Consider the following 57,671-nt stretch of genomic DNA (forward strand, 5'->3'; position numbering starts at 1 on the left):
CGGAGCGCCAGCTTCGGTGGAGGCGTTGGTGGGATACTACCCTGGCTGTACTGAAATTCTAACCTCGAACCGTGATCCGGTTCAGGGACAGTGTCAGGTGGGCAGTTTGACTGGGGCGGTCGCCTCCTAAAAAGTAACGGAGGCGCCCAAAGGTTCCCTCAGAATGGTTGGAAATCATTCGCAGAGTGCAAAGGCATAAGGGAGCTTGACTGCGAGACATACAGGTCGAGCAGGGACGAAAGTCGGGCTTAGTGATCCGGCGGCACCGTATGGAAGGGCCGTCGCTCAACGGATAAAAGCTACCCTGGGGATAACAGGCTAATCTCCCCCAAGAGTCCACATCGACGGGGAGGTTTGGCACCTCGATGTCGGCTCGTCGCATCCTGGGGCTGAAGTAGGTCCCAAGGGTTGGGCTGTTCGCCCATTAAAGCGGCACGCGAGCTGGGTTCAGAACGTCGTGAGACAGTTCGGTCCCTATCCGTCGCAGGCGTAGGAAATTTGAGAGGAGCTGTCCTTAGTACGAGAGGACCGGGATGGACACACCGCTGGTGTACCAGTTGTTCCGCCAGGAGCATCGCTGGGTAGCTACGTGTGGAAGGGATAAGTGCTGAAAGCATCTAAGCATGAAGCCCCCCTCAAGATGAGATTTCCCATCACGTAAGTGAGTAAGATCCCTCAGAGATGATGAGGTTGATAGGTCTCGTGTGGAAGCATGGCGACATGTGTAGCTGAGAGATACTAATCGATCGAGGGCTTAACCAATTTTAAATCTTCTTTAAGTCTTATCAATCCAATATGTTATCTAGTTTTGAGAGGACAATTCATTTTGTTTTATCTCAATCAAGTCCAGTGACGATAGCGGAGAGGTCACACCCGTTCCCATGCCGAACACGGTAGTTAAGCTCTCCAGCGCCGATGATAGTTGGGGTTCACCCCTGTGAAAGTAGGACGTTGCTGGGCAGATAAAGACATTCTCAATAGAGGGTGTCTTTTTTGTGTTTTAAATGATGTGATGATTTTTTGTGTAAGGTACTCGCTTTCCGCGGGCGGCTGGTAAGCCTCCTCCAAATTTCGCCTAAGTACTTGCCCACGTCCTGTGGGCAACGGCGTAATGTCGGCGTCCTGCCTCCTGCATCTGCAGGGTCTTACCCCTGCCTTTGATCCCGCAGGAACGAGCATAAACATCACGAGTATGCTGCGAGTTGTCTCGACGGACACACTACGAAGCATTTGCTCGTAGAGGAAGAGACAGGTGTACCTTACACAAAAAATCAATGTTTATAATTAAATTAACTTACACCGAAAGGTGTATCTCGAAAATAAGTTAAATTTATTATACGAGGGAATTGAGGAGCAAGAAGGTCAAGGAAACAAGGGAGAGAGACTCGGAATGGGCTATGCCCATGAGAATCGAACGAGTGCAGTTGACGCAGAGATTCGTAGGTCATCGATTCCCGCAGTCCGAACACGGTAGATAAGCTCGAGCGCCGATGATAGTTGGGGTTTACCCCTGTGAAAGTAGGACGTTGCTGGGCAGATAAAGACATTCTCAATAGAGGGTGTCTTTTTTTGTGTTTTAAATGATGTGATGATTTTTTGTGTAAGGTACTCGCTTTCACTTAAGGTATTTGTGCGATATCTGCTCATTCTTTGCAGTGGGCAATGCTTCAGGTCTTAGGTTATTTCAGCGTTAATTCGTCGACTATGTGGCGAGTTGTCTCGACGGATAAGATTCTTAGCTTATACTCGTAGAGGAAGAGACAGGTTTACCTTACGCAAAAATTACTACTATAAGTAAAATGTGGACTGAAACCTATGATAAATCAAACTTGAGTCCTCATTTTCAAAGAATGAGGACTGAAACTCATGATAACTAATATTTGAGTCCTCATTTTCCAAGAATGTGGACTAAAACCTATGATAAATCAATCTTGAGTCCTCATTTTCCAAGAATGTGGACTGAAACTCATGATAAATCAAATTTGAGTCCTCATTTTCCAAGAATGTGGACTGAAACTCATTAGAAATCAAATTTGAGTCTTCATTTTCCCAGAATGAGGACTGAAACCATCGAGAACTCATATTTGAGTCTTCATTTTCCCATAATGAAGACTGAACTCCATGAGAAATCAGGTTTGAGTCTTCATTTTCCCAGAATGAAGACTGAAATCCATGAAAACACAGATTTGAGTCTTCATTTTCTCAGAATGGAGACTGAAACTCATGAGAAATCAGGTTTGAGTCCACATTTTCAAAGAATGTGGACTGAAACTCATGAGGAATCAAAATTGAGTCTTCATTTTCCAAGAATGAAGACTGAAACTCATGAGAACTCAAATTTGAGTCCACATTTTCCAAGAATGGAGACTGAACTGCACGAGAAATTAGATTTGAGTCTGCATTTCCACAATATCAAGATTCAAGTACTATAGGGGGAGATTTAAAGAAAGGCACCGAATCATTGAATATTCGTGCCTTTCTATTGCCCTCTAATATTTTTTTCCAAAAAAGCTAGCTAATTAAAATTGGCTCCTCGCTATTTTGTATGGAATACTAGATATTCTGATAGATTACAAGGTTATCATTTGTATCAGCTTAGCTAGTATTTCAAACCTGAAATTGCCAGTCAAGGAAAGCACTTGACAGCCAATTTCAGGTTTGAACATTAGTGGTTAGCTGACACAAGGACAAATATTAGCCATGAGGCTGAACCTCTAAGTCAAACTTATTTGCTGTCGCATAAATCATGGCGATAAAGTTTGATACAGATCTGTACCCTCTTGCTTTTCGTTTCGATGCTTGAACAAGACTATTGATACCTTCAAGTAGACCATTGGTTATCTTAGAAACAAAATAACGTAGGATGCCACCTTCATGTTTTTTAAGTGATTTAGCTAAATGAACCATCGGTTCCAAACGAGACCTTATTGCCCATTGGTACCATTCATCAAAATACCAACCCGCAAAAGCAGGGGAAGCAGTCCACATTATTTGTAGTGTTGTTTTTAGTCGATAAGCTTTAGCCGTTTTTAAATGGCCGTCCTTCAGTTTCAGTAGGTTATCTTTTTGCGTATCATTTAGATTCTTTTCGTTTTTCAGCCAAAGGTATCGTGTCTTTTTGAGGAGTGGTTCCTCACGCTGTTCTTGTCTGCGAACTTGATCCACGGCTTCATTAACCATCTTCATGACATGGAATTTATCAAAGGTAATTTCAGCATTTGGAAATGTCTCTTCAATGCCTTTAATAAAAGCTGGAGACATATCACAACAGCACTCTTTAATGGATTCTGCTTGTGCACCTTTGCTTTCTAGAAGTTCCTTGAATGTTTTTATTACTGAAGCATCCTTTCCTTCAGTGGCAAAGATAACACGTTTTGTATCGACATCCACAAATAGTGTCACGTAGTTGTGGCCTCGTTTACTAGAGGTTTCATCAATAGCAATTCGCTTAACGTTTGTAAGATCAATTTCATCCATATGTCTATCGACATAATAATGAAAGACACGCCAAAGTCGAGTGTCATGTTCTTTTACCTTACGAGAAACAGCAGCTACCGGCATTTCTTTCATGAGTTGCATGACTTCAGCTTCGAAGAACTATGTAAAGCTTGAACGAGGACGGGACCAATCAACCACAACGGTACGTATTTTACTGCATAGACTACACTTTACCCGTGGCATCTCTGCATGAAGATGAGTTTCATATTGCCAAAAGTTCATATGTCTCCAAGTTCTCTCTTCTGGTAATCGATCATAGATCGACGTATGAGAGGAACCACAATGGGGACAAATAAACTGAGCATTACGTTTATAATCTAGATAAATATGGAGCTTTTCTTCTTCTTGGTCCAGTTCATACCCTGTGACATACCATGGATCTTCAATTTTAAGAGCAGCTTGAAACACACTATATTCTTGTTCAAAACCTTTGTTCATTATTCATTCACCTCTGGTCATAGATTCATAGTCTTTATATCCAGTATGGTCAATGAATCTTAAATCTAGTCTTTCATTTCATATTAAATAGCGAGGAAGCTTAAAATTTCTATTGTGCTGTTTTTCTAGTTGTAGGGTAATCGTCAACTAAGCTTGAAAAAACATGATAAAGTCTATTCTTAATATCTCTCATTCTTAATAAATCAACTTCAGTAGGGTGGATAGAAGTAAGATTAGAAGCAGGTAAATACATTTTTCTATTAATCTCTATTTGGATCCATGGAATTCTTCCACGCGTACCATGAAACCTCGTAATATAGCCACCTTTAAATGGGTTATTAATCTCTACTAGAGGTAGACCATCTGTTGAAATATGGCTAAAAGTAGATTCTATTAATATCTTAAGTTTTTGGAGGAGCTCTGCTGGCGCAGTTACCTGAAGACCTCCAAGGAAATGACCTGTTCTCGAGCCCCCATTACTTATACAAAACATGGGCCGCTTCTCCCAATGGGCACTTTTTGTTGCAGGACCAACATCGAGCATAGTATGGCAATCAATCCCTAAAACAACTTTAGGATCAATGGCTGCTGCCCCTAACTTGTAATGGTATCTATCATAGTATTTTAAAAATAGTTGGTTTGTTTCTGATTGTGTGAGACGCCCATTTGTTGAATTCCATACTTGCTTCCCAGAGACAGTTAGCATTTTTACAACGCCATCTGGGTTACCCGGTGGAGTGTCTTGTTTGTCACGGTTCATATCAACGACGATTCTTGCGATATTTGTAAAAATATATTTTTCAACATCGTCTTTATAGTGATATAAGTGTTGTGACCAAGTATCGGAATCCATTAAGATATCATGATTCGTCACTAAACATTTTTTTCGTAATGGCTGTGGAACCATCAGTCCCCCGTGGGGGACTGATATAACAATGGGTAGTTTTCGCTCCACTATAATCATTACTCTTGGTCCATTAAATACAACGCTAGCAAGAGGGATCGTTCAATTAACTCCCTACGGTGGATTGCCTCGTTTGGCGTGTATAATCCTTTACTTGCTGGTGCAAAACCACAAATGACAGAGACTTCAGACGTAACTTCCCCAGCTGCAGTTGAAAGAAGACTTGATTCTGAGCCAAATGGAATATTCCAATCTTTGCTCAGTTGACGCAGTTTTTTCGTGATAGGATTATTCTTCTTTTTAAGCAGTGGAGGACGATCCTCTATTTTTTCGACATACGTAATCATACCTTCACTAGAATTGGTTTTAAAAGTATTGCGAATTTGGTCTTCCACATTGTCAGCAAGTGCTTCATCTATATAAGTGACAGTAATTGTTGCATTCACTCGGTGTGGAAGTAGGACACTGTGTCTTTCGGAATGGACGTCTTGCAATGCTACTGTAAGTTTTTTTGCATCACTACTAATTTCTTTAAGCTTCTCGGCTTTTTGAATAAAGTAGCTTAATACATCAAGCTGTTTATGTTTTCCAACTCGTTGTGGATCTCCTTCCACAATTACACTGAATTTCTTTGATCCTCGACGTTGCTCCGAAATTTTCCCATTCAAAAATCCAGGTTGAAGGACGATAACTTCTTTAGCAAGCCTTGAAGCCTTATATAGCATGTCACTACTGTAACGCATCCCACGACCTTCGTCTGAGTAGAAGAAAATACCCACCTTTTTTTTCTGAAGGAGTTTGTGATCTTTCAATGCACTTAAAGCGCTTAGTATAGTGACTAAGCCACCGCGGCTAGCTGCAACCCCTTCTCCAAAAATCCATTCTTGCTCTGTACGGAATGGGATTGGGAATCCAGATCTTTCACCTGGAACGTCGATTGGAACGACTAAGAGGGTACCGTCCTTAAAGCCTGCTTTTGTTTCCCAAGTCCAGGCTGATCTTCTGTTAGTAAAGTCCTCAGACCGTTTTAAGTTAAGCTTCTTCAAGCGGTCATCTAATTTTTTTCTCACGGCATTTAATCCTACTGGATCCTCTGTACGGCTTGATAAGTTAGTCCAGGCCTTTAAGTCACTCTCAATTTTGTCACGTTTGTTCGTAATGGAATTAAAGACTTCTTTATTTTTCTCACTACCGTCGCCACTATTATTATCTAGGAAGTATGGTCCAAAGTAACGCTCACATGTTATGTCGATAATGCGGTTCATTAAGTCAGCGTATGATAAGCCCATTTTTTCTGCAGCAAAAACGAAGGATCCATCTGCACCTAAGCTTGCCATAGAGTTTACCTCAAGGATATATGGGTTACCATCTTTATCTATGCGAAAATCTACTCGAGCACTGTCGTAGCAACCGAGTGCGTTAAATGTGTCTATTGCTAATTGCTGCACCCTTTGTGTCTGTTCTTCCGATAATGGGGCAGGGCAGACTTTTTCAACCGTACGACCACTCTTATTTTTCTTATCTTCGTAAGTAAAGATCTGTTCTCCTTCGCCGAAAACAAGCTCTACTGGAGGGAGTGCCTGCACTGGATTATTTCCTAATAATCCTACGTTCACTTCTCGGCCATCGATATATTCCTCCACGAGTGTTGGAGAATGAAAAGTTTCGTATATCGTTTGTACCCCTTCGCGAAGTTCAGCTTCATTATGAACGATTCTCAAACCAAACGAGACTGCTTCATCTTTCGGTTTCACAATTAATGGATATTGAAGAGACGGATCTGCTGGTGAGTCAGGATTGTCCATTACTGTGAATTTAGGTGTAGGAAGGCCTTTCTGGATCAAGATCATTTTTGTAACTACTTTATCTAAAGCTAACGCATGGGTTTCTGGTCCAGACCCTACGTAAGGGACGCCGATCATTTCCAATATACCTGGTACATGCATATAGCGTCCTTTCCCTTGAATACCGTAGCTCAAGTTAAACACAAGGCCAGGGCGTTCACCAGAGACGACCGATGGCATAAACTCTTCTAGCTTGGAAATGATATTTTTATCACCTTCGAATGTTTTCACTTGATGTCCGCCAGCAACGAGGCCATCTTTTATATTACGAATTGTCTCAAGACCATATTTTTCACGATTTAATGTTCCGAACAGGTTAATAACAGCTTTACTTTCACGATTATAAACAATAGCTATTTTCATTGTTTTTCACTTCCTCATTTATTTGATTGTGTTTCCCTAAAAATAGAATTGTTGATGAGACTTGCGCAAACTCGCTTTCCGTAGAGAAGCCGACAAGCTGCTTCGAGCTACGCTCTGCAGGGTCTTGCCCTGCCTTCCTTTTCCACAGGAGTCTCGTTTGCTCCAGTCTCATCAACTATCCATAAATAAGGAGTTTTGAATATTGGTGCACTAACAAATCAATATTGTTTCTTTTTCATTTGCCTCGGTCCTATAAAAACTATTCAAAAAACAATAATATCGTTTAAGGTAGTCTATCCATTAATAAAAGTAGGTCCTATAGCTGTGCCGTCTCTTCTTGGGTCAGCTACACCAAGAAAAGGTTCGTGGCTGTTCTGTGAGATTTGTATTCCTTGGACACAGCCGAGATAAAAACTGTATGGCCCTCGATTTTTTAACTGGAAGCCAGTGCGGTGAAGGGCATCTAATACATCAGAGTTGAACCTCTTTTTTTCTATTTGAAGGTGTCCTGTGTCAGAGGAGTGAAATCTAGGTGCCCCAATGGCTTTATCCAATGTTTCCCCTCGATCAACGACTCGTGTGATTACCTGTGCCAAAGTCGTTGATATACGGCTGCTCCCTGGACTCCCTAATAAAAACCGTGGCTGCCCGTTGTTAAATAATAAGACGGGTGCGACACTACTCCATGGTTTTGCCCCAGGTAACAGATAGTAAGGGTGCGTCATATTTTTATACTCAAAAGCACTCATATAATTGTTATAGAAGAAGCCTAAGCCATCAGCTACCGTTTTACTTCCAAAGACTAGCTCAATAGATTGTGTGATGCCAACACAGTTCCCTTCTTTATCAACCACAGATAAATGTGTTGTCTCCCCTGAATGTGGGGGAGGACTATATTTATCTTGCAAAGCGAATGTATATATTTCCTTTATTCTTTCAGATAGTTCTCGTCCGTACCCTTTATCGAGCATCATTTTATTAACTGTTTGTAAGTAGTAATCAGGGTGGATAGGAATCCGTTGTCTATTAATGAGAGCAAATCGGAATGCTAGGGCAAAAATTGATGCACCGATGGGATCTTCTGAGTTTAGTATTTCAGAAGGAAACCCTTCTAATGTATTTAATATTTGTACGAGAACTCTTCCTGCCCCAGGAGGAGGAAAAGTATAAATTTGATAATTTCGATACGTGCTTTCTAGTACTTCCCTTTCAATAGGCTGAGGAATTTGGCACAAGTCTGCCGCAGTAATTAATCCTCCCCTATTTTCCATATCTTTAATGATTTGTTGACCGAGTGTTCCTACATAAAAATCGTGCCAGCCAGCCTGCGCCATTGTTTTCAAACATTCAGCTAATTCAGGTTGGCGAATCACATGTCCAACTGGAGCTGGAACATTATCTATAAAATAATTTTTGAGAACAGTAGGGTCTTTTCGAAGCTGCTGTTCTTCTTTTTTTATTAGTTTGTGTATTAAAGGTGTAGTGACAAAACCATTTTCAGCCGCAATAATAGCCGGCTCTAATATTTCAGCCAGCGATAGTTTTCCGTATTTCTCCTGCATATACCCGATTGTTGCCGGAGTAGAGGGCACAGTTGATGATGTTATTCCTAATTTAATGGGCTTTTCAGGTGTTTTCGTAGGCTGTACTTGAAACGGCGCCCTTGATGAACCATCTAACGCAAAAACTCGATTCGTTTCTTTTTGATAAATGAGAGCCATAGACTGTCCGCCAAGTCCAGAAGCCTGTGGTTCAGTAACCCCTAAGCAAATAGCGGCTGCTGCAGCTGCATCAAAGGCATTTCCACCTTTTTCAAGCATTTTCACTCCAGCGTCAGTGGCATATTTTGAGGCTGTGGAAACCATTCCTAAGCTATTTGTTGAACTGTTTATCCTTCGTTCCATGTCCTATCCCCATTCATGGTTTCATAAAAAAGTGTATAATGTTTTCAATAGTTTATCACATGGGAACGAAGTAAAGTATGTTTTTTTTTCGTCAAATTGCAATTTATATTTTTTTTACATGGAAGGTGTTAAAATGACTGTATATCAAGAGTTAAGGGGCATGAGAAAGACTTTTTTTTTATTGAAAAGCTCTGTTAAAGGATAATGTTGATATTTAACACTTTTGATTTTTTGAGGAAGGTATGAGACTCCGGCGGGATTAAAGGCAGGGGTAAGACCCCGCAGATGCAAAGCATCGAGGAGGCTTACCAGCCGCCCGCGGAAAGCGAGTACCTGTAACAAAAAATCAATATCTAAGTTTAACAGAGCTTATCGAAAAATGATGATGAGGCAGGGGTGTTGTAAATGCGATTTCAAACAAAAAATGTTCACTTTCAAGAAAAGCTAGATACAAAGGAAATAAGTAAGTCTAAGCCTATCTATCAAACATCTGCATTTTCCTTTCATGACTTAGAGGATATGGAAGCTTTCTTTTCCGGAGAAAAATCTTATATGTACACTCGCATGGGGAATCCCAATACAGATGATCTCGGTAAAGGCGTTGCGGATTTAGAAGGCGCTGAAGCTGGGGCTGCTTCCTCTTCAGGTATATCAGCTATCTTGGCAGGAGTTCTTGCTGTGGCGAAAACTGGAGACCATATCATTGCGACGGAAGACCTTTATGGTGGTACATATCAACTGCTTGCTCGCGAAATCGGTAATTTTGGCATAGAAGTGAGCTTTGTGGACTTCTCTAATAGAGATGAAGTAGAAGCTAAAATCAAACATAATACCGTCCTTTTATACACAGAGTCTATCACAAACCCCCTATTGCGGGTGGAAGACTTAGAGGAGCTTGTTTCTATTGGGAAAAAACATGGTCTAAAAACGATGGTAGATAATACATTTGCTACACCATATTTGATTCGTCCACACGAGGTTGGGGTGGATTTAGTTGTTCACAGTGCGACGAAGTATATTGGTGGCCATAGTGATATATCTGCTGGAGTAATTACAGGAAATAAAGCATTGATGAAAAAAGTAAAAGGGAAGATTAGTAATTTAGGAAGCAATCTTGGACCATTTGATGGCTGGTTAGGATGTAGAGGTCTGAAAACGCTCAGTTTACGTATGGAAAAACAAAGTAGCAATGCAAAAGGCTTAGCTGAAGCTTTACGGAAACATGAGAAGATAAAGAAGGTCTATTATCCAGAAGGTGTTTCCTCTCGTGGAGACGGGGCGATAGTAACAATAGATCTAGGAGATGACGTGGACGTATACAAATTCTTCCGACAGTTATCTTGGGTGAAGGTAGTCCCAACTTTAGCTGGGGTAGAGACATCAGTGACTCACCCTGTGGGGACGTCCCATCGCCCTGTGCCAGTCGAATTGAGAGAAAAACTAGGTGTGACGCCATCACTAGTAAGGATTTCCGTTGGTATTGAAGATGTAGAAGATATTATAGAAGCATTTCAAAGCGCACTACAATAGTTTTGTGTTAGCCGCAAGAATATTGTTCAAATTGTATTACATGTTAGAAAACAAGGGAATTCTAAGTAAGTATAAACTGTAGTTAAGGTTGTTGAAACGATGAATAATGAAATGAATTGGATAAAAAGCATAACACCTGATACACAGCAACAGCCTTCCTTAAAAGTTGGCATTGGCGATGACGCTGCTATTTTTTCCACAGAGACTGATATGGAATCAGTAATAGCAGTAGATACGATGGTAGAAGGAGTGCACTTCACCAAAGAGACAATGACAATGAAGGCCTTGGGGCATAAAGCATTAGCAGTAAATGTTAGTGACTTAGCTGCAATGGGGGCTGTTCCCCTTTATTATCTCGTATCCATTGCCATTCCTAAAACAGGGTGGGACAAACAAGAATTAGATGACATTTATCAAGGAATGAGGCATTTAGGTAATCAATTTCAGATGGACTTGATCGGTGGAGATACAGTATCAACAAGTAAAGAGCTCGTGTTAACCGTTACTGTGGTAGGAAAGGTAGAGAAGGACCGCCATCTTCTCCGATCCCATGCAAAACCAGGTGATGTATTATTTGTAACAGGTCCTTTAGGTTTATCTGCGTACGGCTTGGAGAAATTATTGGCTCATGGAAGAAAAGCTGCTGATGAAGCTACGTTAGCCGAGTATTTGAAGGCACACCAGTATCCGCAACCTAGAGTTAAAGCAGGTCGAGTTTTAGCAGAGAGTGGCTTTAAGATTGCTTTAAATGACATTAGTGATGGAATTGCTAGTGAGGCCATGGAAATAGCACAAGCAAGTGGAGTTCGGGTGACCCTTCATTGGGAGGAGATTCCTACAGCGCCGTTGATTAAGGAAGGAACACAGGAACAACAGGAAAACTGGGTTTTGTATGGAGGCGAGGACTTTGAGCTAGTGGGAACTGTAAGTGAAGCAGATCTGCCATCATTGGAGAAGATGTTTACTGAACAGGGGTTGCCCTTTTTTCCCATTGGTCGCATTGAAGCCAGTGATCAACCACAAGTAGTGTTAGAGCGGAATAAGGGTGAAGTCATTCCTTTGACAAAAACAGGGTATGACCATTTGTAATTGGAGGAAGTTAAGATGAATGAAGGATTTGAATTTATCTCCCATGCCCTTGAAGAAACTCAGGGGCTTGCTGAACAGTTAGCAGAGCGGCTGCAACCTGGGGATGTCATTACCCTTGAGGGAGATTTAGGCGCAGGAAAGACAAGTTTTACAAAAGGTTTGGCGAAAGGGCTTGGAATAACTAGAAATGTAAATAGTCCGACCTTTACGATCATAAAGGAGTATAAAGGAAGGCTGCCTTTATATCATATGGATGCGTATCGGATAGAAGATGAATATGAAGATTTTGGTCTAGAAGAGTACTTTGAAGGAGAAGGGATTACCGTTGTGGAATGGCCATCGATGATTTCTGAACAGCTACCTTCTGAAAAACTAGCAATCACTATTGAACATTCAGGGGAAACGGAAAGAAAGCTACGTTTTCAACCGCAAGGAGAGCACTTTATTTCAATTTGTAAGGAGATTTTTAATCGATGAATGTATTAGCAATTGATACTTCAAGTTATGTGTTAGGTGTTGCTGTCATGAAGGATGGCTGGCTCGTCGGTGAATATATTACATATTTGAAGAAAAACCATTCCGTTCGTCTGATGCCAGCGATTCGTGCCTTAATGGAGGAGGTAGACCTAACTCCTAATCGACTGGATCGGATCGTCGTATCAGAAGGACCAGGGTCGTACACAGGGGTTAGAATTGGCGTGACTACGGCTAAAACTATGGCCTGGTCATTAAAGATTCCAGTGGTGGGTGTCTCAAGTCTTGAAGTTTTAGCTCAAAATGGACGTCATTTTAATGGCTACATCTCACCGTTTATTGATGCTCGGCGTGGGCAGGTGTACACAGGTCTTTATGAGAGCAAAAATGGAATCGTTCAGCAAGTGAAGGAAGATCAAATTATTATCCACCGAGAGTGGTTAAACCAATTAAAGGAAATGGACAAGCCTGTGTGCATGTTAAGCATTGATATGAACAAGCACAATGATGATATTCACGCTATTCTAGGTGAAAAGGGGATCATCGCTACTGTAACAGACTGTATGCCACGACCAGGAGAATTAGCTCGAGTAGGGATGGAAAAAAAGGTTGAGGGAGAAACACACGATTTTTCCCCAAATTATATTCGTTTAGCAGAAGCGGAAGCTAAATGGATGGAGAGTCAACAAACTAGCAAGTAATTTGTCATATAGGGGTATGCTTATGGGGGAAGAAGTTCGTATTAGATTAATGGAAATAGCTGATCTTAATCAGGTGATGGAAGTGGAGCATGCCTGCTTTCCAACACCTTGGAGCAAAGGTGCCTTCGTTAATGAATTAACGACGAATCAGTTTGCAAATTATTTAGTTGCTGAGATTGATGGACGTGTTATTGGCTACTGTGGTGTTTGGATCATCATTGATGAGGCACATATTACGAATATTGCCGTTTCACCTGAGTATCGAAGACTTGGCATTGGTGAACGCCTTCTTCAAGGGGTTATTGAAATGGCAAAGACCTTCAGGGCGAAAAAGATTACCCTAGAGGTTCGTCTATCCAATGAAACAGCAATTAGAATGTATCGGAAAAATGGTTTTCAAAATGGCGGCATCCGAAAAAATTACTATACAGATAATCAAGAGGATGCACAAATTATGTGGGTGATGTTAGAGTGACGAATAATGGAAAGAATACGCAAGATACGATCATACTAGGAGTTGAGACGAGTTGTGATGAGACTGCAGTTGCAGTGGTAAAAAACGGCCGTGATATTTTAAGCAATACGGTTTCGTCTCAAATTGAAAGTCATAAACGATTTGGTGGCGTAGTACCTGAAATTGCTTCTCGCCATCATGTGGAACAGATTACATATATCTTGGAAGAAGCTATGGCGGAAGCAGAAGTGTCCTTCGATGATATCGATGCTATTGCAGTAACAGAAGGTCCAGGCCTTGTTGGTGCCCTCCTCATTGGTGTTAATGCAGCGAAAGCCATTGCGTTCAGTCAAAATAAACCACTAATCGGGGTACACCACATTGCAGGTCACATTTATGCAAATCATATTGTGGAAGAACTGACCTTTCCTTTGTTGACCCTCGTCGTGTCTGGGGGCCATACGGAGCTAGTTTATATGAAAGAGCACGGCAGCTTTGAAGTCATTGGTGAAACAAGGGATGACGCCGTCGGGGAGGCATATGATAAGGTTGCTCGTACGTTAGGCTTACCATATCCAGGAGGCCCTCATATTGACCGCCTTGCCCATGAAGGAGAAGCTAGCATTACATTACCTAGGGCATGGTTAGAGCCTGATTCCTTTGATTTTAGCTTCAGTGGTTTGAAATCTGCAGTGATCAACACCTTGCATAATGCAAAACAACGTGGAGAAACGCTGCCCGTGGAAAACTTGGCAGCAAGCTTTCAAGAAAGTGTGATCGAAGTATTAGTCACAAAAACAATGAAGGCAGCTAAGGAAAAAAATGTGGACAGGGTTCTACTTGCAGGTGGTGTTGCTGCAAATAAAGGGCTGCGTAAGGAATTGAGTGATGCTTGTGAAGCAGAAGGGTTAAAGCTCACAATCCCTCCAATGTCCCTATGTACGGACAATGCTGCAATGATCGCTGCAGCTGGAACAATCTTGTATGAAAAAGGATATCGTTCTGGTGACCGTTTAAACGGGCAACCAGGGTTGGAATTATCTAGCCAGTAGTAGGGAGGAAGGCGAGCTGATTAATTCTTAAGTTGCAGTGCTGAGCTCGTGTTGATGATCCTGATGTAGATGTTGACGATGCTGCTACTGGTTTTGGTGCTGTTGCTGAAGATTATGCTGATGATGTGATTTGGATTTAAAATCAGGCCTTCTTGTCTAGAATAAGACAAGAAGGTTTTTTTGTGGATGATGATCATGGGCTAGTGATTTTTCTAGATATACTTGGCTTATCGCCAAGTCCATTTAGACCTACCCTTACCAGTGATATTAAATAAGCGGAGAAATTCCGTTTAAAAATAAAATGCACCTAATTTTGTGGAGAATAAGGGGAGTTTTTACGCCTATGCAAAGGAAATTCCTCATTTTTAAATAGATTGGAGTCAATAAGCGGAATTTCTCCGTCTAATTAGACGTTTTTTCGTGCTCTTTATTAATTAAGGGGAATATTTCCGCTTAAAGGATAAGAATTTATATGATTGTTCGAGTTCATGTTATGTCTAGCTTCAGCTTTAGGATGGTTAATAGGCAACTAGTACTTTTTCGAGCCTTTATATCGAACAAGAGACGCATGGGACTTTAGTACCTCTATTCTCGGTGGGTGTTCTATATATCGGTCGGTTACCTGGTAACGGGAAAGGTAACGCGAATGTACGATCTTGTTAATAACATGTTGTGCACAACTTGTGGATAATGGGGAAAAACATGTCGAAACGTGACAAACTAGGGATTTGAGTTGTTAACAATAAAACTGTGGATAAGTGTGTGTAAATGTGAATAACATGAGTGAACGCTTTTATTTATTGATTATAACTGTGGATAGGGTTGTGGATTATGTGGATATGTCAGAAAATTAGCTTGATTAGAGTATTTGTTCTATTAATAATCGCATTTATGTGTGCGACGCCTTTTATAAAAGCCAATGAAGCTGAAACGGATTCAGCTTTGAATCCTCCTGTGGAAAAACACCTTGTCCTATTACTTGTCCCAGGACTTAGTTTTTCAGAAATTGAACAGCTTCATGATGCTTCAGATTATAAACATTGGGAGACTGGTACTTTTGCAGTCGTAAACTTAAAGCCTGATGGCAACTATTCCTATTTAAATAATACCGTGAGCTTGGCTAGTGGAAAAAGGGCACTGGGGATAATGGGCTGGAACGGATTTGAAAAGGGTGAAACTTGGGAGGAAGTTATCCCTGTGGATAATATTTTTCACCGTTGGCATGGTTATATCCCCAACGCCCCCATCATTCATCCACAAATTCATGAGTTGATAAAGAAGAATGAGAAGTCGAGTTTCCATGCTTCTATAGGTTGGTTTGGAACAATGCTAAAAGAGGAGGGGGTAAAGGCTACAACCATTGGAAACTCTGATACTTCTGATGAGAGGATTAGGTATGGCTCTTTATTTGTAATGGATCAGGATGGGGAAGCAGATGGATCACTTCATGATGTCGTTGTGGATAAACCAAATTATCCAGGTGGCAAAAAAATGAGTGTGGATAAGATTATAGAGAAATTAACAACTATTCATGAAGATAACTCAACCACATTCACGGTTATAGAATGGGGGGACTTACATCGTTTTTTTCACGAAAGAACAAAGATGACGGACGCCCACGCAGATCAGATGTATGAAAAGCTACTATTTGAATTGGATCAGGCGTTGAGCAGGATTTTACATGACACATCTGGAGAAGTGTGGCTCTTATCCCCGGCTGTGAATGACATATCTTATAAAGAGCGAAGGCAATTGGGGCCATTGTGGATTTGGGATGAAACCCGTGAAAAATTAGGAAACGTCTATTCATCAACAACGAGAAGGGATTACTTAGTCAGTAATACAGATGTTGTCCCTACATTGGCAGAGAGACTTGGATTGACTTATCCACAGGAAAAAGTGTTAGGATCTCCACTTCGCAAATTACCAGTTGTGGATAGGGAGGAATTTCGAGAGTTTTCTACGAGAATTGACGAAATCAATAAAGTTTTTGCTAATCGAGGGTCCGTCTTGTCTAGTTACATCTCAGGGCTAGTTGCCATGCTTGTGATTGTTTCATGTGTGATCTGGTTCTTTAAGAAAAAAACGAAGTGGAAGCGACTCGCAAGCACACTTCTCTTAAGTGGTGTGCTGTCTCCATTTTGGTTTTTAATAACTGTGGCGCTTGTTTTACCATTATCGTCCTATCAATATGTACTGGTCATTATCATGGCAAGTGTTTTATCAGGACTAGTTCTAAATGGGACCACGAAAGCACCATTCAGTGTAGCTTGTGCCATCTTTTTTGTGACACTCACTGTAGATGTTGTCGTGTTAGGGAGCTTTTTTACAGAACGTTCCTTTCTTAGCTATGATCCTGTCATCGGTGCGAGGTATTATGGGATCGGCAATGAGTATGCGGGGATATTTATCGTTTCGGGATTGCTCTTAACTGCGCCTTTGTTAGAAAGGGAAAGGCTAAATCCCTATTGGACTGGTGGAATTCTACTCCTCATCGTCACGTGGCTCATTGGAGTCTTGGGAAGTGCTTCCTTTGGGGCGAATGCAGGGGCAAGTCTAGCCACAGGTGTTATGTTTCTGTATGTGTTGAATCGACTATTTTTTGCGAAAAAAAAGGTAGGGTTTCAAGTACTCCTATTCCTTTTGTTCTTTGTAGGAGTATTGATTACTTTGTATATGGTTCAATTATCCCAGCCAATAAGTCATATCACCATTGGCTTTCAACAACTCTTAAGTGGAGATTGGCAAACCATTTTACAAACGATCAGTAGGAAATTGCAAATGAACTGGAAGATTTTCAAAGTATCTTATTGGACTCAGTTATTTATTACGAGCTATTTCTTAATAGGGTTGATTTTGTGGAGGCGTCGGAAAGAGCATTTATCCAGACATCAAGATTTCCTCATTAACTGCTGTATTGTGGCGTCCCTGGCCCTGCTAGTATTAAATGATTCAGGAATTGTAGCGGCTGCCACCTCCATGTTTATAACGTTATCTGTCTGCTATGGTTGGTCCTTATCGAAGAAGCAAGGGGAAGCAAATAGCGGGTGATGGAAAAATAAAGTGGGTGGTTTTGGAAGGGAAAATTGTGTATCTCGTACCAGATCAAGGGGGGAATTAGGTATGAGAATGGGCGGAAGTGTGAATTTCACCAAATCAAAAGTCGATCAGGTATGAGAATTGGAAAAGTGTGAATCTCATACCAGATCAAGGGCCGATCAGGTATGAGAAAGTGAAAAGTGAGAATCTCATACCAGATCAAGGGTCGATCAGGTATGAGAATTGGAAAAGTGTGAATCTCATACCAGATCAAGGGCCGATCAGGTATGAGAAAGTGAAAAGTGAGAATCTCATACCAGATCAAGGGTCAATCAGGTATGAGAACTGGAAAAATCCGAATCTCATACCAGATCAAGGGCCGATCAGGTATGAGAAAAGAAAAATCCATAATCTCATACCAGATCAAAGGTCAATAAGGTATGAGAACTGGAAAAATCCGAATCTCATACCAGATCAAGGGTCGATCAGGTATGAGAATTGGAAAAGTGTGAATCTCATACCAGATCAAGGGCCGATCAGGTATGAGAAAGTGAAAAGTGAGAATCTCATACCAGATCAAAGGCCGATCTGGTATGAGAAAGTGAAAAGTATGAATCTCATACCAGATCAAAGGTCGATCAAGTATGAGAAACAAGAAAATGTGAATCTCATACCAGATCAAGGGCCGATCAGGTATGAGAACAGGAAAAAGAAGAATCTCATACCAGATCAAGGGTCGATCAGGTATGAGAATGAGAAAAATGTGAATCTCATACCAGATCAAGGGTCGATCAGGTATGAGAATGAGAAAAATCCGAATCTCATACCAGATCAAGGGTCGATCAGGTATGAGAATGTGAAAAGTGAGAATCTCATACCAGATCAAGGGCCGATCAGGTATGAGAAAAGAAAAATCCAGAATCTCATACCAGATCAAGGGTCGATCAGGTATGAGAATGTGAAAAATGTGAATCTCATACCAGATCAAGCGTCGATCGGGTATGAGAATGTGAAAAGTATGAATCTCAGACCAGATCAAAGGCCGATCAGGTATGAGAATGTGAAAATCCAGAATCTCATACCAGATCAATCGACGCCCGCGATACCTCGATATGATAGGGAATACCCCGCCTATACTTAATAGCCTTTACAAACTAGCATCAGATTCTGAAACAAGATCATCCCCGTTTTGCCCTGGAAGTTACTCCAGTTACTCCAGTTACTCCATTTCATCTAGCTGCAGTTCTTCCCATTCTTCCATTAATGCTTCAATGTTAGTTTTTGCTTTTTCGAGTGATTCGTTAATTTCAAGGGATTTTTCGTGGTCTTGAAAGATCTCAGGGTCACAAAGATCTTCTTCCCATTGAGCAATTCGTTCCTCTTCCTGCTCAATTTCCTTCTCTAATTCTTCGATTCTTCGCTGGCGTTGGCGCTGCTTTTTCTTGAGCTCTTTCTCTCGCTCATAATCTTGCTTCGTTTGTTGTTCGACCTGGCCAGGTGCAGGATCCTTTCTACTAGGTGACTGCTCTTTATCCTTTAACTCCTCAAGTTTTTTCCACTCTTCCTGCTCAAGTTTCTTTGCTAGATAGTAGTCGTAGTCGCCTAAGTAGTTAGTAATCATCTTAGGGGATAATTCCACAACCCTAGTAGCCATGCGATTTACGAAATAGCGGTCGTGGGAGACGAAGAGCAGTGTGCCAGGGTAGTCAATGAGCGCAGATTCTAAAACCTCTTTACTATCCAAGTCTAGATGGTTTGTAGGCTCGTCCAGAATTAATAGGTTGGCTTTCTTCATCATTAACTTTGCTAATGCAAGGCGGGCTTTTTCTCCACCACTTAAATCGTAAACGATCTTTAAAACATCTTCGCCACTAAACAGGAAGTTTCCAAGAATAGTTCTTATGTCCTTTTCAGGTGTTTGAGGATATTCATCCCATAATTCTTGGAGAACTGTCTTGTTCGATGTGAGTTCCGTTTGTTCTTGATCATAATAGCCAATAGTAACGTTACTGCCGTATTGAATATTTCCTTCCAGAGGTGCAATTTTCTTAGAGATGGCTTTAATAAGCGTGGATTTACCTATTCCGTTAGGTCCGATTAAAGCAACACTTTCTCCTCTAGTTAATTTCAAATTGATGTTTTCAATAAGTGTTTTACCACCGTAGCCGAGCTTTAAATGATCTATGGAAAGAACGTCATTCCCACTTTGTTTTATGATCTCAAATCTAAAGTTCGCAGAAGCATCGTCGTCTTGAGGACGGTTCTTGACACTTATTTTTTCGAGTTGTTTCCGTCGACTTTTTGCACGATTACTGGTGGAGGCACGGGCAATATTCCGTTGTACAAAATCCTCCAGTTTTTTAATTTCATCCTGTTGTTTTTCAAAATTCTTCATTTCTATTTCTAAGCGCTTCGCTTTTTCAGAAAGATAATTACTATAGTTACCTGTGTATTTCACAGTTTTATTAAAGGAAAGCTCGTAGACTTGATTCACGACATTATCTAAAAAGTAGCGGTCGTGGGAAACGATCAAAATTGCCCCGTCATATCCAGATAAATAGTTTTCCAACCAAGTAAGTGTTTCAATATCTAAATGGTTCGTAGGCTCATCAAGAATCAATAAGTCAGGCTTTGTTAATAAGAGCTTTCCAAGGGCTAGACGGGTTTTTTGTCCACCACTCAAAGAACTAATTTTCGTTGCGTAATCAAAGCTAGCAAAATTGAGTCCCGATAGGATACCGCGAGTATCAGCTTCATACTGATAGCCACCTTGATCTTTAAAGTCCTGCTGTAATTGGTCATACTCCATGAGGACTTTCTCGTAATTTGGGTTCTCAGTATCACTCATTTTTTCTTCTAAACGACGTAAAGCTTGTTCCATTTTTTGAAGGTGTTCAAATACAGTCATCATTTCATCCCATATAGATCGGTCGGATTCCAAGCCACTATCTTGGGCAAGATAACCAATACGAGCGTCCTTTGGTATGATCAAATCTCCAGTATCAAAAGACATTTCACCTGCAATTATTTTTAATAGAGTTGACTTTCCAGCACCGTTTCGACCAACGAGGGCGACGCGATCCCGGCTTTGTACTTCTAATTTAACATTTGATAATATTTCTTCAGCACCAAAGGATTTGGATAACTGAACACATTGTAATAGAATCATGGTTATTCATCCTCTGCAACTATCATTGCTATCAACGTTAGTTTACAGGAATAAACAGCATTGTAGCAACTCATTTAGAAAGATATGCAGATTGTGAAACAATAGTGTACAATAGAAGAAGAGACTGACAGGGGGATACTTAAAATGGGTTCATTTACACATTTTAATGAGCAAGGTAGGGCAAAGATGGTCGATATATCTGATAAGAAAGAGAGCATCAGAACTGCTGTAGCTAAAGGAAGTATAGAAGTTAATCAAGATATTTATGAAGGAATACAAGGGGGGAAGATGAAGAAAGGCGATGTCCTGTCTGTTGCACAAGTAGCTGGAATAATGGCTGCTAAAAATACTTCACAATGGATTCCCATGTGTCACCCGTTATCGTTATCAGGTGTGAACATTCATTTTGATTGGGAAATAAGTGAACAAACCTACATTCTACATATTGAAGCAGAGGTTAAAACGAAGGGGAGTACAGGTGTCGAAATGGAAGCTTTGACAGCTGTGTCTGCTACTGCCTTAACCGTGTATGATATGTGCAAAGCAATCGACAAGGGAATGGTCATTGGCCGTACATACTTAGAAGAAAAGACAGGCGGGAAGAGTGGGGACTTTAAACGCAGTTAGTAGTGCATATGAAATCATTGTTATGTAAAAATTTTTATGTGGAGGGGAGTTATTATGGATATCGATCAAGCTAAAATACCACAAGCAACTGCAAAGCGATTACCTTTATACTACCGTTTTTTAGAAAACTTACATGCATCAGGAAAACATCGTGTCTCCTCATCTGAATTAAGTGAAGCAGTAAAGGTTGACTCCGCAACTATTCGCAGAGATTTCTCATACTTTGGTGCCTTGGGGAAAAAAGGTTATGGCTATAATGTAAATTATTTATTATCATTCTTCCGTAAAACATTAGATCAAGATGAGGTAACGAAAGTAACGTTAGTTGGGGTAGGTAACCTAGGAACAGCACTAATGAACTATAATTTTTCCAAAAACAACAGTACTAGAATTGAAATGGCATTCGACGTAGCAGAAGATAAAGTCGGGAAAAAAATTGGAAGCGTTCCCATTTATCATTTGGACGAGTTCAAGGAGCGTGTGGCTAATGAAGTGGAAGTTGCAATACTAACTGTTCCAGCCAACGCAGCTCAGCAAATCGCCGATCAATTGGTAGCTGGTGGAATTAAGGGGATTTTAAACTTTACGCCAGCAAGATTAACGGTTCCAGACGATGTTCGAGTTCATCACATTGACCTATCAGTGGAACTACAATCATTAATTTACTTTTTAAGACATTATCCAATTTAAAAAATGTAATGTAATAAATATCAAGAGGCTATTGGGTTCATGTATAGGACCCTGATAGTCTTTTTTTGATTTTTAAATGCGCAATCATAATCATGTTAGGGTTGCTAGGAAATGCGGCCTAGAATATGGGAAATGTTTGAACTTAGTCCGCAATTTGAGAAAATGGGGCCTAGATTATGAGGAGTGGTTGAACTTAGTCCGCAATTTAAGAAAATGCGGCCTAGAATAAGGAAAATGGCAGAACTTAGTCCGCAATCTGGGAAAATGTGGACTAGGATAAGGGAAATGGTTGAACTTAGTCCGCAATTTGAGAAAATGCGGCCTAGAATATGGAAAATGGTTGAGCCTAGTCCGCAATTTGAGAAAATGCGGACTAGGAATAAGGAAAATGGCAGAACTTAGTCCGCAATCTGAGAAAATGCGGCCTAGAATATGGAAAATGGTTGAGCTTAGTCCGCAATTTAAGAAAATGCGGACAGAAATATATGTATTTGCAGGATCTATTCCACATTGTTAGGAAATGTATTCAAGATCCTAGCTATTGGTTTCAATTCTTAAAAATCTTAATTTCCCACACATCGACAACTATCTCATGGTATAGTTATATTAATGTTTCGACTATCGAAGTGAATTTCAACAGACAGGATTACCGCCGTAGTAGGTTTACACACAACAGTGGAAGTACTATCATAAGTAGGATTAACCATAACAATGGAAATAACATCATAACTAGGGTTAACCTATACAACAACAGCGATAATTCGAACATAAGTGAAAGCGACAAAACAAAACAAACTTCAAACTTAAAATAACACTACCAAAATATTTAATTGTGCAGGTGACTACATAGTGAGTAAAATACCGCAAAAATGGCTTGTCATTATTACAGTGCTTTTAGGAACGTTTACAGTAATTCTTAATAACAGTATGTTAAACCCAGCTGTACCTCATCTAATGAATGTGTTTGGGACAGATGCAGTCGCAACGGGGTGGATCATCACCATCTTTATGGTAACGATGGGGATTACAATGCCGATTACAGGATACCTTGGTGATAGAATTGGGAAAAAACAGCTCTATATGCTAGGACTCTTGTTATTTGTTATTGGCTCACTGTTAGGCTCTATTTCATGGAGCTTACCATCATTAATTGTATTTCGCGGACTTCAAGGAATCGGCGGAGGCATGATGATGCCAATTGCTATGGCATTAATATTTGAAGTTTTCCCAAGAAAAGAGCGGGGCTTGGCTACAGGGGTTTATGGGATCGCCGCAATGATGGCGCCAACGATTGGGCCTACATTAGGTGGAGTCATTATTGAAATGGGGAGCTGGCAATGGCTATTTCTTTGTAATATCCCAACAGGAATACTAGGGCTAGTCTTTTCAGCAATCTATCTAAAACGAACAGTGAAAGTTACTAATATATCATTTGATCTATCTGGATTTGTTACTGTGACGCTTGGAGTAGGAGCAATTTTATTTGCCTTGGCCAGAGTATCGGAGTTCACCCACTTAAGGGATCCATTGAATATTCTATTATTTATTCTAGGTGCATTTGCTATGTGGCTGTTTATTAGGATCGAAAACAACAAGGAACAGCCTTTACTAGATTTGTCGATTTTTAAAGTGCCAGCATATACGTATTCCGTATTAGTAGGAAGTGTTAGTTCGATCAGCTTGTTTGGTGGAATCTTTCTTTTACCATTACTAATACAAAATGTATACGGATATGGAGCGATCATGACAGGACTAACCTTTTTGCCATCCGCACTACTGACGGGGATTTTTATGACAGTAGGGGGACGTGCTTTAGATAAAAAGGGACCATCCTTAGTTGTTACTTTAGGTTTGTCTCTTATTGCATTAGCAACAGTATTTCTCGGATTTTTGTCAATGGAATCAGGCCTATGGATCATTTTCTTGTTAAATGCCATAAGAGGGATAGGTATGGGGCTGAGTACGATGCCATCAACTACGGCTGGAATGAATGCGATACCTGAGCAGTTTGTATCTAGGGGCTCTGCCATGAACAATGTTTTAAGGCAGATGAGTTCTTCCTTAGGAATTGTGTTCTTTTCAATCTACTTTGAAGTGAGACGCTCACAGATTGAGGCCGTTAATGGATTAACGATTCAAGAGGCGAGCCTACAGGCGATCAATGAAGGTTTTATTGTAATGGCAGTTCTTACCATTATCACTATTCCACTTGGACTTTTATTAGGGAAAGAATATAAAAAACAACAGCAGAAGGAAAACTAGGGAAAACGAGGGGACGGTTCTTGCGTTTACAATTGTCCGACAATTGTAAACGCAAGAACCGTCCCTATGTTTATTTCTTTTTGTCTTCCGAGTTTTTTAACTTACTAGCAAGGGAGAAGTAGCGGAAAGCAATCATGAAATCAATTGCAGCTACTGCCATAAATAGAATGGTGAAGAAATCCCATTCACCTGTTCTGTTTGTCTGATGAATCGCAAAAAACACTAATGAGACACCGAAAAAGAAGTATAAATATCCTGTAACCCGCGGAGATCTAGGCATTTAAAAATAACCTCCAATAATTGAGTATAGAAAAGACTGCATATCTTCCATTTGATCCATGATTCGTTGCAGGTCTTCTCCAAAAATAACTTGCACAATCATGACAAAGGAATTGATACCTGCATGGGCCATGATTGGGACAATAATTCGTTTTGTTTTCACATAAAGGAATGCGAAGACGACGCCAACAACTAAATATCTTAATAGGTGCTCGAAGTCCATGTGAACAACTGCAAATACGAAACCACTAGCAAGTGCTGCAATCCAAAAACCGAAGCGCTTATAAAGGCTGCCGAAGATGACCATCCTGAATACAATTTCCTCCATAATAGGTACAAATACGGCTACAACGATCATGAGGAGTGGAACAGCTGTTGCTAATTCGACGATAAATTGCGTGTTTTCTGACTCAGGTTCAATTCCGAATACACCCATCTCAATTAATCCTACAATGATTTGGGCGAAATAGGCCATGAAGAAGCCTAAGATGATCCAAAGTACTGTTTGTGAGGTATCAGCTCGATCTCTGATAAACTCATGATCAGGTTTAGCAGTGACTGATAAAAATAAGATGACAAAGAATCCGATGGAAAAGCAGATTAGAAGGGTGGTTCCTGCCAGTTCAGCCTCTGTTCCACTATAGCCTAGTTCAACTAATAATGGGATAACAACTGCAGGACTTAACTGCATTAATATAAAGCTAATTAAAATAAGCCAGTATCTTCTATTCAATGTTAAATCTCCTTTTTATAAATTGATCCGCTATGGCTATTTGTATAATGAACTTGTTTCATTTATACTTTAATTTGTTTCATCACACAATTTTTGATACTTTCTATTGATATGTGTTGGTTAATTCGTACTTATTTTACCATATGTCAAACATTGTCTCGAATAAGAAGGCTTTTCGTATCAAGATGAATATTTTACCAAAGATATGCCGAATCTATATGTGGAAATTTTAAAATTTTTTTACATAAAACATAATCAAAATACTTGCAAAAAAAAATTCATTTGATTATTATTATAATTGTGTTAGCACTCATAAAGGTCGAGTGCTAATAATAAAATTATAAATCGCGCAGATCAACATTTGTTGGGGCTGCCGCAATAAATTTAAAGGAGGGTGTTTTCCTTGTTAAAACCATTAGGAGATCGTTTAGTAATTGAGTTGGTAGAACAAGAAGAAAAAACAGCTAGCGGGATCGTTCTTCCTGATTCAGCAAAAGAAAAGCCACAAGAAGGTAAGGTTGTTGCAGTAGGTACTGGACGCGTTACTGAAAATGGTGAGCGTGTAGCACTAGAAGTGAGTGCAGGAGACGCTATTATTTTCTCTAAGTATGCAGGTACAGAAGTGAAGTACGAAGGCAAGGAATATTTAATCCTTCGTGAGTCTGACGTATTAGCTGTGATTGGCTAATCACCTTATTTTTTAGAAAAGCAGAACTAAAATCGATTCTGATCGATTACATATGACTATAGGAGGTTGATGATTACAATGGCTAAGGATATTAAATTCAGCGAAGACGCTCGTCGTGCGATGAAACGCGGTGTTGACGCTTTAGCAGATGCTGTAAAAGTAACATTAGGACCTAAAGGACGTAACGTCGTTCTTGAGAAAAAATTCGGTTCACCACTAATCACGAATGATGGTGTGACAATCGCGAAGGAAATTGAATTAGAAGATAACTTCGAAAACATGGGTGCAAAGCTTGTATCTGAAGTTGCAAGCAAAACAAATGACATCGCTGGTGACGGTACAACTACTGCAACAGTTCTTGCGCAAGCAATGATTGCTGAAGGGTTGAAAAACGTAACTTCTGGTGCTAACCCAATGGGAATCCGCAAAGGGATCGAAAAGGCAACTCAAGTTGCTGTAGAAGAACTAAAATCAATTTCTAAGCCAATCGAAAGCAAAGAATCTATTGCACAAGTAGCTGCAATCTCTGCTGCTGACGATGAAGTTGGTCAATTAATCGCTGAAGCTATGGAGCGCGTAGGTAACGATGGTGTTATTACTGTTGAAGAATCTAAAGGATTCTCTACTGAGCTTGAAGTAGTGGAAGGTATGCAATTTGACCGTGGATATGCTTCTCCATACATGGTAACTGATTCTGATAAAATGGAAGCTGTTTTAGAAGATCCATATATCTTAATCACTGACAAGAAAATTGCTAACATTCAAGAGGTATTACCTGTACTTGAGCAAGTTGTTCAACAAGGTAGACCAATCCTTATCATTGCTGAAGACGTTGAAGGTGAAGCACTTGCTACATTAGTAGTGAACAAGCTTCGTGGTACATTCAATGCAGTAGCTGTTAAAGCTCCTGGATTCGGTGACCGTCGTAAAGCAATGCTTGAAGACATCGCAACACTAACTGGTGGTGAAGTAATCACTGAAGATTTAGGTTTAGACCTTAAATCTGCTAACATCACGCAATTAGGTCGCGCATCTAAAGTTGTTGTAACAAAAGACAACACTACAGTAGTAGACGGTGGCGGGGACAATGCTGAAATCGCTAACCGTGTGAACCAAATCAAAGCACAATTAGAAGAGACTACTTCTGATTTTGATAAAGAAAAATTACAAGAGCGTCTTGCTAAGCTTGCAGGTGGAGTTGCAGTTGTTAAAGTTGGAGCTGCTACAGAAACTGAGCTTAAAGAGCGTAAACTTCGTATCGAAGACGCACTTAACTCTACTCGTGCAGCAGTAGAAGAAGGTATCGTATCTGGTGGTGGTACTGCACTAGTTAACGTACTTAACGCTGTTAAAGCTATTGCCCTTGATGGTGACGAAGCTACTGGTGCAAACATTGTTATCCGTGCACTTGAAGAGCCTGTACGTCAAATCGCTCACAACGCTGGTCTTGAAGGATCTATCATCGTTGAGCGCTTAAAGAACGAAGCAGTTGGAGTTGGTTTCAACGCAGCAACTGGCGAATACGTAAACATGGTTGAAGCTGGTATCGTTGACCCAACAAAAGTAACTCGTTCTGCACTTCAAAACGCAGCGTCTGTAGCGGCTATGTTCCTAACTACTGAAGCTGTAATCGCTGATAAGCCAGAAGAAGATGGCGGCGCTGGCGGCGGAATGCCTGACATGGGCGGCATGGGTGGAATGGGCGGCATGATGTAAACTGCCCCTCAAACCCTTGATACGACTGGGTTTTGGAGTAAGGTGAGAGTGAAATGCTAACATTTTGCTAACATGAGGTAAAATTAATGGAGGCTTCTCATGAGTTCAGCGAACTTTTGAGAGGCTTCTTTTTTCATTTCTTGCGTCACATGAAGGTAGACATTTTTCGTAATTTGGTCATCCGTATGGCCTAATCGGTCCATGATTTGCTCGAGTGACACACCGGCCTCAGCAAGAAGGGACGTGTGCGTATGCCTTAAGCTGTGTGGCGTTAGTTCTTGGTTTAAATCTGCCAAAGCAAGTAACCGAGCCATTCGGTTTTGCACTGTCTTAATGACAATGGGATAACCATGTTGACGCTCCATTTTGGCAAAGATAAAGTCGTGGTTGTAGTAATCGTTACCGATTTGTTCCATGACTTTCTTTTGTACTTCTTTGTGTTTCTTTAGCGCGTTAATGACCACTTCATCGACCACAATCTTTCGTCGTGACTTTTTCGTTTTTGGTGTTACTAACTGATAATTCCTCGTATTATTATTTGGATTATAATACGTTTTCGTAATGCTAATGGTGTGGTTCAGGAAGTCAATGTCTTTCCACTTGAGTGCGACCAATTCTCCAACACGAATTCCTGTATAGGCAAGAACAAGGAACACCAAGTAATCAAGTTCTAACCCAGCATTTTTAGCGGTTTCTAAGAATAAGGCAAGCTCTTCCTTTTCCAAGTACTTAGGAACTTCCTCTTCCTCCAGCTGTTCAATGGTCTTCTTCTCCCTTTTTACATAAGCAAACTCTGTCGGATCCTTCTTAATTACCTCCAGCTCCAACGCCTTTCGGAAAATCATTCTTCCTGTTTGATGAATTCCTTCCCTGGTCCTATCGGAATACCCTTGAGCCACTAAATCGTTCAGAGCATCTTGGTACATTTTTCTTGTGATGTCTTTTAATTTTAGTTGCGCAAAGTAGGGCAACAATTTCCCAATTTCATGGAGACGGACGCGAATGGTTCCTGGCTTGACCTCTTTCGATTCACTGTAAATTTGGAGCCACTCTCTTGCAAAGTCGCTGAAGGTTTGAACCGTTTCTTCCACATAGGTTCCTTCATTTAACTCATAAATAAACGTGGCCGCAGCGGTTTTGGCTTCTTCGTGGGTTCGAAAACCGCTTCTTGTCTTTTGTTTTCTTTTGCCAGTAAGGGGGTCTATTCCGACGTCTACGACAAAAGCCCACTTCGCACCACAAGTACATTTTCGCTTCTTCTTGCAGGTGCAACCTCTTCTGTAGATGTGTCCTTTCATTTCATTGCATAACCTCGCTTTCCTAAAATGATATGTTACAAAATACCATTATTCCCATTAAAGAAGAAATAATTCGGAAGGGACTGACATAGGAATACGATGATCTATGATATTGTTTATCTTTACATTCAAAAAATCGGTTTAAACAAAAAATGGTTTATTTAAGATGATAAATGGCAACTCTTAATTATAAAAACATGAACTTTTTTCTTAGTGCTGAACATTATGATATAGTGTAATTGGAAGAATAAGAAAAAATTAATAATAGAAAATTATTTTATTGAGCACTTATTTTTTCTAATAAGTTCAGAACAAGAAGAGTATTGGACTTAAACAAAATAAATATTATTGGAGAATAGTAAAAATGAAAGCAAAAAACCATCAAGTGTCCGTATTTGCCCTCGGAGGTATGGGGGAGATCGGAAAAAATATGTATGCTATACAATTTCAAGATGAGATTATTATTATTGATGCGGGACTAAAATTTCCTGAGGATGAATTATTAGGAATTGATTTAGTTATTCCAGATTATACGTATTTAGAGAAGAATAAAGATAAAATTAAAGGGCTGTTTATCACGCATGGCCACTTAGATCATATAGGTGGTATTCCATATTTACTTCGGCAAATAAATATTCCTATTTATGGTGGGAAATTAGCCTTAGGACTTATTCGTAATCATCTAGACGAACATGGGTTACTCAGGGAAGCAAAATTAATCGAAATTCACGAAGATGAGGTAGTGAAGTTCACCAAAACATCCGTTTCCTTTTTTAGGACGACCCACAGTATCCCTGATTCCTACGGTGTCGTTGTAAAAACACCACCTGGCAACATTGTACACACAGGGGATTTTAAATTTGATTTTACCCCTGTCGGTGAACCAGCAAATTTGACTAAAATGGCCAAATTAGGAGAAGAAGGAGTCCTATGTCTTCTATCAGATAGTACAAACAGTGAAGTTCCAGGCTTTACCATGTCTGAGCGGAAGGTAGGGGAAAGTATTGATAATATCTTCCGAAACGTAGAGGGGAGAATTATTTTTGCGACTTTTGCATCAAACATTTACCGTCTTCAACAAGCAATAGAAGCAGCAGTTAAATACGGTAGAAAAGTCGCTGTCTTTGGCCGAAGCATGGAAAGAGCGGTGGATTTGGCTTTAGGTTTAGGTTATATCAAGGTGCCCAAGAACACATTTATCGATGCCACACAATTAGGTAAGTTGTCCAGTGAGCAAGTTGTAATCTTATGTACAGGGAGTCAAGGGGAGCCGATGGCAGCCCTTTCTCGTATTGCTCACGGAAGGCATAATAAAATTGAAATTATCCCTGGAGACACAGTAGTATTTTCAGCTTCCCCAATCCCTGGTAATACATTAAGTGTAAATAAGATTATCAATCAGCTTTATCGTGTAGGGGCGGATGTTATTCATGGTCCATTAAATGACATTCATACATCAGGTCATGGCGGGCAAGAGGAGCAAAAACTAATGCTTCGCCTATTACAACCTAAGTATTTTCTTCCTATTCACGGAGAATACCGGATGCTGAAGCAACATGTTCAATTAGCTAAAAGCTGTGGTGTTGATGAAGAGAACTGTTTTATTTTGGATAATGGTGAAGTTTTAGCTTTAGATCAAAATGAAGCGTCCTTAGCTGGTAAAATCCCATCGTCATCCGTCTATGTTGATGGAAGTGGGATCGGGGATATTGGGAATATTGTAATAAGAGACCGGCGAATTCTATCGGAAGAAGGGCTTGTCGTGGTTGTTGTTACATTAAACATGAAAGAGTTCCAGGTGACTGCAGGACCGGATATTATTTCTCGTGGTTTTGTATATATGCGGGAGTCAGGAAACTTAATTAATGAAGCACAAGAAAAAATTTCAGCACATCTCCATCAGTTAATGGAAAATAAAACAACACAATGGTCGGAAATCAAGAATGAAATTACGGATGTCCTTGGCCCATTTTTATATGAAAAAACAAAACGTAAACCAATGATTCTTCCAATCATTATGGAAATATAAAATAAATATAAAATAAATATAAAATAAATAAATCAAACCCGTCTAACAACAGACGGGTTTTAAAATAGCACTGAATCAAATACAATTATCAAAAAAGAATTCTCTCCTTGGAAAAGAAGAGAATTCAAGTGTGAGAGGCGATAGATATATCCTTATTTGTACTTTATTCATTACAGTATTTTTGGTTCGTTTATAATGTGTCTAGTGTCATTACTTAATTATCATCACCGCACAGCAAGCTCTTTTTGCTACCTTATGACTTACACTACCAAGAACTAATTCTTGAAGGCGATTACGTCCACGGCTTCCAACAACAACGAGATCAAAGTCATTTTCATTAGCGTGTTTAACGATTGCTGGACCTGGTTCTCCGTGCAAATACTTAACTTCGTATTTAATTCTTGCGGCCTCTAATTTTTCTACACTCGGACTAACTTTTTCTTTCCTTTTATCTTGGGCACCAAGGGTGTTCCAATTCTGTAATACATCGCCCTTGGAATCGCCTGCAACATAAACAACATGAATAGTCGTTTCTGGGTTACATTTTGCTACTTCTATTGCTTTTTCTGTTGCGCGAATGGCATATTCAGATCCGTCCGATGCCAATAAAATTTTATTGAACAAATCTTATCCCTCCTTTTTTAATGACTACTTAATTTATGTCTTAACTTATCTACTAAAAGGGTACTGGCTTCGTTAAGTCCTGTGACTTCAACATCAGTTCCGTTATCTTCAAATTTTGTGATGATTTTTTCCATGGCTGCAACAGCAGAGTCATCCCAAATATGGGCATGGGTAAAGTCAAGCACGACTTCGTTCAATTCTTCCTTAAAATCAAATTCTGCAATTGGCTCCGTAACGGACGCAAAGAATAATTGTCCTTTAATGAAGTACGTTCTTTTTTTCTTATTTGTATCCAACTCACTTTTTATGGATATTTTCGATATTTTAGAGACAAAAAAGATGGCACTTAAAAGAATCCCTGCGAATACTCCTTTAGATAAATCATGAGTAAGTACAACCGTAACGACTGTAACTACCATTACAATAGAATCAGTAGCTGGAACGATTAATAACGTTCGTAAGGAGTTCCAATCAAATGTGCTAATAGATACCATTACCATTACACCAGCTAACGCTGCCATTGGAATTTGTACAACAATGTTTCCTAACAGCAGAATCAATAAGATTAATACAATACCTGATACGAGGGAGGATAACCGACCTCTACCACCAGACTTCACATTAATTACCGATTGCCCTATCATTGCACAGCCAGCCATCCCACCAAAAAAACCTGTCACGATATTGGCAATTCCTTGTCCACGACTTTCTCTGTTCTTATTACTACCTGTATCTGTCATATCGTCTACAATGGTCGCTGTAAGTAAAGATTCCAATATACCGACTACCGTTAAGGCAAGTGCGAAGGGGAAGATGATTGCCAAAGTTTCATAAGATAATGGAACATTTGGTATTAAGAATATAGGTAATGTCTCTGGGAGTGCCCCCATATTACCCACTGTAAAAACGTTTAATCCGGTGAACATAGTGTAACCAGTGATAATAACAATGGCTACAAGAGTAGAAGGTATAACTTTAGAAATATAAGGAAATAGGTAAATAATCGCCAAGGTTGCACCTGCCAAACCCAAAACGAGCCAACCTTGTCCAAATAAATGGGGAATTTGTGCCTCGAAAATAAGGATAGCCAATGCATTGACGAAGCCGACCATTACAGAACGGGGGATAAATTTCATATACCGTGCAAGTTTCAAAACACCGAAAAGAATCTGTAATATCCCTGTTAGGATTGTTGCTGCGAGTAAATATTCCAGACCATATTGGGCTATCAGGGGAATCATTAGGAGAGCCATTGCACCAGTAGCCCCTGATATCATTCCTGCTCGACCACCAACAAAAGCGATTACTACTGCTATTATAAAAGAAGCATACAAGCCTACCATAGGGTCAACTCCTGCAATAATAGAGAAAGCAATTGCTTCTGGAATCAAAGCGAGGGCGACAACGATCCCAGCAAGAATATCGCCTCTTACATTTCCAAACCATTGTTCTTTTATTGTATTCACAAGAAACCTCCTTTTCGTGTAATATCTTTTCTTAATTTGTGAAAAAGAACGTAGGTTTATATTTGGTAAATAGTAGAATATATTTTTGTTGCTAAAACAGGAGACTCGCTAAGAGGTATTCGAGATAAGGCATAAAGACATAAAGGATAAATATTTTATATTGCTATTATTTGAATTGAAAAATAAAGAGTAGTAAAATATCAAAACAAATGAAGTTAACTATTTCACATAATAATATAAACAACTAAGAAGAAGTTCTAATATAAGGAGGCTGTAAATGAAAAAAATTGCAGTATTAACTAGTGGCGGAGATTCTCCAGGAATGAATGCAGCTATTCGTGCTGTTACGAAAAAATCGATGTACCATGGAATCGAAGTTTATGGTGTGTATCGTGGATATGAAGGTTTGATGGATGGTGATATAAAAAAATTAGAGTTAAAAGATGTAGGTAGTATCATACATCGGGGTGGAACTTTTCTCCGTTCCGCAAGAAGTGAGAAGTTTAAAACGGAAGAAGGACAAGCACAGGCAATTGAAAACATGACTAAACACGGTATTGATCGTCTCGTGGTAATTGGGGGTGATGGTTCTTATAGAGGAGCTCAAGCACTACATAAAAAAGGGATTAAAACGATTGGAATTTCAGGAACAATCGACAACGATATAAATGGAACGGACTACACACTAGGGTTTAGTACTGCAATGAATACGGTTATGGAAGCAGTTGATCGCATTCGGGACACTGCCACATCCCATGAACGAACATTCATTATTGAAGTAATGGGTCGTCATGCAGGGGATATCGCTGCTTGGTCTGGTTTGGCTACTGGAGCAGAAAGTATATTTATTCCTGAAAAAACAATACCAAAATCAGAAATGATGTATCGTTTAAAAACGGGATTTGAAAGGGGAAAAACTCACAGTATCATTATTGTTGCTGAAGGAGTTGGATCTGCAGAAGAATTCGCAACTTACATTAAAGAAAACTCCGATTATGACCCGAGAGTAACTGTCTTAGGGCATATTCAAAGGGGAGGAAGACCTGTTGCATTTGATCGAATTCTTGGATCGAGACTTGGTGGAAAAGCAGTAGACTTACTTATGGATGAAGTTTCAGGCATGGCATTAGGCCTTGAGAAAAATGAAATTTCTGTTCATGATTTTGACTATGTTTTTCAAAAGAAAAAAGCAGATGAATTAGAAGAAATAAGTGTTTTATCCAGTGAGTTATCTATTTAGTTTTAGATACAAACATAATCTTTAGACAAGTAGACCCTTTGTAGTTCAGCAGTCTTTTTTGATAGTATATAGTTAAATATGTTTTTCCGGACCTAATGGCATGCGGGACTAGCCCATGCCTTTAATTATATACTAGCCATATGGTGAGGAGGATGTTTGTTGGATGCACGAGAACACCAAGATTTCAAGAAGGAAAAAGAAAGGCTTGAGTTTACAAAGAATTATATAGAAATTGTTTTAGAAGCTGCAGAAAAAAGTAAATCCGACTATCAGGGGAACATAAAACAAGCCTTAGTGGATTTGGATTATTTAGATAGTTCTTTGAGTTATGTGAACGTTTTAGCCAACGCTAATATGCTACAAACGACCGAAAAGGATTTACGAAATTTACGTTCCATTCAAAATAGGCCTTACTTTGCAAGAATTGATTTTACTCCAAAAGATCAAAGTCAAGAAGAGAAGCTGTATATCGGCAAGACCTCCCTTTATAAAAAGGACACTCGTGAACCGGTAATTGTGGACTGGCGTTCGCCAATTGCTAATGTTTATTACGAGGGACAGCTTGGAGATGTAAGTTATGAAGCGAACGGAGAAACCCTTGAAGGGGAACTATCCTTAAAGCGCCAGTACGTCATTGAAGATAATCAATTAGAGGAAATAAGAGATATCGATCTTACAGCAAGGGATCAAATTCTTCAAGAGTCCTTAACAACAAGTGCCAGTAATCGATTAAAAGAAATTGTTTCTACCATTCAAGCAGAACAGAACCGGATTATTAGAGCTGATATGGATAAACCTTTAATTGTTCAAGGGGTAGCAGGAAGTGGGAAAACAACGATTGCCCTTCATCGGATGGCATATTTTATCTATACGTATGCCGAAAACTTTGACCCACAGCAACTCATGATTTTAGCCCCCAACCGTTTATTTCTTGATTATATTTCAGATGTGCTCCCAGAGCTTGGGGTAGACCAAGTAACACAAACGACATTTACCGATTATGTCCAAGGTGCTCTAGGTCAATCTCTCAATTTTATATCAAAAGATCAGAAGCTTATTCAGCTAATTGAGAATGAAGAATCGAGGGAACTACAATGGGTTTCTCATTTTAAGGGTTCACTAGATTTTTATCATTTACTAACTGAATACATGGAATATTTAATTCAAGATTGGATTCCATCCGAAGATATGAAGTTGGAGCGTTATACTGTTTTTTCAGCGAAAAAAATGAAACAACTATTCTTTGAAGAGTATACGTATTTACCTCCATTTAAGCGTTTAGAAAAATTAAAAGAGATGGTAAAAAAGCAGGTGAAATCGAAGACAACGGAGATTATTGAAAAAGTAGAAGAAGTATATGATAGACAAATTGATAAGGCTAGATACGGAATTCGGGATGAAGAAAAACGCAGCCAGAAAACAGTAGCATTATGGGATCGAAAAGAAGCACATGTGAAAAAATTGGAAAAGGAAGCGAAAAAGCTTGTCCCTACCTTTGTACGAAAGATGCCAAAAGGGGATGCATTCCTGTATTATCAGCGTCTTATTACACAACCAAAGGTAGTTCAACAAGTGGCTAAAAACTATTTAAATAAAGAAGAGCAAAAAGTGTTCTTGGAATGGAATAAGCAAAACAAGCAAGAAGGAAAATTAGACTTAGAAGATGCAGCACCAATACTTTACATTCAACAAGCAATATATGGAATAGAGAAAAAATGGATGTTTAAGAATGTGTTTATTGATGAAGCCCAGGATTATTCACTTTTTGAATTTGAAGTCTTAAAAAAAGCGTGCGGAACTTCCCTGTTTACTATCTTAGGTGATTTGTCCCAAGGAATTCATAGTTACAGAGGAATCAATAATTGGGAAGATGTAACGGAGTATATTTTTCCAAAAGCAACCTATTTAACGTTGAAGCAGAGCTATCGATCCACTGTAGAAATTATGGAAGTAGCAAACAAATTGATGCAACTCCAACCATATAAAGGGATGATATTAGCAGAACCGGTTGTTAGGCACGATAAAGCCCCTGAAGCAATGGCTTATTCTGATTCTAAGGGTGCTATTACAAAGATAATCCAGCAAATTCATGAAATGAAAGGCGAGAATTATCAATCCTTTGCTATTATTGGTAAAACAACAGAAGATTGTGAAAGGATTTACCGCTCCATAGAGGAGTTGGATCCGAAGTTAGAAGCAGCTCTGTTAAAAGAGGACGAAGAAAACTATCATCACGATGTGGTAATCGTTCCCTCTTATCTATCTAAAGGACTAGAATTTGATGTGGTCTTCATTATGACAATGGACAAAGCCTTTGAAGAAACGGAGTTAGATATAAAGCTACTTTATGTAGCTATGACCCGGGGACTCCATCGATTAAATGTTTATTATGATCAAATGTATCCAGGGATAATGAAAAAAATATTTTAGATTTTGAGAACGCGAATGCTATAAAGTGGCATTCGTGATTTTTTGTTTTAAATTGGGGCAAATAATTTGGTTAACTTGAAGCTGTTTCCAGCTCAACGGAAATTAAATGATTGTGAAACATATCAACTATCATAGATCCACTAATAATAATTATAATTTTCAAATAAAAACAACTTTTTAAATGTGTCTATTTTATGAACTTGGACAGCATGTTAGAGAAAAAGAGAGAATTTACGTGTATTTAGCTTATGATTGTCGCTTACATGCCGTTTTCGTTTTTTTTCGTATAATGGTAAACTCATTCATGTTCATGCCGACCGAACTTTCTGCGGGAGAGTTCAAACAATACAAACAAAATTTTAAAAATGGAAGAGGTGCATCAATGAGTTTAACAGAAAAATTAAAAATAGAATGGCTGGGGAACATTCGCGGAGATGTCTTAGCAGGAATTGTGGTGGCATTAGCCTTAATCCCAGAAGCGATAGCCTTCTCTATCATTGCAGGATTAGACCCTATGGTAGGACTGTACGCATCCTTTTGTATCTGTCTTGTAATTGCTTTTATTGGAGGACGTCCTGGAATGATTTCAGGAGCAACAGGTGCTATGGCCCTTCTAATGATTACATTAGTTGCTGAGCATGGTCTGGAGTACTTATTGGCAGCAACGATATTAACCGGTATTCTGCAATTTTTATTTGGGGTATTTAAGCTTACGGGCTTTATGAAGTTCATTCCTAGATCTGTAATGGTAGGATTTGTTAATGCTTTGGCAATTCTTATTTTCACTTCTCAATTACAACACTTTGTGAATGAGACGTGGGTTATGTTTGCCTTAGTAGCGTTAACGCTTGCAATTATTTATATTTTACCTCGTTTTACAAAGGCAGTACCTTCTACACTAGTAGCTATCATTGTAGTAACGGCGATCGCTATTTTTATGAATGCAGGAGTTCGTACAGTTGGAGATATGGGTACATTAACACAATCATTGCCAATCTTTGCTTTACCTAATATCCCGTTAACCTTCGAAACACTTGCGATTATCTTTCCTTACGCGTTAGCATTAACGATTGTTGGTTTATTAGAATCCCTTTTAACAGCATCGATCGTTGACGATATGACAGATACGGAAAGTGACAAAAACAAAGAAAGTCGTGGGCAAGGGATTGCTAACGTGGTAACAGGTTGTTTTGGTGGTATGGCAGGTTGTGCCATGATTGGTCAATCTGTTATTAACGTCAAATCTGGCGGACGAGGACGTTTATCTTCTCTAGTAGCTGGTGTCGTTCTTATATTATTGATTATTGTCCTTGGTGGTGTCGTTGTACAAATACCAATGGCTGCACTTGCTGGTGTCATGATTATGGTTGCCATTGGAACGTTTGATTGGAGCTCTCTACGTAATATTCACAAGGTACCAAAAACAGATGCTGCCGTGATGGTTGTTACAGTTGGTACAGTTGTATATACCCATGATTTATCAAAAGGGGTATTAGCTGGTGTCGTTTTAAGTGCCATATTCTTTGCCGTTAAAATATCAAAAGTAAAAGTAGAAGCTTCATTAGAATCAGATTCGATAAAAGTGTACAATGTTCGCGGACAATTGTTCTTTGCTTCTGTAACGGATTTAGTAGATTCATTTAACTTCAATGACGAAGTAAAAAAGGTTATAATAGATGTATCTGGGGCACATCTGTGGGATGACTCTGCCGTTGGAGCGATGGACAAAATAGAAGCTAAGTATGAACAAAAGGGAATAGAAGTTGTCATACGAGGATTAGACAAAGAAAGTTCGCGCTTAATGGATAAAATCGGCGGCCTAAGTAAAGCTTCAGGACATTAATGGGTTAGTAGTATTGCTAGAAACTAGTCAATACTATGTTACTCAGCAGGGGGAACTAGCATGTTTACAAAACTAGTATTGGCTACCGATGGTTCCGATCATTCGCATCGTGCAGCAGACAAAGCTATTGAACTAGCAAAACTATCTGAAAAGGCAAGTATTGAAATTATCTATGTAGTGGACGGCAGTAAATCTAAATCCGATGTTTTACAATACGGAGATACAGCTGCGGCAACCAAAAAACGGGAAGAAATTTTATCCGTTTTTAAAGATAAGATTGAAGGGGAAGGGATTTCATCCAGAATTACCGTTCTTCATGGGGTACCTGCGGAAACGATTATAAAACATGTAAATGAAAATAACTATGACTGTTTGGTTTTAGGCAGTCGTGGTAGGGGTAGAGTTCAAACCATGATACTAGGTAGTGTTAGTCATAAAGTAATGAAGTACGTAAAAGCACCTGTATTAATGGTTAAATAACAGATGGTTGGGCCAACACTTATAGTGTATGGTCCAATTTTTGATTCTAAGAACAGAGGAGGGCGAGGATGGTAATAACGTTTATGCGTGAATTGACAGATGAAGAAAAGGAAAGGTTGAGAACGTATGTTGGTTTTTATCGTGGTGTCGCAAGTTTCATTGGAGATAATGTACTAGAAATAAGACCAAAAGATAAGTTTTCGGAAGAAGAGTTAATGACCACACTAGAGTCGCTTCAGATTCCCATAGAAAACGTTGATGTTACTAGTTGAACATTAACGTTTTTTCTATAGAAAAACCACGCTTCATCAAAGAATTTCGCGTGGTCTTTAGTTTACTTATTTGGTTGCAATAGCCACGCCAAGAGGATAATGCCGACTTTCCTGTGGTGGCTCGAACATAACTCCAGACTGAAAATAAAACTTCACATTAGAAAAATGATGAAATAGTCCTTTGAATTCCTCAGGTGTAAGCTGAAAATAATGAAATGGTGAGCCAGATGGATAATCTCTTCCTTCTCCAAAAGGAGTGGACAAAATTAATGTTCCATTTGATTTTAATAACGAATGCATTTGTTCAATAAAGAACTGATCATCCCTGACATGTTCAATTGTCTCAAACGAAACAATGGTGTCAAAGGTACCTAACTTACTTACGAGTTCATTGTCCATTACGTCAGCCGTTATAAAACTCATTTTCGGTCCTAAATAATGCATACTAGCATAGGCAACTGTTTTTTCGTCAATATCAGCCCCCACAACTTCGGAAATTTTATTTCTCGAATAATCTAAGAGCATCTTCGATCCATACCCAGTACCGCATGCAATATCTAGTACTCTTCCATGTGCGTACATACTAGCTAAGTAATATCGGGCACAATGCTCTAACAAAAGTCCGTTATCTGGCTTCATTAGTTCTGGGATTACCCGTTCCCCAGTATATTCCAACATATAAAATCACCGCTTAATTATTTTGTTTTTAAAATTTCACCGTTTGGTGGAAAAAAGATTTATTACGAGGTTTCGAGGATAGAGAGGAATCTTTTAAGGAAGATTGAATCCTTCCTTTACCTTTACAATTAGAACAGTCTGACAAATTTTTCGATAAGAAACTTTTCTTTACAACTTTTCCAGTTCCACTGCATGTTTTACATATTGTCCAAATGGCCATTTAATTAAATATCGCCTCCCATTTATCGGATATTTTCATTTTAACATAATAAATAGGGCCTTTGTAGTAAAACAACCGCCTTGATGAAGGCGGTTGTCAAAGCGAAATTATTGGTTACTATTATTGTTATGTGTAGGAATTGATATGTTGGAAAGGGCTTCGCCAGCTTCATTTTGAAAGATATTTTCTGTTGCTAAATCTCCAATGGAAAGCATTCCAACTAACTGATTATTCTCCACAACAGGAAGTCGTCTGATTTGTTGTTGAGCCATCATTTGGGCTGCCTCATGAACATCCATATTCACATCGGCAACAGTTAACTTCGTACTCATGCATTCGGATACTGTGGCATTTCCTTGTAAGCCATGGGCAGTTGCTCGTAAAGTAATATCACGGTCGGTAATAATCCCAGTCACTTGCCCATTTTCTACTACAGGGATGGCGCCACAATCGTGTTGCTCCATTAAAGCAGCAGCTTCCTGAATAGATTGTTGTGGTGATACAGAAACCACATTGCTACTCATTAAATTTCTTATAGATTGGTTCATATTTTATCACTCCTTTTTAACTAGAGTTTGCAGTTAAGAGGGATTTATACGAAGGAAGGAGAATGTTTTTGAGAAGGATGCTTAATAAATTCTGTTTGGTAATATAGCCGAGGTATATTTGCATATACGTTAATTTGCATTCAAAAAAACGTAACAGAAAGAGAATAAATTTGATAACATAATATTGTTGTTGCGCTGAGTATGATTTAGTGTCTTTGTTTTTGACCATAATGATTATTTAAGTATTTTTATAGAAAGGGTTATGTATATGAGTAATGAACAACCAAGACGAACCTTCGCAATTATCTCCCACCCAGATGCAGGAAAAACGACGTTAACGGAAAAATTGTTGTATCTCGGGGGTGGTATTCGAAGTGCGGGAACAGTAAAAGGAAAAAAATCAGGGAAATTTGCCACATCTGATTGGATGGAAATTGAAAAACAACGGGGGATTTCTGTAACCTCTAGTGTCATGCAGCTGATTTATAAAGATGTTCAAATAAACATTTTAGATACCCCTGGTCATGAAGACTTCAGTGAAGATACGTATCGAACCTTAACAGCTGTAGATACTGCAGTGATGGTCATTGATAGTGTGAAAGGGATTGAAGCACAAACCCTTAAGTTATTTAAAGTTTGTAGTATGCGGGGAATTCCTATTTTAACGTTCATAAATAAACTAGATCGAGAGGGGAAAGAACCGCTAGAACTATTAGCCGAAATTGAAGATGTTCTAGAGATGGAAACGTATCCAATGAACTGGCCAATTGGGATGGGGAAAACCTTACGAGGTATTTATAGTATTCCTGATAAGAAGATAGAAGTATATAATGAATCTCACGAACGGGAAATAGTTCCCTATGAGAAGCAACAGGTACTACAATCCTTTGAAAAGGAGAAATTGGAAGAGGACATCATGCTCTTAGAGGAAGCAGGTAATGAATTTACGGAAGAAAAGGTACAGAATGGCCAATTAACGCCTGTCTTTTTTGGTAGTGCTTTGTCTAGCTTTGGAGTTCAATCCTTTCTAGACAACTTTGTACAACTTGCAGCGGAACCGATGCCAAGAAAAGCATCTGGAGAATGGGTGAGTCCAAACAGTAATACATTTACTGGCTTTATTTTCAAAATTCAAGCCAATATGAATCCTAATCACCGTGACCGAATTGCCTTCCTACGTATTTGTTCTGGTAAGTTTGAAAGAGGTATGGAAGTCATGTTATCAAGAACAGGAAAGAAAATGAGGCTTAGTCAATCGCACTCCTTTTTTGCTTCAGAAAGGGAAAATGTAGATACAGCGATGCCTGGTGACATTATCGGGCTGTATGATTCAGGAGTCTTTCAAGTTGGTGATACACTAGTCAATGGCAATGAAATGCTTTCTTATGAAGAAATGCCGCAATTTCCTCCCGAAAAATTTGCCAAAATCATGGCAAAGAACGCTTTAAAGCATAAGCAATATCACAAAGGTATTTCTCAACTGGTCCAAGAAGGTACCATACAATTATATAAAACGCCATATTTTGAAGATTTCATTATTGGTGCTGTAGGAGAACTTCAATTCCAAGTGTTTGAATATCGTATGAAAAACGAGTATAACACGGATATAGAATTTCAGCATTTTAGTTATGAATTAGCCCGATGGGTAACAAAAGGTGAAGTAACAGATAAAATGCTGGATAATCGTAAAATGCTCGTGAATGACCAACAAGGACGTCCTGTTATTCTTTTCGAAAATGAATTTACTCTTCGCTTTTTCCAAGATAAATACCCTGAACTAGAACTCTCTACTGGTTGGGAATTATTAAAATAGTTAATGCATTGTTCAGAGTCTTAGTGATCAAAGGGATACTTCTAAGTCTTTTCTCGCAACAATAATACAATTTGTATTTTGATTTGCAGGACCTTTTTTTCCTTCAATAACAACACCATGTTGATAATAAAAATCGACATTATGGAAGATTAACTTTTCATGATGAAGAAAGCCTATTAGTTCGCTTTCTGTTAACGTATAAGGATGTAGAGGTTTTTCGGTGCTAACTTCCCTTGATTCCAAGGCTACTGTAAGAATTAACGTACCTCCTGGATTTAGTAACTGGAAAACAGATAACAAAAATTCTTGAGGATTTGGGAGTTGTCCAAATAAATCAAAAGAAAAGATTGTATCGAAAGTACCTAAGCTCTTAAAGCTTTCTTCGTTAGTATCTTCTATAAATTGAAACGATAATAATGGATGGTATTGTGTTTTATGAGCCTCATTAATCATCTCTTCGTTAAAATCAATACCGATTATTTCCGTTATTATCTTTTTCTTTGCTTTTGCCACTAATTTTGTACCATAACCACTTCCACATCCGATTTCTAGAACCCGCCCTTTACTCAATGGTAACGTAAAATAATAACGAGCTAAATATTCCAAAAATAGATGATTCGTTGGTTCCATTTCTTTGTTCGTTGTTTCTTCTCTAACATCTTTTAACACATTTTTTCACCGCTATCTTTCAATATTTGCCCCATTCACTTGGAACTCTACAATTAATATAACAAATGGATGAGATTAAAAACAATTGCTATAAGAAATGGCAATTCATTTCTTAAGAGATTTTGTATCAAAAACTTCTTAGAACAAAATACTATAGAGAATATTATTGTTTTTAAATATGATAGAAAACAAAAGAAAAGGGAAGGATTATTAAACAAACCAATAATGATGTACGCTTACATGAAATTTCGGGAATACGATAAGTTATGATAGGATTTTATTGTAAGATTAATTTACATTAAATACATATTAACAATCTACGAGTTTTAGGAGTTGGAATGCTGGATAGTAAAAGCTAGACAAGCTGTTATAAAATTCGTGATTGTTGAAAATAAAGTTATTTATTCATTATTAAGAGGGAGGAAGGAATATGCCATTAGTTTCCATGAAAGAAATGCTAGTAAAAGCAAAAGAAGAAGGGTATGCTGTTGGTCAATTTAACCTAAACAACCTTGAGTTTACGCAAGCAATTTTACTAGCCGCAGAGGAAGAAAAATCGCCTGTTATTTGTGGTGTGTCAGAAGGGGCAGCCCGTTATATGGGTGGTTTCAAAACAGTTGTGGGAATGGTTGAAAATCTAATGGAAGAGTACGATGTTACTGTGCCGGTAGCTATCCATCTTGACCACGGTTCAAGTTTTGAGAAGTGCGTAGAAGCAATACATGCTGGATTCACTTCCGTGATGATCGATGGTTCTCATCATCCGTTAGAGGAGAACATTGCCATCACGAAGCAGGTAGTAGCTGTAGCTCATACGTTGGGGGTTTCCGTTGAAGCGGAACTTGGACGTATCGGTGGACAAGAGGATGATTTAATCGTAGATGATGCCGAAGCTGCTTATGCTATTCCAGCTGAGTGTAAAGCACTTGTAGAAGCAACGGGTGTTGATTGTTTTGCACCAGCATTAGGATCTGTCCATGGTCCATACAAAGGGGAGCCTAACCTTGGATTTGCACGCATGAAAGAGATCGATGAGTTAGTTGGTATTCCTCTTGTATTACACGGTGGTACTGGTATTCCAACAGCAGATATTCAAAAAGCAATCCAATTTGGACATGCAAAAATAAATGTAAATACAGAAAACCAAATTGCATCTTCCAAAGCGGTTCGTGAAACTCTTGCTGATAACCCAGGTCAATATGACCCACGAAAATATTTAGGACCAGCACGGGACGCAATAAAAGCGACGGTAAAAGGAAAAATGCGTGAGTTTGGTTCATCCAACAGAGCATAAAGGAATATATTCAATACTTAACAACAACTGTCATGATGGCGGTTGTTGTTTTTTGTATGCATAAAAAAAGTATAAAATCGATTTTACGATTTTACACTTTATCATATTTTTAATATGGCTCCACAGGTAGGACTCGAACCTACGACCGATCGGTTAACAGCCGATTGCTCTACCAACTGAGCTACTGTGGAATAGTATTTAAATTCTTAATGTAATTATCTTACCAGTTCTAGTATGAGCAATCAATATTTTTTTAGACCATTAATTAAAAAATTAAAAACTACGATCTTAATGAAGTATAATTATTGTTAAATTGGAAATGCAGCACATTGTGGTGCATTTTGGTTACATTATCACGTAAATATTCGATTTTTTTAGATAGGATACGTTCCTGAGGTCCTACGGTATAACAGATAATTGTATAGTGAAATATGAAGGAGTCTCTAGAATTCGCCACATCATAATAAGAGGCTATATATAATAATCAAAGCTGGCCATGACAATGCATTAAAGCTAGCATGGCATATCCATGCGGCTAAAAAACCATACCTTATGAAACACCACCCAAATGCAAAACCTGGTAGAAAATATAAATGGAAATTAGTGATATCTGGTCCGTGGGCAAAAGCAAATATAGAAGAGGTCAATAGCAGCCAAGAAAATAAATAATATTTATTTTTTTTGAAAAAAAGTTTTTCTCTTAATTCAATTAGAAATTCGATTACTTTAAAGGGTGGCTTAGATCCACTTTTATGATGATGAGGGAGGGGGGCAACTAATTGATTAAGGAATAGGAACAATCCTCCAAAAGCTAAATATCTAAATGCAACCTCTTCAGTAAATCCTGTAAATAAAGAAACCAACAAAAACTTTCCTACAGTACTTAATTCATTAAAGTCAGTACCTTGCTTACTACCTACCCCAATTATTTCTCCACCATAATAAAGCGGAACAAACCTAGATGCATTAATGACAAAAACTAAAAAAAGTGATAAGAATATAGGATAACAGATAACCTTATACAACTCTCTTGTCAAAATAAATCGTATCAAAAAATCTTTCCGGAAAGAAGTATAAACAAATATAAAATATACCATCAATAAAAACGGAGTTACAAATGAGTTGTACATGTCTTTTGTTAAACCAAGGTTAATAAACTTATCTAACAAAGCAAGACTAAATATTAATATGAAACTAAAAAGAATGAAAATAACTATCTTTAAAATGCTTCTAACCATTACCAATACCTCTTCCTATGATTTTTTTAATACATATGTGGTAATGTACAAGCTTATGATTTATAGTTATCGATTTTACGGAAATAATAATCAAGACACGAAGAACAGTTCTCCGTGCCTTTTTGTATGCGAGTTATACAGTATTTTCTGTTGTGGTTTTCATTGTGTTTTGCCTAGCGATATATATTATTCCATCGAATTTTCAAAGTGAATGCAAATTGATACATTCTACTGTCACTTTAAGCGATTACTAAGCGCTTTCCATGAAGTTATCAAATTTGTCAGATGCTTCTTTCTTCACAGGATCTGTTACATGAAGATATATCTTCCTGGTTATTGCATCATCAAAGTGGCCTAAGCGATCTTTAATGTCCTCGAGCTCTACTCCAGCTGCCGCAAGTAGTGAAGTGTGCGTATGACGTAAGCTGTGAGGAGAAAGTTTTGTATTTAAATTGGCTAATTTAAGTAATCTTGTCATCCTATTTTCCACTAACTTTGTTAAGATAGGTAGGCCTTGATGGCTTTTAACATTTGTAAAAACAAATTCCCTATTATTGTATGAATCCCCTAATCTAGCAATGATATTTTCTTGTTCTTCCTTATGTCTTTTTAGCATTTCAATAACAAGGTTTGATACCACAATTTTTCGTTTAGATTTCTCTGTCTTAGGTAGTACTAATTCATATTTAGCGATATTGTTATATTCGTTATAGTACGTTTTGTTAATGCGGACAGTTCGCTTTGTGAAATCAATATCTTTCCATTTAAGTACAACTAACTCACCTACCCGCATACCAGTATAGGCTAACAATGTGAAGATGAGATTATCCATAAATCGTCCATCTTTTTTAGCTACATCCAAAAAGACCTTGAGTTCTTCTTTTTCAAAGTAATTTGGGAGCTCTTCATCCTGATTCTTCTCATCATCCGTTTCATTGATTACTTTCGGATCTTTTTTAATATAGGCCTTCTTTGCCGGGTCTTCTCTTATAAGTTTCTTATGGACGGCCATATCAAAAATCATTTTACCAGTTGCAAGGATGCCCTCCAGTGTACTTTTGGCCAAGTTACTAGCTTTTAAATCATTTAATGCTTCTTGGAACATTTCCTCTGAAACATTTTTTAGCTTTATGTGAGCAAGGTAGGGGAGCAATTTATTTATTCCATATTTTCGAAGCCGAATGGTTCCTGGTTTAGGACAAGTTCGGTCAATGTACATAGGCAACCATTGCTCAGCAAAGTCCTTAAATAAAATCTTTGACTCCTTGATAAAAGTACCTTGTTTCACATCAGTTATTAACGCTGCTACAGCATCTTCTGCATCTTTCCTTGTTTTAAATCCACCTTTACTCTCCTGTCTTCTTTCTCCAGTTTTCGGGTCGGGTCCAATGTCTACCCAGTATGTCCATGATTTTCCACAAGAACATTTTTTAGGGTCATCACACTTACAATTCCTTCTTTTATAATAACCTTTCATATTTATTGATTACCTCGCTTTCAAGTTTATATATTAGGATGAACTAAGGGAGGAAGAGGCTCATATAACTAGAGCCTTTTCCAATTACATTTGTTTCCATCAACCATTATGCTGATTTCTTCTCTTTTAATTGCTTAATCCACTCTATAAGATCGGCTTTTTCCACTCTTTTTGAATTACCAATTTCATAGTTGGGAATTCCACCCTGATGAACAGGAACTTTAAATAACTCGTAAACTGTTTTTCTAGCTAATCCAAGGAATTCGCTAATTTGTTGTGCTGTCAAAATATCTGGTAAAGATTCCCAAGTTGTGTGTCTTTTTGTTTCCTTCATCATAATTACCTCCTGTTGGGTCAAAAGAAAACCCCACAGATGTGATATAAGAGGCACACTCCTCCCAAGACAACAAGGTGGTGTAATACCAACCATCTTATTTCTTGGATTGGATGGGTGCTTCCTCATACCAATCTATGGGGTTTAATTTTATTTTTTCTTGTTTCCATGTTAACTAAGTTGCTATCTGTAACAGTTAAGTTAACGTGTTATTTATCTAGAATTGTTACTTTCTCTCCTATCATTCCATTGTTTAAAATCCTTTTTGTCCACCTTTATTGATGCTCCAATTTGAAAAGTAGGTATCCCCCCATAATCAACATGAATTTTAAACAACTCATAAACCCTTCTTATTGGTATCTCTAGGACTTCGCATACTTGTTTTGCTGTCAAAGTATCCGGTAGAGATTCCCAAGGGATGCGCTTTTCAGTTTTTTTCAACTTGATCACCTCCTGGTTTAATCAAAAAGAAAAACCCCACAGATATGGTAAGAAAGGCAGACTGCATCCCAAGAATAAGATCATAAGTTAATAATCTTATACTTGGATTGGCAGGTCCTTCCTAGTCCAATCTGTGGGGTTACCTATCGATTTATTTTTATTTTGAATAAAAAATTTGATTATGTAACACATCATAAAGTGAAATATAATGAACTGTCAAGAACAAAATTGCGTTTTTATGATTTTTTTTTGACAGCAATGAATCTAAGTGGAAATAGATATACTTCGTTATCACCTAATATTGTGTAGTGAAACTTTTATTTAAAAGCATGTATATTATTCTAATTCTTAACCCAAAATATTATTCTTAAAATTTTTTTACTTATGGTTGCAAAGGATATTATGGATATGATAGATTTTAATTACAAGCAATCAATAAAAAATTCTTTCAAAGCTTAGCGATAAAATTTAATAATCTATTTTATCAATAGATCTAGAGCAGAAGCACTGTCTCTATATCTGGCAGAAGTACACCATACGTGTGCCTTCTACAGATATAAGGGCAGTGCTTTTTTTTGTTGCTATAGGCTATTGAAAAAATGATTTCCGTTTTAAGTTTTGAAAAAAGAATGTGAAAGGGGGACTTATTTATGCAAGTCAAAGATCCAATGCAGCTATCTTTATTTGATTTTACTTTTGAAGAAGCGGATCAACAGAGAAGCATAGATGAGCATTTTACGGAAGGTAATTTGACTGTTTTTGAAAATGACTTTTCTGAATTAAGCGGTGCTGATATGGAAGAGAAACCATCCGTCGAGAAAGAAGGAGAGACCATCTCGGAATTTGACGGGATAAGCAGCGTAGAAGGCTTTTTGAATAAGTATATTTCTGGAACTGGAGGAGGGAACTTAAGTGCATGGTCCGGTTGTTATCTGAACAAAAATTCGCAGGAACTAGGTATAAAATCGAATATGCTTGCTCATAATGGAGATAAATTCAAGCAGAAAGAGTTGATCTCCATTATGGAAAGCTTATTTCAAACCTCTCATCAAAAGAATGTGATTCCCTTAGGAGAGAAAGGGTTAAAGCAGTGGTTTATTGACAATCTAATCAGCGAACTAGAGTCCAAGCTGATTCGTCAGTTTTTAGTAAAGCGGTCGAAGCAACTCAATTATAAGTCGTTGTTCCTCCTCATTTTACGTTTTACCGAATTTGAGTCATTGGTTAGTAAGGCAACTCGAAAAAGAACATCTGAACTTGGACGAGAAGACTTTTTAAATCTAGAACTCTATGAGGAGGTAATGACGAGTCAGTTTTATCACCAAAACTTTGCTTTATTTTACAAACAAATGAACCCCTTTACCGAATCGTCTTTAACGTATACACCCAAAGGACGGATAGAGTTGGTGCTGCCGCCGGCCGTGCAATCGTTTCTGACATATAAAAAGCAGCATGGAACTAAACCAGACCGGTTAGATAAGTATCGATTTGATCTGCATCGTTACTTACGATGGTCCTGCAATGTTCTAAATGAATTTAGTGCTTATCCCATCGAGAAAGTTCCCTTTACCTTGTTTACACAAGAACACTTAAAGACGTATAAAAACTATCTCATCAAGGGAGTCCAAAGCGGCCGGTTTGCAGAAAATGGTTCTATGAAACATTTCAAAAATATTAAAACGGTCTTTAGTACCCTCTATCATATGAGGTTTTTGAAAAACGATATTACAAGAGGCATACGGAATATTGAGGGGGATGACTATCAATCTCGTTATATGCCAACGGATGCGGAGATCGAAAAGTTCTTTACCGCCATCGAGCAATATTCCGACACACCACAACTAGATAAACTCGCCTTCGGGTTTATGCTCTATCTTGGATTTCGTTCATGTGAACTGGCGAAATTACGTTGGGAAAATATTAATTGGAGCCTTCAGGACGTAAAGTTTACAGCAAAGGGAGGAAAGGTGCACTCCTTACCGCTACCTCCACGGGTAATGGATCTCCTACAGGAGGTAGAAAAACAAGAGAGCGGGCTTGTGTTTGGAAAAAAGGAACAACCACTAAGAGCCCTCTTATCTTTAAAGTACAGAATCTTTACCTTGATTGCAGACTGGAAAGAAGCGAGTGGTCCCCATCAACTGCGGCACATTTATATTACGAGTCTGACCAAGCAAGATGTTGTACCTAAGGCACTTAAACGTTTGGCGCGGCACGAGGACCTAGCCACGACTTCCCTCTATATCCACCGGACAGAGGACGAAGTGAACGAAAAAGCACAACAGATTTCGTTTCCGTGGGAGGTGAATTAGCGTGGCCCTAGAAAAAGAGGACCATCCTCAATTCACCATTCATAAAGAAATACAAGGGATTTTGAATAAATACGGCCAAGTTCAAGTGGAAAAAGAACTTGGCTCCATCGGTGTTCTTTTAACGGAACCGAAGAACTCTAAAAGTAAAGAGATGACGTTGCTGGAGGGAGCGCAGCACTTTTTAGAGGATGAATTTTCAACCTACCAAAATGTTTCCCCTTCCTCACAGTCATCTTATAAAAGTGAAACGAGAAGTTTTTGTAAGTATTTTGGGGTCAATATCGATAAGGATATCTCAACAGATGTCTTGTTAAAAGAGGTATTAACCCCTCAAAAATTAGAGGACTATTTAGATCAAGTGGCTAAAACAGAGGCGACGCGAAGAAAAAAAGCGGCTTTTTTGAGAACGTTTATCGATTCAGTAGCAAGGGATCTGCTAAGTGAGAAAAAAATCAACCAATTAAATAAAAGGGCATTACATCTAGATAATCCAGACCCACAGCCCCCACGAGCCTTTACCGCAGAACAAATTGATTATTTGCTTAATTTGTCTCGCTTAACACGTTGTGCCCTTCGAAACTATACGATCCTTTGGACGCTCGTAGGAACAGGGATGAGAGTGGACGAGTTACATTTTCAAATTGGGGATGTGAATGTAAAGCAAGGTTGGATAAAGGTGAAAGCCAAAGGTCGGAAAAAGCGAGCAAAAGTGAAACGGTATATGACACCAGGAGCCATCAAGGCAATGAAATACTATATTACTTTCACTTACTCCCATTTAATGAAGGTTCTAAAAGATAACGAGTATAAGAACCTATATGTTTTTTCTGATGACGCAGGGAGTAACCCTCTGTCCAATCGGGCCATTCAAAAAATGGTTAGAGGTTTAATTGATACGGCGATTGAGAATAACGTGATTCAAGATAAGGTATGGGACAGTGATCGTGGAGAAGAGGTGAAAGTGAACTATTCGACTCATTCCTATCGTCACTCCTTTGCGATCTATGCCCTTGAGAGTGGAATGGATATATACATTGTCCAAAAATTGTTAGGGCATAAATCCATTGCATCCACAGAAGTTTATTTAAATCTATTTGATGAGCAGTACCAAAAAGCAATAGATAAACATCCATTTGCACAGCTTGAAACAGACCAATTAAAACACTTAGGAGGTGATGTCTAGTGGAAGGAATTCTCTTTTCGTCGATGTACTTTCAGAAGTGGAAGGAACTTAATACCTTAAAGCCCAATTCTGTTCAAATGTATATTAGCCATTTAAAAGTCTTTGAGGACTATTTAGGGTTAGTGGGATGGAAGGGGGAGCTTGACTTTGACAAGTTTTATTACAGCAAGATTCATGATAAGTATGCCCCGATTGACCTTGATTTTATGGATGGATTTATTGAGTATCTTCACGATCATAAACCAAGATCACAAGCCAAACTTGGTTTTACCGTGGTAAAAAGCTTTATGGACTTATTGGTGGATTATGATTTGATGGAATATAATCCACTGAGACATTTTAAAAACCCATTCTACTACGAATCCTTTAGAAACAGAGCGTTAAGTGAAGAGGATTGCATAAAGCTTTTAAAGGCAGCCTTTGATCTCGATCCTTTTTTTCAACAATACTATTTGATTATTTTGCTTCAAACCACTTGTGGATTAAGAGCAAGGGAATTATGTAAGCTTACTGCTTCACAGATAGATTTGGATCGCAACATCATTGTCATTGATAAAGGTCGTAAAACGAAAATTGGTACGGTTCGCATGACAGATGCTCTCCAGAAGAAGCTTAAGGAATATATGGATCATCCCTATTTTAAAGATTGGTCAAAGGAACAAGATAAGGAGTTGTTTTTTGTTAAAAACAAGCCGTTCACCCCGACGGACCTTAATAAGTTACTGAATGAACTTAGAAAGAAAGCAGACATATCACGGAAAGTAACCAACCATGATCTAAGAGCCACAATGGCTTATCTATTGTATAAAGAGGGGAGCGATTACCGGTCAATTCAAAGACAACTTCGGCATAGTAAATTAAAAACAACGCTCGGTTATTTACCAATTCATGTTGAATTAAACGGATACCTTGATTAGTTTCAATGGCAGTTTGAATAAGTAAGGGTGGTTATTTGTAAAGTACATCTATAACTACCCTTATCATGGATTAGCTGTTGAGAGAGAGAATCTTATTGAAAACAACGAAAGGAATGAGAAAAATGAACAATAATTCAAATACTAGTCTTAATCAATGGAGGCACCTTGTTCTTTTAATGATTTCTACAGGAGCAAGGCAAGGGGAGCTTTTATCACTTAGATGGCACCAGAACGATTCAGGTAGAAAAATTAATTAACCATCAATAGGTTGTAGACTATCCTGGAGTATCATTTAAACTGGACATGAAATCGCAGTCTTTGAGGCTTCGTGAGCGATATTCACATTTAATGAATAATGTAGAATTTTTTTATCGCTAGTAATTGCTACGTAGTAATACCTTCAACTATAATGAAGGTAATTCAATATAGTTGCCTTATGTAAATACATTGCAGCAGGAAGAACCTGGGCGATGGATTAGTGAACTCACTATCCGTCTGCCCTTTTTTATTTGTCAATTTGACCTTGTGTAACAATTGAAAGGGGTGATTCATGTAAAACAATAGATGTTTTTTATAAGTCAAAATCAATAAATAATGTTTAAACTTCATTAGATTCATAGATAGTTATGTGAAATTTTAAAAATAAAACAAGTAAGTATGTGTTTTGCAGTTGACGTATTGAACCAAACATACTTCAAAATTGGAGGTAAAAGGATGATTGAGAAAGTAGTAATGGAAAATGAAAAGAAAACTAGTTATGCAGTGATTTACGATGAGAGATTAGATTATAGAACTGGCAAACATTATATGAAGCAAAAATCATTTCCGACGAGTGAAGAGGCCGAAATGTTTCTTGAAGAACTTGGTAGTGATAACCGTGAATTAAGTATTTTAATGGAAACAGAACAAAAAGGGCAACAGGCAACGAAGGTCCTTTTTAATGAATACGTAGAAGATTGGTTTTATGGGGAACACGCTCATGTGATTAAACTAACAACTTTCAAAGTGAGACAAGCTTTATTAAATAAACATATTGTTCCTTTTTTTGGTGATAAGTACCTTCATGAAATTAATGAACAGGAAATAGCAGAATTAATTGCTCAAAAAGACCGTGAAGGATATTCGAAAAGTACAATTGGTAGCGTTCATAACTTTTTATCTACATTGTTTCGTTCGGCTGTGAAGAAAGGATATCTCGATAAAAATCCTGTACGCTTTATGAACATGGTAAAATTTCCGAATCGTATTCCGGTAATTTTGAGTGAATCAGAAGTAGAAAAGCTACTTGAAGTCGCTCACTCAGAAGGTGAAGGTATGATGTATGAATTTGAAATTAGTTCAGGAGTGAGGTTAGCAGAGATATTGGCCCTTTCGTGGAGTGATCTTGATTTTGAACGAGAGACAATAACTGTTAATAAGAATGTTGTTTCTGGCGGGGACGTTAAACACGAAATTGCAAAATTAAGAAGAGGCTATCGAACGATACCATTGCCTACACATTTAATGCCTAAACTGCAAAAGCATAAAGAAGGACAGCAGTTGATGAAGGAACAACTTGGTGATGACTACCATCATGAATTAGATCTTATTTTTCCAAAGAAAGACGGTGGAATTCAAAGTACATCGACCGTTCGTGCAAGATTTAATCGTTTAGTTCACAAAGCAAATATAAGGAAAATTAACTTCCATGATTTAAGGAAAACGCATGCTACCTTGCTAGTTAAAGCTGGTGAATCCCCTTACCAAGTAAGTATACGTTTAGGTCATAAAAGTATTGATTCGATAAATGAATTCGTAAGACCGTACTTACCGATTTCTGAGATCTCAATTCATCCCTTCAGTAAGAATACTAAAACCACTGATAAGGGGATTAAACAAGAATAACCTGTTATATTAAACTCGAAAATGAGGCTATTAGGGTTTAGAAGCATTTAGACGGGTATGATTCAGCAGAAAGTTTCATAGTTAAAATGATACTTGAGCTAAATAGTTAATGTTAATACAAAATAAAAAAGTAATTATGGGGGTAATGAGGAATCTATCACCAATATACTTAAAACTTGGAGGTAAAAGATATGGCGAAAAAAGTAATCATCGAAAAAGGAAATAAAAAGAGCTATGCAGTGATTTTTGGTGAGGGAATAGACCCTCAAACTGGGATGTATCGTCTAAATCAGAAAGGATTTAGAACGAGTGAAGAAGCGGATGAATTTATTGAACAACTCGGAAGCATTAAAGAGGAAATGCGTATTGATATGGTAGTGGACCATAAAGGTGAAAAATCTACAAAGGTCCCTTTCAGCCAATATGCAAAAGACTGGTTTTACGGAGAACATGCCCACATGATTGCAACACAGACATTCAAAGTAAGACAAGCCTTGCTAGAAAAACATATTGTACCGTACTTTGGTGACATGAATCTCCTTGACATTACCGAAATAGAAATACTTGAATTGTTTAATCAAAAAAGTCGAGAAGGATATTCAGAAGGTACAATTGGTAGTATTCAAAACTTTTTATCCACTCTGTTCCGCTCGGCTGTTACGGAAGGTTTAATAAATAAGCATCCTATGCGTCGTATTAAAAAGAGACATACTTCAAATCGTAGTCCAATAATTTTGAGTGAATCAGAAGTACAAAAGTTACTTGAAGTCGCTCACTCAGAAGGGGAAGGTATGATGTATGAGTTTGAAATATCTACAGGATTACGACTTGGGGAGATTTTGGCTCTATCATGGAGTGATATTGATTTTGAGCATAAGATGATAATTGTTAACAAAATTGTGGATGCTGGAGTAGGTGGCAAACATAACATTGTGGAAATGAGAAGTGATTATAGAAAGGTAATGATCCCTTCACATTTGATACCTAAGTTACAAAAGCACAAAGAAGAACAGCAACTAATGAAGGAAGTGCTAGGTGGCCAGTACCACGATGAACTTGATCTGGTTTTCCCTAAAAAAGGCGGTGGAATTCAAAGTCCATCGACTGTTCGTACTAGATTTAATCGTTTAGTTGATAAAGCGAATATTAGTAAAATTACCTTCCATGATTTAAGAAAAACGCATGCTAGTTTGCTTGTTAAGGTTGGGGTCCCTCCTTACCTTGTAAGTAAACAATTGAGTTACAAGAGTGCTGATACACTTTATCACTTTTTGCCACTGCAATTTTCCGATTCCACGAAATCAATTAAACTGTTAAGAAACAATGACAAAGAGAATGACATTGATTAAATAACAACTTAATGGAGAAGCTCAAACTTGATGTGTTTGGGCTTCTTTTAATTTTATTAATCTCCATTTGCAGGGTGATATATATTCAAGAATAATAATAGATTGATAATAACTAAATTACATTTTTGGGTTAAATATTGAGTTGAGGTATTGTATTATGAGTATATCAGGGGAATTTTTAAAATTGTAATAAATCAATTAATAATATAAGTGCTCATGTTAATTTAGAAATATGAAAGGAGAATAACATGGAGAAGAAATCGTATCCATTAAAACATTTATCCATTCGTGTACCTTGGCATGATAATGGATGGAAAGGTACTGTCTGTCATAATCCAAGAAAGAATACAGCTTGCTTAAAATTAAAGAGGATTTCAGAGTCAAAAGATGATGTTCAAGAAGAAAGTGTTGCAGGTCAGTCAATTGAAGATTTATCACCTAGTGAATGGCCATGCTGTATTGGTGAACGTGGTATGTTTATGGCACCATTTGAATATACAAAACGAGTTAATCATCCTTATGTAAATAGTTCAAAAAACACTCATGGTCATATGAAAGAAACAACACTTCGATTTCCGGTGTATTCTGCAGCAGCTATACCGTTCCGGTGGATGCTAAAGGAATCGAGAACTGAATTAACTAAATCATACCCTATTGTAATAGATGAAGAAAGAGAACCAAAGTTAAGTTTCACATCTATTTGGTGGCAAGAGAAACATAATCAACAACAAATCTTAAATAATTTCATGAATCATATAAAGGATGAATCTCTGGTATTCTTTTATGCAAAGCAAGTACCGCATGTGGAAGATAATAGAAGAATATTAATTGGGGTTGGCCGGATTAACCATATTGGTGATTTGACTGAATACGAATATAAAAGTGATGGAATGAAGTCCATGCTTTGGGAAAGAATGATTCAACATTCAATACGTCCGGACTTTGTTGATGGCTTTATATTACCGTATCAAGAGATTTTTGATTATGTGGAAGAAAACCCTGAGTATGATATTTCAAACATGATTGCTTTTGCACCTAGTGACAAGATGGTTGAATTTTCTTATGCCACAGAACATGTTTCCCATGATGGGGCGATTGAAAGTTTAATATCCATTGCAAATGCACTTCAGGAGATTAAAAAGAAATTTGATGGTCCTTGGGAGAGCTGCCTTCAATGGATTGATAACCGTTTATCGGAGGCATGGCAATTAAGGGGTCCATATCCTGGTTTAGGTTCAGCATTAACAGCTTTTGGGGTAGGATTAGGTTCGTTTGTTGCAAAAACATTGGAAGAACAATTAGAGGAAGAGCAAGATGTTTGGGAATTAGTAGAAGAAATGTTTCAAAAGCCTGAAAAACTACTACCACCTTACCTTGCTAGACATATTGGAAAAAGCCTCTTCCAAGTATGGAACACTCTACCAAATACCCGAAAAAAACTATTAAAACTGGTAAGTCGGTTTGAATTTTCAAATGAACATGCTAAGCTTGCTTTTATTAAAGCAGAACGAGAACAGGAAAATGTAAAATTAACTGACGAAGAAATACTTGAAAACCCATATGTACTATATGAGAAAACTAGATTACTTGTTGATCCAATATCTGTTTTTACAATTGACAAAGGTGTTTACCCAACCGAGTCTATTTTGCAAGATTATCCTTATTTACATGGATTTTCTATGGACTCTCCATTGGATGAAAAACGAATCAGAGCGTTTTCAGTTTATTTTCTTGAGGCTTCAACAGAGGAAGGTCATACACTACTCCCATATACTTCAGTGATACATAAGATTCGAGAGTGTGCATTAACACCTGCTTGCGAGGTGCATGAAGACATTATGCTTGGTGTAGAAAACTTTTTCTCTAAGGTTATTGATATTGTCGAGATGTCTGATGGAACCAAAGCTTACCAATTATCTAGAATAGCCGAAATGAGTCAGTTAATACGTGACAGAATTTCGGCTAGAATTAGCCAAAAAGCCAAGCGTCATGTTATTAATGTGGACTGGAGAGTGAAAATAGATTCAATTTTTAAGGATATTTCTATTTTAGTAAATGAAGAGAGAAAAAAGGAAGAGAAAGCACGAACAGAAAAGGCTGCTATATTACAAGAATTAGCGGAATCTAGGTTTTCAGTTTTAATTGGCCCTGCAGGAACGGGGAAAACAACATTGTTGT

47 protein-coding genes, 1 tRNA gene, 1 rRNA gene, 1 pseudogene and 3 other annotated features (1 of these 53 running past the window's edge) are annotated in these 57,671 nt (G+C 38.3%); of the genes and pseudogenes, 31 read left to right on the plus strand and 19 right to left on the minus strand.

Annotated features, from left to right (window positions below; all coding sequences use genetic code 11):
• The first annotated feature begins 121 nt into the window (after positions 1 to 121).
• Positions 122 to 290: a sequence feature (23S ribosomal RNA rRNA prediction is too short), on the plus strand.
• A 19-nt stretch (positions 291 to 309) separates the two neighbouring features.
• Positions 310 to 469, plus strand: a sequence feature (23S ribosomal RNA rRNA prediction is too short).
• A 19-nt stretch (positions 470 to 488) separates the two neighbouring features.
• Positions 489 to 750 (plus strand) — a sequence feature (23S ribosomal RNA rRNA prediction is too short).
• A 95-nt stretch (positions 751 to 845) separates the two neighbouring features.
• A 5S ribosomal RNA gene (rrf, locus tag BW724_RS01205) occupies positions 846 to 960 on the plus strand.
• A 1,734-nt stretch (positions 961 to 2,694) separates the two neighbouring features.
• Here rrf and BW724_RS01215 read toward each other — a convergent pair.
• The 5 genes and pseudogenes from BW724_RS01215 to BW724_RS01235 form a co-directional block, all read right to left on the minus strand.
• Positions 2,695 to 3,582: pseudogene (locus BW724_RS01215) on the minus strand (ISL3 family transposase); the annotation flags it as partial.
• Positions 3,583 to 3,597: 15 nt separating this feature from the next.
• Positions 3,598 to 3,936, minus strand: a complete 339-nt coding sequence (locus BW724_RS24020) for a transposase family protein (RefSeq protein WP_235848859.1) — start codon at positions 3,934 to 3,936, stop codon at positions 3,598 to 3,600.
• 109 nt (positions 3,937 to 4,045) lie between these two features.
• Positions 4,046 to 4,891, minus strand: a complete 846-nt coding sequence (locus BW724_RS01220; protein WP_235848860.1) for an N-formylglutamate amidohydrolase — start codon at positions 4,889 to 4,891, stop codon at positions 4,046 to 4,048.
• An 8-nt stretch (positions 4,892 to 4,899) separates the two neighbouring features.
• Positions 4,900 to 7,047, minus strand: coding sequence for a M20/M25/M40 family metallo-hydrolase (locus tag BW724_RS01225; protein WP_088073292.1), 2,148 nt, complete (start codon positions 7,045 to 7,047; stop codon positions 4,900 to 4,902).
• Positions 7,048 to 7,340: 293 nt separating this feature from the next.
• Entirely contained in the window at positions 7,341 to 8,951 is a 1,611-nt protein-coding gene (locus tag BW724_RS01235; protein WP_088073294.1) for a gamma-glutamyltransferase family protein, read from the minus strand.
• 405 nt (positions 8,952 to 9,356) lie between these two features.
• On the opposite strand from BW724_RS01235, the gene BW724_RS01240 reads away from it, so the two are divergent.
• The 8 genes from BW724_RS01240 to BW724_RS01275 all read left to right on the plus strand — a co-directional run bounded on the left by BW724_RS01240 (position 9,357) and on the right by BW724_RS01275 (position 18,431).
• Complete coding sequence (locus BW724_RS01240; protein WP_088073295.1) at positions 9,357 to 10,481, plus strand: trans-sulfuration enzyme family protein; 1,125 nt, start codon at positions 9,357 to 9,359, stop codon at positions 10,479 to 10,481.
• Positions 10,482 to 10,580: 99 nt separating this feature from the next.
• Positions 10,581 to 11,570 (plus strand): thiamine-phosphate kinase, encoded by a 990-nt coding sequence (gene thiL / locus BW724_RS01245; protein WP_088073296.1) that lies wholly within the window; start codon positions 10,581 to 10,583, stop codon positions 11,568 to 11,570.
• 15 nt (positions 11,571 to 11,585) lie between these two features.
• On the plus strand, positions 11,586 to 12,047 hold the full coding sequence (tsaE, locus tag BW724_RS01250) for a tRNA (adenosine(37)-N6)-threonylcarbamoyltransferase complex ATPase subunit type 1 TsaE (RefSeq protein ID WP_088073297.1): 462 nt from the start codon (positions 11,586 to 11,588) through the stop codon (positions 12,045 to 12,047).
• A complete protein-coding gene (gene tsaB / locus BW724_RS01255; RefSeq protein ID WP_088073298.1) occupies positions 12,044 to 12,745 on the plus strand; it encodes a tRNA (adenosine(37)-N6)-threonylcarbamoyltransferase complex dimerization subunit type 1 TsaB in 702 nt (233 codons plus the stop codon). The genes tsaE and tsaB overlap by 4 nt, the downstream gene beginning before the upstream one ends.
• Before the next feature lie 22 nt (positions 12,746 to 12,767).
• Positions 12,768 to 13,220, plus strand: a complete 453-nt coding sequence (gene rimI, locus BW724_RS01260) for a ribosomal protein S18-alanine N-acetyltransferase (protein WP_088073299.1) — start codon at positions 12,768 to 12,770, stop codon at positions 13,218 to 13,220.
• Positions 13,217 to 14,251 carry a tRNA (adenosine(37)-N6)-threonylcarbamoyltransferase complex transferase subunit TsaD gene (gene tsaD / locus BW724_RS01265; protein WP_088073300.1) on the plus strand — a complete coding sequence of 345 codons (1,035 nt, stop codon included), beginning with the start codon at positions 13,217 to 13,219 and terminating at the stop codon, positions 14,249 to 14,251. The genes rimI and tsaD overlap by 4 nt, the downstream gene beginning before the upstream one ends.
• Before the next feature lie 831 nt (positions 14,252 to 15,082).
• Entirely contained in the window at positions 15,083 to 17,302 is a 2,220-nt protein-coding gene (locus BW724_RS01270) for a hypothetical protein (protein ID WP_088073301.1), read from the plus strand.
• 139 nt (positions 17,303 to 17,441) lie between these two features.
• Complete coding sequence (locus BW724_RS01275) at positions 17,442 to 18,431, plus strand: hypothetical protein (RefSeq protein WP_088073302.1); 990 nt, start codon at positions 17,442 to 17,444, stop codon at positions 18,429 to 18,431.
• 78 nt (positions 18,432 to 18,509) lie between these two features.
• Here BW724_RS01275 and BW724_RS01280 read toward each other — a convergent pair whose 3' ends face one another.
• Entirely contained in the window at positions 18,510 to 20,459 is a 1,950-nt protein-coding gene (locus tag BW724_RS01280; RefSeq protein ID WP_088073303.1) for an ABC-F family ATP-binding cassette domain-containing protein, read from the minus strand.
• 144 nt (positions 20,460 to 20,603) lie between these two features.
• Here BW724_RS01280 and moaC point away from each other — a divergent pair, with 144 nt between their 5' ends.
• From moaC to BW724_RS01300, 5 genes are all read left to right on the plus strand, one after another.
• Positions 20,604 to 21,086 carry a cyclic pyranopterin monophosphate synthase MoaC gene (moaC, locus tag BW724_RS01285; RefSeq protein ID WP_088073304.1) on the plus strand — a complete coding sequence of 161 codons (483 nt, stop codon included), beginning with the start codon at positions 20,604 to 20,606 and terminating at the stop codon, positions 21,084 to 21,086.
• 54 nt (positions 21,087 to 21,140) lie between these two features.
• The gene (locus tag BW724_RS01290; RefSeq protein ID WP_088073305.1) at positions 21,141 to 21,776 is read left to right on the plus strand and encodes a redox-sensing transcriptional repressor Rex; all 636 of its coding nucleotides are present in this window, start codon (positions 21,141 to 21,143) and stop codon (positions 21,774 to 21,776) included.
• Between the two features lie 183 nt (positions 21,777 to 21,959).
• A complete protein-coding gene (locus BW724_RS01295; protein ID WP_140354881.1) occupies positions 21,960 to 22,178 on the plus strand; it encodes a hypothetical protein in 219 nt (72 codons plus the stop codon).
• Positions 22,165 to 22,293, plus strand: a complete 129-nt coding sequence (locus tag BW724_RS24220; protein ID WP_268876130.1) for a hypothetical protein — start codon at positions 22,165 to 22,167, stop codon at positions 22,291 to 22,293. The genes BW724_RS01295 and BW724_RS24220 overlap by 14 nt, the downstream gene beginning before the upstream one ends.
• Positions 22,294 to 22,625: 332 nt before the next feature.
• Positions 22,626 to 24,038: an MDR family MFS transporter gene (locus BW724_RS01300; protein ID WP_088073307.1), complete on the plus strand. Its 1,413-nt coding sequence runs from the start codon at positions 22,626 to 22,628 to the stop codon at positions 24,036 to 24,038.
• Between the two features lie 70 nt (positions 24,039 to 24,108).
• On the opposite strand, the gene BW724_RS01305 is transcribed toward BW724_RS01300, so the two are convergent.
• Both BW724_RS01305 and BW724_RS01310 read right to left on the minus strand, forming a co-directional pair.
• Entirely contained in the window at positions 24,109 to 24,318 is a 210-nt protein-coding gene (locus BW724_RS01305; RefSeq protein ID WP_088073308.1) for a YdiK family protein, read from the minus strand.
• Entirely contained in the window at positions 24,319 to 25,050 is a 732-nt protein-coding gene (locus BW724_RS01310; RefSeq protein WP_088073309.1) for a CPBP family intramembrane glutamic endopeptidase, read from the minus strand. It lies immediately after the preceding gene.
• A gap of 403 nt (positions 25,051 to 25,453) precedes the next feature.
• Between BW724_RS01310 and groES the strand changes: the two genes are divergently transcribed.
• Positions 25,454 to 25,738 carry a co-chaperone GroES gene (groES, locus tag BW724_RS01315; RefSeq protein WP_088073310.1) on the plus strand — a complete coding sequence of 95 codons (285 nt, stop codon included), beginning with the start codon at positions 25,454 to 25,456 and terminating at the stop codon, positions 25,736 to 25,738.
• A gap of 78 nt (positions 25,739 to 25,816) precedes the next feature.
• Entirely contained in the window at positions 25,817 to 27,454 is a 1,638-nt protein-coding gene (gene groL, locus BW724_RS01320; protein ID WP_088073311.1) for a chaperonin GroEL, read from the plus strand.
• 83 nt (positions 27,455 to 27,537) lie between these two features.
• On the opposite strand, the gene BW724_RS01325 is transcribed toward groL, so the two are convergent.
• Entirely contained in the window at positions 27,538 to 28,752 is a 1,215-nt protein-coding gene (locus BW724_RS01325; RefSeq protein ID WP_088073312.1) for a site-specific integrase, read from the minus strand.
• A gap of 364 nt (positions 28,753 to 29,116) precedes the next feature.
• Here BW724_RS01325 and rnjA point away from each other — a divergent pair, with 364 nt between their 5' ends.
• Positions 29,117 to 30,781, plus strand: coding sequence for a ribonuclease J1 (rnjA, locus tag BW724_RS01330; RefSeq protein WP_088073313.1), 1,665 nt, complete (start codon positions 29,117 to 29,119; stop codon positions 30,779 to 30,781).
• Positions 30,782 to 30,991: 210 nt separating this feature from the next.
• On the opposite strand, the gene BW724_RS01335 is transcribed toward rnjA, so the two are convergent.
• Both BW724_RS01335 and BW724_RS01340 read right to left on the minus strand, forming a co-directional pair.
• Positions 30,992 to 31,405: a universal stress protein gene (locus BW724_RS01335; protein WP_088073314.1), complete on the minus strand. Its 414-nt coding sequence runs from the start codon at positions 31,403 to 31,405 to the stop codon at positions 30,992 to 30,994.
• Between the two features lie 17 nt (positions 31,406 to 31,422).
• Positions 31,423 to 32,871, minus strand: a complete 1,449-nt coding sequence (locus BW724_RS01340; protein ID WP_088073315.1) for a SulP family inorganic anion transporter — start codon at positions 32,869 to 32,871, stop codon at positions 31,423 to 31,425.
• A 277-nt stretch (positions 32,872 to 33,148) separates the two neighbouring features.
• On the opposite strand from BW724_RS01340, the gene pfkA reads away from it, so the two are divergent.
• From pfkA to BW724_RS01365, 5 genes are all read left to right on the plus strand, one after another.
• Positions 33,149 to 34,111 carry a 6-phosphofructokinase gene (pfkA, locus tag BW724_RS01345; RefSeq protein ID WP_088073316.1) on the plus strand — a complete coding sequence of 321 codons (963 nt, stop codon included), beginning with the start codon at positions 33,149 to 33,151 and terminating at the stop codon, positions 34,109 to 34,111.
• 159 nt (positions 34,112 to 34,270) lie between these two features.
• Positions 34,271 to 36,541 (plus strand): RNA polymerase recycling motor HelD, encoded by a 2,271-nt coding sequence (helD, locus tag BW724_RS01350; RefSeq protein ID WP_088073317.1) that lies wholly within the window; start codon positions 34,271 to 34,273, stop codon positions 36,539 to 36,541.
• A 382-nt stretch (positions 36,542 to 36,923) separates the two neighbouring features.
• Entirely contained in the window at positions 36,924 to 38,384 is a 1,461-nt protein-coding gene (locus BW724_RS01355) for a SulP family inorganic anion transporter (RefSeq protein WP_088073318.1), read from the plus strand.
• 60 nt (positions 38,385 to 38,444) lie between these two features.
• Positions 38,445 to 38,864, plus strand: coding sequence for a universal stress protein (locus tag BW724_RS01360; protein ID WP_088073319.1), 420 nt, complete (start codon positions 38,445 to 38,447; stop codon positions 38,862 to 38,864).
• A gap of 68 nt (positions 38,865 to 38,932) precedes the next feature.
• Positions 38,933 to 39,136: a hypothetical protein gene (locus BW724_RS01365; protein WP_088073320.1), complete on the plus strand. Its 204-nt coding sequence runs from the start codon at positions 38,933 to 38,935 to the stop codon at positions 39,134 to 39,136.
• Positions 39,137 to 39,202: 66 nt separating this feature from the next.
• On the opposite strand, the gene BW724_RS01370 is transcribed toward BW724_RS01365, so the two are convergent.
• The gene (locus BW724_RS01370) at positions 39,203 to 39,814 is read right to left on the minus strand and encodes a class I SAM-dependent methyltransferase (protein WP_088073321.1); all 612 of its coding nucleotides are present in this window, start codon (positions 39,812 to 39,814) and stop codon (positions 39,203 to 39,205) included.
• A gap of 327 nt (positions 39,815 to 40,141) precedes the next feature.
• Positions 40,142 to 40,582, minus strand: coding sequence for a CBS domain-containing protein (locus BW724_RS01375; RefSeq protein ID WP_088073322.1), 441 nt, complete (start codon positions 40,580 to 40,582; stop codon positions 40,142 to 40,144).
• Between the two features lie 268 nt (positions 40,583 to 40,850).
• Here BW724_RS01375 and BW724_RS01380 point away from each other — a divergent pair, with 268 nt between their 5' ends.
• Complete coding sequence (locus BW724_RS01380; RefSeq protein WP_088073323.1) at positions 40,851 to 42,395, plus strand: peptide chain release factor 3; 1,545 nt, start codon at positions 40,851 to 40,853, stop codon at positions 42,393 to 42,395.
• A 27-nt stretch (positions 42,396 to 42,422) separates the two neighbouring features.
• Here the strand turns inward: BW724_RS01380 and BW724_RS01385 are convergent, their stop codons facing one another.
• Entirely contained in the window at positions 42,423 to 43,064 is a 642-nt protein-coding gene (locus BW724_RS01385) for a class I SAM-dependent methyltransferase (protein WP_088073324.1), read from the minus strand.
• Between the two features lie 430 nt (positions 43,065 to 43,494).
• On the opposite strand from BW724_RS01385, the gene fba reads away from it, so the two are divergent.
• Positions 43,495 to 44,358: a class II fructose-1,6-bisphosphate aldolase gene (fba, locus tag BW724_RS01390; protein WP_088073325.1), complete on the plus strand. Its 864-nt coding sequence runs from the start codon at positions 43,495 to 43,497 to the stop codon at positions 44,356 to 44,358.
• A 115-nt stretch (positions 44,359 to 44,473) separates the two neighbouring features.
• On the opposite strand, the gene BW724_RS01395 is transcribed toward fba, so the two are convergent.
• The 5 genes from BW724_RS01395 to BW724_RS01415 form a co-directional block, all read right to left on the minus strand.
• Positions 44,474 to 44,549 (minus strand) — tRNA-Asn (locus BW724_RS01395).
• A 267-nt stretch (positions 44,550 to 44,816) separates the two neighbouring features.
• On the minus strand, positions 44,817 to 45,596 hold the full coding sequence (locus tag BW724_RS01400) for a CPBP family glutamic-type intramembrane protease (RefSeq protein WP_088073326.1): 780 nt from the start codon (positions 45,594 to 45,596) through the stop codon (positions 44,817 to 44,819).
• A gap of 250 nt (positions 45,597 to 45,846) precedes the next feature.
• Positions 45,847 to 47,073 carry a site-specific integrase gene (locus tag BW724_RS01405; protein ID WP_088073327.1) on the minus strand — a complete coding sequence of 409 codons (1,227 nt, stop codon included), beginning with the start codon at positions 47,071 to 47,073 and terminating at the stop codon, positions 45,847 to 45,849.
• A gap of 106 nt (positions 47,074 to 47,179) precedes the next feature.
• Positions 47,180 to 47,407, minus strand: coding sequence for a helix-turn-helix domain-containing protein (locus BW724_RS01410; protein WP_088073328.1), 228 nt, complete (start codon positions 47,405 to 47,407; stop codon positions 47,180 to 47,182).
• A gap of 213 nt (positions 47,408 to 47,620) precedes the next feature.
• The gene (locus BW724_RS01415; protein WP_088073329.1) at positions 47,621 to 47,848 is read right to left on the minus strand and encodes a helix-turn-helix domain-containing protein; all 228 of its coding nucleotides are present in this window, start codon (positions 47,846 to 47,848) and stop codon (positions 47,621 to 47,623) included.
• 650 nt (positions 47,849 to 48,498) lie between these two features.
• Between BW724_RS01415 and BW724_RS01420 the strand changes: the two genes are divergently transcribed.
• The 7 genes from BW724_RS01420 to BW724_RS01445 all read left to right on the plus strand — a co-directional run.
• The gene (locus tag BW724_RS01420) at positions 48,499 to 50,160 is read left to right on the plus strand and encodes a tyrosine-type recombinase/integrase (RefSeq protein ID WP_088073330.1); all 1,662 of its coding nucleotides are present in this window, start codon (positions 48,499 to 48,501) and stop codon (positions 50,158 to 50,160) included.
• A 1-nt stretch (position 50,161) separates the two neighbouring features.
• Entirely contained in the window at positions 50,162 to 51,343 is a 1,182-nt protein-coding gene (locus BW724_RS01425; RefSeq protein ID WP_088073331.1) for a tyrosine-type recombinase/integrase, read from the plus strand.
• Positions 51,343 to 52,260 carry a tyrosine-type recombinase/integrase gene (locus BW724_RS01430; protein WP_088073332.1) on the plus strand — a complete coding sequence of 306 codons (918 nt, stop codon included), beginning with the start codon at positions 51,343 to 51,345 and terminating at the stop codon, positions 52,258 to 52,260. The genes BW724_RS01425 and BW724_RS01430 overlap by 1 nt, the downstream gene beginning before the upstream one ends.
• Positions 52,261 to 52,355: 95 nt before the next feature.
• Complete coding sequence (locus BW724_RS23415; protein WP_176371246.1) at positions 52,356 to 52,517, plus strand: site-specific integrase; 162 nt, start codon at positions 52,356 to 52,358, stop codon at positions 52,515 to 52,517.
• A 457-nt stretch (positions 52,518 to 52,974) separates the two neighbouring features.
• Positions 52,975 to 54,144, plus strand: coding sequence for a tyrosine-type recombinase/integrase (locus BW724_RS01435; protein ID WP_176371247.1), 1,170 nt, complete (start codon positions 52,975 to 52,977; stop codon positions 54,142 to 54,144).
• 191 nt (positions 54,145 to 54,335) lie between these two features.
• Entirely contained in the window at positions 54,336 to 55,493 is a 1,158-nt protein-coding gene (locus BW724_RS01440; protein WP_088073334.1) for a tyrosine-type recombinase/integrase, read from the plus strand.
• 248 nt (positions 55,494 to 55,741) lie between these two features.
• Positions 55,742 to 57,671 carry the 5' portion of an AAA family ATPase gene (locus BW724_RS01445; protein ID WP_088073335.1) on the plus strand. 1,790 nt of this gene lie beyond the right edge of the window, so 1,930 of the gene's 3,720 nt are visible here — the first part of the coding sequence; it begins with the start codon at positions 55,742 to 55,744; its stop codon lies off the right edge, out of view.

Source organism: Litchfieldia alkalitelluris (assembly GCF_002153425.1).
Taxonomy (GTDB): Bacteria; Bacillota; Bacilli; order Bacillales; family Salisediminibacteriaceae; genus Evansella; species Evansella alkalicola.

What these genes read in the sequence shown, in the direction of transcription:
- BW724_RS24020 (WP_235848859.1), bottom strand. Translation starts at nt 3,936, where the DNA reads ATGAACAAAGGTTTTGAACAAGAATATAGTGTGTTTCAAGCTGCTCTT.
- BW724_RS01225 (WP_088073292.1), bottom strand. Translation starts at nt 7,047, where the DNA reads ATGAAAATAGCTATTGTTTATAATCGTGAAAGTAAAGCTGTTATTAAC.
- BW724_RS01235 (WP_088073294.1), bottom strand. Translation starts at nt 8,951, where the DNA reads ATGGAACGAAGGATAAACAGTTCAACAAATAGCTTAGGAATGGTTTCC.
- BW724_RS01240 (WP_088073295.1), top strand. Translation starts at nt 9,357, where the DNA reads ATGCGATTTCAAACAAAAAATGTTCACTTTCAAGAAAAGCTAGATACA.
- thiL (WP_088073296.1), top strand. Translation starts at nt 10,581, where the DNA reads ATGAATAATGAAATGAATTGGATAAAAAGCATAACACCTGATACACAG.
- tsaE (WP_088073297.1), top strand. Translation starts at nt 11,586, where the DNA reads ATGAATGAAGGATTTGAATTTATCTCCCATGCCCTTGAAGAAACTCAG.
- tsaB (WP_088073298.1), top strand. Translation starts at nt 12,044, where the DNA reads ATGAATGTATTAGCAATTGATACTTCAAGTTATGTGTTAGGTGTTGCT.
- rimI (WP_088073299.1), top strand. Translation starts at nt 12,768, where the DNA reads ATGGGGGAAGAAGTTCGTATTAGATTAATGGAAATAGCTGATCTTAAT.
- BW724_RS01270 (WP_088073301.1), top strand. Translation starts at nt 15,083, where the DNA reads ATGTGGATATGTCAGAAAATTAGCTTGATTAGAGTATTTGTTCTATTA.
- BW724_RS01280 (WP_088073303.1), bottom strand. Translation starts at nt 20,459, where the DNA reads ATGATTCTATTACAATGTGTTCAGTTATCCAAATCCTTTGGTGCTGAA.
- moaC (WP_088073304.1), top strand. Translation starts at nt 20,604, where the DNA reads ATGGGTTCATTTACACATTTTAATGAGCAAGGTAGGGCAAAGATGGTC.
- BW724_RS01290 (WP_088073305.1), top strand. Translation starts at nt 21,141, where the DNA reads ATGGATATCGATCAAGCTAAAATACCACAAGCAACTGCAAAGCGATTA.
- BW724_RS24220 (WP_268876130.1), top strand. Translation starts at nt 22,165, where the DNA reads ATGGCAGAACTTAGTCCGCAATCTGAGAAAATGCGGCCTAGAATATGG.
- BW724_RS01305 (WP_088073308.1), bottom strand. Translation starts at nt 24,318, where the DNA reads ATGCCTAGATCTCCGCGGGTTACAGGATATTTATACTTCTTTTTCGGT.
- groL (WP_088073311.1), top strand. Translation starts at nt 25,817, where the DNA reads ATGGCTAAGGATATTAAATTCAGCGAAGACGCTCGTCGTGCGATGAAA.
- BW724_RS01325 (WP_088073312.1), bottom strand. Translation starts at nt 28,752, where the DNA reads ATGAAAGGACACATCTACAGAAGAGGTTGCACCTGCAAGAAGAAGCGA.
- rnjA (WP_088073313.1), top strand. Translation starts at nt 29,117, where the DNA reads ATGAAAGCAAAAAACCATCAAGTGTCCGTATTTGCCCTCGGAGGTATG.
- pfkA (WP_088073316.1), top strand. Translation starts at nt 33,149, where the DNA reads ATGAAAAAAATTGCAGTATTAACTAGTGGCGGAGATTCTCCAGGAATG.
- BW724_RS01355 (WP_088073318.1), top strand. Translation starts at nt 36,924, where the DNA reads ATGAGTTTAACAGAAAAATTAAAAATAGAATGGCTGGGGAACATTCGC.
- BW724_RS01360 (WP_088073319.1), top strand. Translation starts at nt 38,445, where the DNA reads ATGTTTACAAAACTAGTATTGGCTACCGATGGTTCCGATCATTCGCAT.
- BW724_RS01365 (WP_088073320.1), top strand. Translation starts at nt 38,933, where the DNA reads ATGGTAATAACGTTTATGCGTGAATTGACAGATGAAGAAAAGGAAAGG.
- BW724_RS01370 (WP_088073321.1), bottom strand. Translation starts at nt 39,814, where the DNA reads ATGTTGGAATATACTGGGGAACGGGTAATCCCAGAACTAATGAAGCCA.
- BW724_RS01375 (WP_088073322.1), bottom strand. Translation starts at nt 40,582, where the DNA reads ATGAACCAATCTATAAGAAATTTAATGAGTAGCAATGTGGTTTCTGTA.
- BW724_RS01380 (WP_088073323.1), top strand. Translation starts at nt 40,851, where the DNA reads ATGAGTAATGAACAACCAAGACGAACCTTCGCAATTATCTCCCACCCA.
- fba (WP_088073325.1), top strand. Translation starts at nt 43,495, where the DNA reads ATGCCATTAGTTTCCATGAAAGAAATGCTAGTAAAAGCAAAAGAAGAA.
- BW724_RS01400 (WP_088073326.1), bottom strand. Translation starts at nt 45,596, where the DNA reads ATGGTTAGAAGCATTTTAAAGATAGTTATTTTCATTCTTTTTAGTTTC.
- BW724_RS01405 (WP_088073327.1), bottom strand. Translation starts at nt 47,073, where the DNA reads ATGAAAGGTTATTATAAAAGAAGGAATTGTAAGTGTGATGACCCTAAA.
- BW724_RS01410 (WP_088073328.1), bottom strand. Translation starts at nt 47,407, where the DNA reads ATGAAGGAAACAAAAAGACACACAACTTGGGAATCTTTACCAGATATT.
- BW724_RS01420 (WP_088073330.1), top strand. Translation starts at nt 48,499, where the DNA reads ATGCAAGTCAAAGATCCAATGCAGCTATCTTTATTTGATTTTACTTTT.
- BW724_RS01435 (WP_176371247.1), top strand. Translation starts at nt 52,975, where the DNA reads ATGATTGAGAAAGTAGTAATGGAAAATGAAAAGAAAACTAGTTATGCA.
- BW724_RS01440 (WP_088073334.1), top strand. Translation starts at nt 54,336, where the DNA reads ATGGCGAAAAAAGTAATCATCGAAAAAGGAAATAAAAAGAGCTATGCA.